General features: G+C 69.9%; 48 protein-coding genes (2 of these 48 cut by a window edge). 24 read left to right on the top strand and 24 right to left on the bottom strand.

The annotated features are described in order from the left end of the window. Positions 1 to 723, top strand: partial view of an RICIN domain-containing protein gene (locus FHU34_RS12985; RefSeq protein ID WP_423437716.1) — the final stretch only. Its footprint begins 933 nt before the window's first position; only the last 723 of its 1,656 coding nucleotides appear in the window; its start codon lies off the left edge, out of view; its stop codon occupies positions 721 to 723. 11 nt (positions 724 to 734) lie between these two features. Here the strand turns inward: FHU34_RS12985 and FHU34_RS12980 are convergent, their stop codons facing one another. The 5 genes from FHU34_RS12980 to FHU34_RS12960 form a co-directional block, all read right to left on the bottom strand. Beyond that, on the bottom strand, positions 735 to 2,030 hold the full coding sequence (locus FHU34_RS12980) for a GAF domain-containing protein (protein ID WP_145780217.1): 1,296 nt from the start codon (positions 2,028 to 2,030) through the stop codon (positions 735 to 737). 191 nt (positions 2,031 to 2,221) lie between these two features. Further along, positions 2,222 to 3,145, bottom strand: a complete 924-nt coding sequence (locus FHU34_RS12975; RefSeq protein ID WP_208744979.1) for a SpoIID/LytB domain-containing protein — start codon at positions 3,143 to 3,145, stop codon at positions 2,222 to 2,224. Positions 3,146 to 3,151: 6 nt separating this feature from the next. Next, positions 3,152 to 4,036: a peptidase inhibitor family I36 protein gene (locus tag FHU34_RS12970; RefSeq protein WP_145780216.1), complete on the bottom strand. Its 885-nt coding sequence runs from the start codon at positions 4,034 to 4,036 to the stop codon at positions 3,152 to 3,154. A gap of 34 nt (positions 4,037 to 4,070) precedes the next feature. Beyond that, positions 4,071 to 4,934 carry a peptidoglycan-binding domain-containing protein gene (locus FHU34_RS12965; RefSeq protein WP_208744978.1) on the bottom strand — a complete coding sequence of 288 codons (864 nt, stop codon included), beginning with the start codon at positions 4,932 to 4,934 and terminating at the stop codon, positions 4,071 to 4,073. Between the two features lie 198 nt (positions 4,935 to 5,132). After that, a complete protein-coding gene (locus tag FHU34_RS12960; protein WP_145780214.1) occupies positions 5,133 to 6,113 on the bottom strand; it encodes an NBR1-Ig-like domain-containing protein in 981 nt (326 codons plus the stop codon). 137 nt (positions 6,114 to 6,250) lie between these two features. On the opposite strand from FHU34_RS12960, the gene FHU34_RS12955 reads away from it, so the two are divergent. Then, complete coding sequence (locus tag FHU34_RS12955; RefSeq protein WP_145780212.1) at positions 6,251 to 6,667, top strand: hypothetical protein; 417 nt, start codon at positions 6,251 to 6,253, stop codon at positions 6,665 to 6,667. A 93-nt stretch (positions 6,668 to 6,760) separates the two neighbouring features. Here FHU34_RS12955 and FHU34_RS12950 read toward each other — a convergent pair whose 3' ends face one another. The 7 genes from FHU34_RS12950 to FHU34_RS12925 all read right to left on the bottom strand — a co-directional run bounded on the left by FHU34_RS12950 (position 6,761) and on the right by FHU34_RS12925 (position 13,646). Then, a complete protein-coding gene (locus FHU34_RS12950; RefSeq protein ID WP_244311650.1) occupies positions 6,761 to 8,791 on the bottom strand; it encodes a hypothetical protein in 2,031 nt (676 codons plus the stop codon). A 123-nt stretch (positions 8,792 to 8,914) separates the two neighbouring features. Beyond that, a complete protein-coding gene (locus FHU34_RS32960) occupies positions 8,915 to 9,061 on the bottom strand; it encodes a hypothetical protein (protein WP_167524818.1) in 147 nt (48 codons plus the stop codon). Between the two features lie 130 nt (positions 9,062 to 9,191). Then, positions 9,192 to 9,830 carry a GNAT family N-acetyltransferase gene (locus FHU34_RS12945; protein WP_145780208.1) on the bottom strand — a complete coding sequence of 213 codons (639 nt, stop codon included), beginning with the start codon at positions 9,828 to 9,830 and terminating at the stop codon, positions 9,192 to 9,194. Between the two features lie 51 nt (positions 9,831 to 9,881). Beyond that, entirely contained in the window at positions 9,882 to 10,616 is a 735-nt protein-coding gene (locus FHU34_RS12940; protein WP_244311649.1) for an ABC transporter ATP-binding protein, read from the bottom strand. 140 nt (positions 10,617 to 10,756) lie between these two features. After that, a complete protein-coding gene (locus FHU34_RS12935) occupies positions 10,757 to 11,776 on the bottom strand; it encodes a FecCD family ABC transporter permease (RefSeq protein WP_244311648.1) in 1,020 nt (339 codons plus the stop codon). 80 nt (positions 11,777 to 11,856) lie between these two features. Next, positions 11,857 to 12,645 (bottom strand): class I SAM-dependent methyltransferase, encoded by a 789-nt coding sequence (locus FHU34_RS12930; RefSeq protein ID WP_145780203.1) that lies wholly within the window; start codon positions 12,643 to 12,645, stop codon positions 11,857 to 11,859. Beyond that, positions 12,642 to 13,646 carry an ABC transporter substrate-binding protein gene (locus FHU34_RS12925; RefSeq protein WP_167524817.1) on the bottom strand — a complete coding sequence of 335 codons (1,005 nt, stop codon included), beginning with the start codon at positions 13,644 to 13,646 and terminating at the stop codon, positions 12,642 to 12,644. Before FHU34_RS12925 ends, FHU34_RS12930 begins: the two co-directional genes overlap by 4 nt. 169 nt (positions 13,647 to 13,815) lie before the next feature. Between FHU34_RS12925 and FHU34_RS12920 the strand changes: the two genes are divergently transcribed. The 5 genes from FHU34_RS12920 to FHU34_RS33640 all read left to right on the top strand — a co-directional run bounded on the left by FHU34_RS12920 (position 13,816) and on the right by FHU34_RS33640 (position 21,001). Then, entirely contained in the window at positions 13,816 to 14,202 is a 387-nt protein-coding gene (locus FHU34_RS12920) for a YciI family protein (protein WP_145780199.1), read from the top strand. After that, on the top strand, positions 14,202 to 15,416 hold the full coding sequence (locus FHU34_RS12915; protein ID WP_145780198.1) for an RNA polymerase sigma factor: 1,215 nt from the start codon (positions 14,202 to 14,204) through the stop codon (positions 15,414 to 15,416). Before FHU34_RS12920 ends, FHU34_RS12915 begins: the two co-directional genes overlap by 1 nt. A 206-nt stretch (positions 15,417 to 15,622) precedes the next feature. Further along, positions 15,623 to 15,760, top strand: coding sequence for a hypothetical protein (locus tag FHU34_RS32955; protein ID WP_167524816.1), 138 nt, complete (start codon positions 15,623 to 15,625; stop codon positions 15,758 to 15,760). 214 nt (positions 15,761 to 15,974) lie between these two features. Continuing rightward, positions 15,975 to 18,842, top strand: a complete 2,868-nt coding sequence (locus tag FHU34_RS12910; RefSeq protein WP_145780196.1) for an RICIN domain-containing protein — start codon at positions 15,975 to 15,977, stop codon at positions 18,840 to 18,842. 32 nt (positions 18,843 to 18,874) lie between these two features. Beyond that, a complete protein-coding gene (locus FHU34_RS33640; protein WP_145780195.1) occupies positions 18,875 to 21,001 on the top strand; it encodes a ThuA domain-containing protein in 2,127 nt (708 codons plus the stop codon). A 181-nt stretch (positions 21,002 to 21,182) separates the two neighbouring features. On the opposite strand, the gene FHU34_RS12900 is transcribed toward FHU34_RS33640, so the two are convergent. Then, entirely contained in the window at positions 21,183 to 23,657 is a 2,475-nt protein-coding gene (locus tag FHU34_RS12900) for a M14 family metallopeptidase (protein WP_145780193.1), read from the bottom strand. A gap of 245 nt (positions 23,658 to 23,902) precedes the next feature. Here FHU34_RS12900 and FHU34_RS12895 point away from each other — a divergent pair, with 245 nt between their 5' ends. Both FHU34_RS12895 and FHU34_RS12890 read left to right on the top strand, forming a co-directional pair. Continuing rightward, positions 23,903 to 27,736 carry an nSTAND1 domain-containing NTPase gene (locus FHU34_RS12895; RefSeq protein ID WP_145780190.1) on the top strand — a complete coding sequence of 1,278 codons (3,834 nt, stop codon included), beginning with the start codon at positions 23,903 to 23,905 and terminating at the stop codon, positions 27,734 to 27,736. 138 nt (positions 27,737 to 27,874) lie between these two features. Further along, positions 27,875 to 28,318, top strand: coding sequence for a peptidoglycan-binding domain-containing protein (locus FHU34_RS12890; protein ID WP_145780188.1), 444 nt, complete (start codon positions 27,875 to 27,877; stop codon positions 28,316 to 28,318). A gap of 687 nt (positions 28,319 to 29,005) precedes the next feature. Here the strand turns inward: FHU34_RS12890 and FHU34_RS12885 are convergent. After that, a complete protein-coding gene (locus tag FHU34_RS12885; RefSeq protein ID WP_145780187.1) occupies positions 29,006 to 30,196 on the bottom strand; it encodes an RNA polymerase sigma factor in 1,191 nt (396 codons plus the stop codon). A 117-nt stretch (positions 30,197 to 30,313) separates the two neighbouring features. Here FHU34_RS12885 and FHU34_RS12880 point away from each other — a divergent pair, with 117 nt between their 5' ends. Continuing rightward, the gene (locus tag FHU34_RS12880) at positions 30,314 to 30,865 is read left to right on the top strand and encodes a hypothetical protein (RefSeq protein WP_145780185.1); all 552 of its coding nucleotides are present in this window, start codon (positions 30,314 to 30,316) and stop codon (positions 30,863 to 30,865) included. Positions 30,866 to 30,912: 47 nt separating this feature from the next. Then, positions 30,913 to 32,136 carry an MFS transporter gene (locus FHU34_RS12875; protein WP_145785567.1) on the top strand — a complete coding sequence of 408 codons (1,224 nt, stop codon included), beginning with the start codon at positions 30,913 to 30,915 and terminating at the stop codon, positions 32,134 to 32,136. Positions 32,137 to 32,164: 28 nt separating this feature from the next. On the opposite strand, the gene FHU34_RS12870 is transcribed toward FHU34_RS12875, so the two are convergent. Next, on the bottom strand, positions 32,165 to 33,826 hold the full coding sequence (locus FHU34_RS12870) for a carboxylesterase/lipase family protein (protein ID WP_145780183.1): 1,662 nt from the start codon (positions 33,824 to 33,826) through the stop codon (positions 32,165 to 32,167). A 250-nt stretch (positions 33,827 to 34,076) separates the two neighbouring features. Between FHU34_RS12870 and FHU34_RS12865 the strand changes: the two genes are divergently transcribed. The 10 genes from FHU34_RS12865 (at position 34,077) to FHU34_RS12820 (ending at position 44,808) form a co-directional block, all read left to right on the top strand. Continuing rightward, entirely contained in the window at positions 34,077 to 35,738 is a 1,662-nt protein-coding gene (locus FHU34_RS12865; protein WP_145780182.1) for a tannase/feruloyl esterase family alpha/beta hydrolase, read from the top strand. A gap of 156 nt (positions 35,739 to 35,894) precedes the next feature. Next, positions 35,895 to 36,659, top strand: coding sequence for an ABC transporter ATP-binding protein (locus tag FHU34_RS12860; RefSeq protein ID WP_244311647.1), 765 nt, complete (start codon positions 35,895 to 35,897; stop codon positions 36,657 to 36,659). Then, positions 36,652 to 37,344, top strand: coding sequence for an ABC transporter ATP-binding protein (locus FHU34_RS12855; RefSeq protein ID WP_145780180.1), 693 nt, complete (start codon positions 36,652 to 36,654; stop codon positions 37,342 to 37,344). Before FHU34_RS12860 ends, FHU34_RS12855 begins: the two co-directional genes overlap by 8 nt. Positions 37,345 to 37,394: 50 nt before the next feature. Further along, the gene (locus tag FHU34_RS12850) at positions 37,395 to 38,639 is read left to right on the top strand and encodes an ABC transporter substrate-binding protein (RefSeq protein ID WP_145780179.1); all 1,245 of its coding nucleotides are present in this window, start codon (positions 37,395 to 37,397) and stop codon (positions 38,637 to 38,639) included. 70 nt (positions 38,640 to 38,709) lie between these two features. After that, positions 38,710 to 39,582, top strand: a complete 873-nt coding sequence (locus FHU34_RS12845) for a branched-chain amino acid ABC transporter permease (protein WP_145780177.1) — start codon at positions 38,710 to 38,712, stop codon at positions 39,580 to 39,582. Further along, positions 39,579 to 40,628, top strand: a complete 1,050-nt coding sequence (locus FHU34_RS12840; RefSeq protein WP_145780175.1) for a branched-chain amino acid ABC transporter permease — start codon at positions 39,579 to 39,581, stop codon at positions 40,626 to 40,628. Before FHU34_RS12845 ends, FHU34_RS12840 begins: the two co-directional genes overlap by 4 nt. Beyond that, positions 40,618 to 41,409: a TetR/AcrR family transcriptional regulator gene (locus FHU34_RS33245; RefSeq protein ID WP_145780174.1), complete on the top strand. Its 792-nt coding sequence runs from the start codon at positions 40,618 to 40,620 to the stop codon at positions 41,407 to 41,409. The genes FHU34_RS12840 and FHU34_RS33245 overlap by 11 nt, the downstream gene beginning before the upstream one ends. Positions 41,410 to 41,414: 5 nt before the next feature. Continuing rightward, positions 41,415 to 42,173, top strand: coding sequence for a 3-oxoacyl-ACP reductase FabG (fabG, locus tag FHU34_RS12830; protein WP_208744977.1), 759 nt, complete (start codon positions 41,415 to 41,417; stop codon positions 42,171 to 42,173). 201 nt (positions 42,174 to 42,374) lie between these two features. Next, a complete protein-coding gene (locus FHU34_RS12825; protein WP_145780170.1) occupies positions 42,375 to 43,178 on the top strand; it encodes an SGNH/GDSL hydrolase family protein in 804 nt (267 codons plus the stop codon). 118 nt (positions 43,179 to 43,296) lie between these two features. Then, positions 43,297 to 44,808, top strand: a complete 1,512-nt coding sequence (locus FHU34_RS12820; protein ID WP_145780169.1) for a DUF4419 domain-containing protein — start codon at positions 43,297 to 43,299, stop codon at positions 44,806 to 44,808. A 13-nt stretch (positions 44,809 to 44,821) separates the two neighbouring features. Here FHU34_RS12820 and FHU34_RS12815 read toward each other — a convergent pair whose 3' ends face one another. The 3 genes from FHU34_RS12815 to FHU34_RS12805 form a co-directional block, all read right to left on the bottom strand. Further along, entirely contained in the window at positions 44,822 to 46,459 is a 1,638-nt protein-coding gene (locus FHU34_RS12815; protein WP_145780167.1) for a thiamine pyrophosphate-binding protein, read from the bottom strand. A 12-nt stretch (positions 46,460 to 46,471) separates the two neighbouring features. Continuing rightward, on the bottom strand, positions 46,472 to 47,233 hold the full coding sequence (locus tag FHU34_RS12810; protein WP_145780166.1) for a cyclase family protein: 762 nt from the start codon (positions 47,231 to 47,233) through the stop codon (positions 46,472 to 46,474). 64 nt (positions 47,234 to 47,297) lie between these two features. Then, positions 47,298 to 48,830, bottom strand: coding sequence for a hypothetical protein (locus FHU34_RS12805; protein WP_244311646.1), 1,533 nt, complete (start codon positions 48,828 to 48,830; stop codon positions 47,298 to 47,300). Positions 48,831 to 48,969: 139 nt separating this feature from the next. Between FHU34_RS12805 and FHU34_RS12800 the strand changes: the two genes are divergently transcribed. Further along, a complete protein-coding gene (locus FHU34_RS12800) occupies positions 48,970 to 49,881 on the top strand; it encodes a GNAT family N-acetyltransferase (protein ID WP_244311645.1) in 912 nt (303 codons plus the stop codon). A 199-nt stretch (positions 49,882 to 50,080) separates the two neighbouring features. Then, positions 50,081 to 50,527: a hypothetical protein gene (locus FHU34_RS12795; protein WP_145780164.1), complete on the top strand. Its 447-nt coding sequence runs from the start codon at positions 50,081 to 50,083 to the stop codon at positions 50,525 to 50,527. 51 nt (positions 50,528 to 50,578) lie between these two features. On the opposite strand, the gene FHU34_RS12790 is transcribed toward FHU34_RS12795, so the two are convergent. The 5 genes from FHU34_RS12790 to FHU34_RS12770 all read right to left on the bottom strand — a co-directional run bounded on the left by FHU34_RS12790 (position 50,579) and on the right by FHU34_RS12770 (position 56,185). Further along, positions 50,579 to 52,705 (bottom strand): B12-binding domain-containing radical SAM protein, encoded by a 2,127-nt coding sequence (locus FHU34_RS12790; protein WP_145780162.1) that lies wholly within the window; start codon positions 52,703 to 52,705, stop codon positions 50,579 to 50,581. A gap of 10 nt (positions 52,706 to 52,715) precedes the next feature. Continuing rightward, a complete protein-coding gene (locus FHU34_RS12785; protein ID WP_145780160.1) occupies positions 52,716 to 54,113 on the bottom strand; it encodes a TfuA-like protein in 1,398 nt (465 codons plus the stop codon). Then, the gene (locus FHU34_RS12780) at positions 54,106 to 55,272 is read right to left on the bottom strand and encodes a YcaO-like family protein (protein WP_145780159.1); all 1,167 of its coding nucleotides are present in this window, start codon (positions 55,270 to 55,272) and stop codon (positions 54,106 to 54,108) included. Before FHU34_RS12780 ends, FHU34_RS12785 begins: the two co-directional genes overlap by 8 nt. Before the next feature lie 27 nt (positions 55,273 to 55,299). Further along, a complete protein-coding gene (locus FHU34_RS12775; RefSeq protein ID WP_145780158.1) occupies positions 55,300 to 55,674 on the bottom strand; it encodes a class IIb bacteriocin, lactobin A/cerein 7B family in 375 nt (124 codons plus the stop codon). A 148-nt stretch (positions 55,675 to 55,822) separates the two neighbouring features. Beyond that, positions 55,823 to 56,185, bottom strand: a complete 363-nt coding sequence (locus FHU34_RS12770; protein ID WP_145780157.1) for a hypothetical protein — start codon at positions 56,183 to 56,185, stop codon at positions 55,823 to 55,825. Between the two features lie 328 nt (positions 56,186 to 56,513). On the opposite strand from FHU34_RS12770, the gene FHU34_RS12765 reads away from it, so the two are divergent. Continuing rightward, on the top strand, positions 56,514 to 57,293 hold the full coding sequence (locus FHU34_RS12765; protein ID WP_145780156.1) for a MerR family transcriptional regulator: 780 nt from the start codon (positions 56,514 to 56,516) through the stop codon (positions 57,291 to 57,293). An 8-nt stretch (positions 57,294 to 57,301) separates the two neighbouring features. Here FHU34_RS12765 and FHU34_RS33240 read toward each other — a convergent pair whose 3' ends face one another. Further along, a protein-coding gene (locus tag FHU34_RS33240; protein ID WP_208744976.1) for an ATP-binding cassette domain-containing protein crosses the window boundary here: on the bottom strand, positions 57,302 to 57,671 show its end. Its footprint extends 2,666 nt past the window's final position; the window shows 370 of its 3,036 coding nt (coding positions 2,667-3,036); its start codon lies beyond the right edge, outside the window; the stop codon is at positions 57,302 to 57,304.

The raw sequence follows: 57,671 nt of genomic DNA, 5'->3' as shown, positions 1-57,671 counted from the left end.
GGGTCGCCGCTGTACGGGATCTTCATGCGCAACGTGAACAACCTGACCCTCGGGCAGATCGACATGCGGCTCTCCGCCGGCCTGGGCATTCGCATCGACAACCACGGTGGTGATCGGGCGGTCAAGGTGCGCAACGTGCGTATCGACACCGTGTACGTGTCGGGGACCGGTACCCACGGGGTGGAGACGTACGGCGTGGACGGCCTGACGATCGGCACGGTCACGGCACGGAACACCCGGGACTCCGGGCTGCTGCTCAACGACACGATCAACGCCACGGTGGGCACCGTCGACGCGCAGAACGCCGGGGCAGGCACCGGGTACGCCGCGTTCCGGATGGCCAACCGCAACGGCCGGGTGGGCAACTCGTACCCGACCAACATCCGGGTCGGGAACGTGATCGCGTCCGGCGGTGGCCGGGGGATCTTCTGCGTGTCCGAGTCCGGTGGCGCGGTCATCGACCGGGTGACCATCTCGAACACGGGGAACAACTCGATCCTGGTGGAGAACTGCTACAACGTCGTCATCGCCGGGGTGTCCGGGACGGTGACGGGCGGCGGCGAGATAAGGATCGCGGCGCGAACGGAGTTCCCGATCTCCTCCGGCATCCGGTTCCAGAACCTGACCGTCAGCGGCACCAACATCACCCAGAGCCCGTGCGGTGGGGCCAACAACACCATCAGCAACGTCACGCGAATCAACTCGACGCTGACCTGGTGTTGACGGGTGTCGGATCAGCGGTTGAGGTAGGCGGCCAGGCCACCGAGTTCCTCGTTGGCGATGAACACCGAGCGCACGTTGAGGATGGCCTCCTCGACGTGCGCGGCACAGCCCCACGCCGAGTCACCCCACGAGTCGGCGATCTTGATCTCGGCGGCTGCCGTGCATCCGGGGGCATCACCGAGCTGGCAGTGCTCGGGATGGGGCTGGGCGGCCTGCGCGGCCGCGGCGGCACGCATCCGCGCCGCGAGTTCGGCGGAGGCGGCTGCGCGTCGCTCGGCCTCGGCGCGCAGCTCGCGCTCCACGCGTACCACAGTGGCCAGTTCGTCGTGTGCGGACCTGGCGCGTGCCTCGGCGGCCGCCTTCGCCTCCTCGATGTGGTGACGCTCGATGGCGAGCGCCGCGGTGCCGGCGAAGACGCGGATGAGAGCGAGGTCGGTGTCCTGCGGCACGCGGGGGGTGCGGTGGTACATGGCGAAGGTGCCCAGCAGACCGCCGTCGCGGGCCAGGATCGGCGTCGACCAGCAGGCGGCCAGCCCCGCCTGGTCGGCGAGCTGCCGGAAGTCGGTCCAGAACGGGTCGGCGGCGATGTCGGTGACGATGACCGGTTCCCGGCGATGGGCGGCGGTGCCACAGGAGCCGACGCCCTCGCCGGTCGCTATCCCGTCGATGGCCTCGTTGTAGAAGTCGGGCAGGCTGGGGGCTGCGCCGTGGCGCAGGTGTCGGCCGTCGGCGTCGGCGAGCAGCACGGAGACGAGCACCTCCTGCGGCGCCAGATTCTCGATGCAGCGGGCCATCCCGTCGAGCACCTCGGTCAGGGGCGCCTGACGGGCGATCTGCTCCAGCAGGGCACGGTGTTCGGTCATCAACCGTTGGGCGTGCTTGACCTGGGTGGTCTCCACACCGAGCACCCGGACCCCGATCACCTCACCGGTGGCATCCCGACGCGGCTCGTAGGAGACGTCGAAGAACGACTCGCGCGCGTGCGGACCGGCGCCCACCATGACCCGGACGTCACGGCCGACGTACGGCTCACCCGTGCGGTACACCTGGTCGAGCAGCGCGATGAACCCCTGACCGGCCAGTTCGGGCATCAGGTCCCCGAGGGGCACACCGGTGTGAGCCCGTTCCTGGCCGACGGTGTCGAAGAACGCCCGGTTCGCCGACTCCACCAGGTGTGCCGGCCCGGCCAGTAGGGCGAAGACGGCGCTGGACTGCCCGAACAGTGCCCGCAGGTCCTCCTCCGCCGCTGTGTGCCCGGCAACCGCCGGATCCGCGGCAGGCGGTCGGGGACTCGATACCGCAGTCATGTCGTGGTCCGCCTCGCCTCAGCTCCGTGGACAGATCGGCGACCCAAGTGCCGCTGGGCGCGACCAGTCGCCTCTGCCCATCGCGACTCGCCCGCCACCAACCTACGGGACGCCGCTGCGGTGCTTCCAGGAACATGGCCGCGCGCCACCCGCCGCAGAACTGCGGCGGGTGGCGCGGTCGGCGTGTGACCTCAGGAAAGAGCCACATCGCGGTAGTAGTAGCGCAGGATGGCCTGGTACGTCCTGCCCTCGTTGGCGAGATCGCGGGAGCCGTACTGCGACATCCAGTCCCCGTCCACCCAGCCGCCACAGGCTGTCGTTGTCGCGCAGTAGTGCGCCCGCAGGATGTTGCCGCTCCGGGTCATCCGGGTCGACCAGGTGCGGTCCACCGCGGCGGACGTCGAGGCCTGCGCCGACGACGGTCGGTAGACCTGGTCCCCGGTGTCGTCACGGACGTCGTAGCACTGCCCACCGGGGGTCTTGCGGGTCGAGTGCAACGCCCAGTACCAGGCGTAGCTCTTGACGGCGACGGCACCGGCGTCCAGCGAGGCGTTCGGCCAGCTGGTCACCCACTCGTTCGGGAGGACGTTCTTGACGTACGTCTTGAAGTCGACCCGGTCGACGCGACCGAGCCCGACCCGGTAGACCAGGATGGTGCTCGGCAGCGTGCTGTTGGTGCCGTCGGTGCTGCACCCCGTCGGTCCGCTCAGCAGTTCGTGCGAGGCGTTGTTGTTCTTCAGCGTGGCGTTGAGATTGCCCTTCGCCCCGGACGCGAAGTCCTGGCTCGCACCCGCGAAGTTGCTGTTGAAATAGACCCGCACGGTCTTACCGGTCCGGTTCCACACCGACGCGGCGTTGTTCTTGACGCACAGGCCCTTGCCGCTGCCCGCGCCCTTGAAGTCGTAGCAGGTCGGTTGGGTTGTTCCGTAGTCGTCCAGGGAGTCGCTGAAGTCGGAGACCGAGCCGGCCTGGTTGCTGTTGTAGTAGTAGCAGAACTCGCCGCTGTCGCAGGTTCCGTCGCGTACGGCCGCCGCTGCCGGCGAGGCGACACTCAGGATTGAGGTGGACATGGCGAGGACGGCGCCGACGACGGCGAGGCCCTGGCGAATATTCACGGCGTCCTACCTCTCGTTGTAGCCCTGGGCGTTCCAGAACGCGGTCGGGTCGGCGTTGTCCAGGGTGGGATCGCCGACGCTGACGGCCGCGTGGGTCTGCCGGCCGGCCCGGACCTCGACGTGGGTGTGCGCGCCCGAACTGGAGGACACCCCGTGCCACGACTCATCGGCGATGATCTCACCCTTGCTGATGGCGTCGCCCACGCCCACCCCGGACCTCGGTGCGGTGTGCAGGTAGATCACCGTCTTGTTGAGCGAGGAGTTGTAGACGGAGATCGTGGACAGGCCGCCGCTGCCGGTGTTGCCCCGCGCGACGTAGGTGACCGTTCCGGAGACCAGGGCGCGCACATCCGACCCGACGCTGCGGGCGATGTCGATGCCCTCGTGCCGGCCGGGCGTCGTGGTGTACCCGTCGAAGCCGCACGTGACCGCGCCGCCGCTGGCCTGGTACAGGGCGTACGACAGGTTCGTGCGCGTCGACGGCGAGAACTGGTGCGAGGCGTTGTTGTTCTTCAGCGTGGCGTTGAGGTTTCCCTTCGCACCAGCCGCGAAGTCCTGGTAGGAACCGGCGTAACCGCTGTTGTAGTAGACGCGTACGGTCTTGGTGCTCCGGTTCCAGACCGAGGCGGCCTCGTTCTTGATGCACAGGCCCTTGCCGGCGCCAGCGCCCTTGAAGTCGTAGCACGAGGGCTGCTCGGTGCCGTAGTCGTCGAGCGAACCGGTGAAGTCCGAGACCGATCCGGCGTTGTCGCTGTTGTAGTAGTAGCAGAACTCGCCGCTGTCGCAGACCCCGTCTCGGGCAGCCGCCGACGCGGGTGATGCGACGCTGAGGATCGAGGTGGTCGCGGCCAGCGCGACGCCGACGGCGGCGAGGCTCTTACGGATGTTCATGGTGTCCTTTCCGAAAACGGTGAGGGGGTGCGGGTCACTGCCCGCGCTGGTACTGCTCCCAGGTCCTGATGGGGATCCGGGGGCCGTCGTCCGGGCCCTGGTTGGCCAGGCCGTTCATGCCGAGGTAGTAGTCCCCGACCTGGTGCTGCGCCGGGCTGGACAGGTCCGTGTCGTTGATCGCCGTGGCATGGATGTGCCACGGCCAGTCGCCCTGGCTCGGGCTACGCACCCAGGCGGCGAAGCCGACCTGACGGAGGGCTCGGGCCACGGCGGTGCGCTTGGCGGCGGTCATGCCGGTGACCGCGATGTCCACCACGCCGCCGCCGTCGTGCGTACCGGCCGAGGTCGGGTCACCACCGGGGTTGTACGAGCCCTGTTCGAGCACCAGGGCGTACCCGAGCAGACGTTGGGCCTCGGTGAGCATGGCCTGCGTGCGGGCGTTGACGACCTGCCCGTCGCGCTGCACCTTGGCGCCCGGGCCGATCGGGTTGCCGACGGTGTACCGGTTCTGCCCGAGCTTGGTCAGCGACGTCGTGCCGGGCAGCCCGTTGGCGGCGAGACCGGTGTAGCCGAGCGAGCGCTGGTAGGCCGCGTACGCCGAGATGGTGACGGTGCCGAAGTAGCCGTCGACCCACTGCGCGCTGAGCAGGTTCCGGGCCTGGAGCGCCTGCTCGACGGCGAGCACGGAACTCTTCGCACCCGGGGTCAGCGTGTTGTCGGCGCGGCGCGGGTCGATCTGGGCGGCCAGGACGGTGGCCTCCATGTCCACCACCGGCAGCGCGGCGGTGGTGACGGCCCGCTGGGCGGTGGCGTCGGGCGTCGCGGCCGACGCGTGGGCCGGGACGCTGGCGGCCACACAGAGCGCGGCGAGCCCGACGGTTAACCAGGGACGGCGCAAGATTGATCCTCCTCGTAGGTGGTGAGTCGCGTTGGGAACGGACATCACAGTGCGAGGAGGCACCTGCTGTTCGGTACCCCGTTGGCCTGTCAGATTCGTCAGGTCGTCTTCGACCTGCATGAATGCGGTGTTGTCAGTTTGGGAGCGCCCGGGCCTGACATCGAAGCGGTCGCACCCCGACGCCGCTCAGGGACGCGTTCAGGCGGTGACGGTGACCATGAAATACACCGGCCGGCGGGTAGGGAAGAATTCCTGCCCGTTCTCGTCGACCATCTTCCAGCTGACCCAGCACTTCCCAGGACTGCTCGGCGCAGTGACCGGAACGCTGATCATCACCTGCTCACCGGGCGGTGTGTCGCCGATCGCCACCCGATCCGGCACCTGGCATCCGTCGGCGTCGGCGGTCGGGTTCGTCCGTGCCAGGTAACGGTTGTGCCAGACGACCTTCCCCACGTTCGCGAGGGCCCACACCTTCACGAACTGGGTGTTCACCTTCACTCGCGTGCCGTCGGGGATGGTGACGTCCGCGACGAACTTGCTCGAGTCGCCGGCGATCAACGAGTCCGAGAAGGCCGACGCCGACGGCGACGAGGCAGACGACGCCGATGTGACAGGAGTGCCCGAGCGGTCCGGCGACGACCAGTCCCGCAAGGTCACGCCCAGGACGGCGACAATCGCCACCACCATCACCACCGCTGCGGCGGCCAGCCACGGCGAACGGCTCCTGCGCGCTCCGGCCTCCTCCTCGACGTGTGCGTACTCCGCGACCCGCAGGTCGCTCCCGTGATCCGCCGCCGACCCACCGTCGCCCGTCGCCGTGGCGCCCACGGTGGGCTCGGGTTCGACGTCGGCCTCGGAACCGGCGACATCCGGCGCGGGGTCGTCGTCCGGGACGCCGGGGACCGAACCCGGGCGCTGCGCCTCCTCCCACCTCCGTCGCCACTGGGCCTCGTCCGCCTCACAGGCTCGGACGAACTCCCGCGTGGTCTCCCACGAAGGGAACCTGGTGCCAGCAGCGGCTTCGTGCAACGTCGTGTGCGAGATCCGGCCCGACCGTCCGGCCATCTTGCGGAAGGACGGGTCGCCCACCTCGGTCCGCAGTGCCCGCAACTGTTCGGCGAACCTTCCTGCGGCCAACCGGTCCTGCACTCCATCCGTGGCGGCACGCTGGTCCTTCATCACTCCCCCATGTCAGACGGCGTCGTCAGGCGTTGTCAGAGCGTGTCAGAGGCTACCGAACGGGTGATGGCGGCGATCAATGTGGTGCATCGACGACATCGGGCTCCACGGTCCCGGTGCATTGAAGGAGGTCACCGATGAAGAGTCTCTCCCGACGTGGTGTGCGCGTCCTCGCGGCCGCCGCGCTGGCGGTGCCCGCGACGCTGGCGTTCGCCGGACCAGCCCACGCCGAGACCAACCCGCGCTGCGTGGATTCGGTCCAGATCGGCGCGACCGCGTACGTCACCGTTGGCGGTCAGACCGCCGCTTCGGTCAAGCAGTACAAGGGCTGCGGCAAGAACTACGCGTACACGTACGTGTGGCAGCAGTACCGGGAGACCCACGGCTCGTACCAGGTCTGCACCTCGATCGTGACCGGAACCACGCTGCGCGACCTGCAGTGTTCCAGCGGCAAGGAGGTCTGGTCCTCGGGCGCCAACACCCTGTCGGTGTGCACCCGGGCCCTCGGCGGGATCTCGGACGTGGCGCAGAAGGAGACCGAGGTGCGCTGCTGACCGCCGTACTCGACGGTGCACCACAGCGGCGGTTCCCGTGACCGCCGAGCGCGGCCCGGCGGTCACCCCGCCGGGCCGTGCTCGGTCACCGCCTCACGGGCAGGGCTTGCCCGCGCAGACGTCGACGACAGTGCCGGTGAGCAGGAAAATCGCCTTCTGTTTCTGGGCGCCGGCCTGGGCGCGCGGGAACTCGTGCGAGTCGTCGCCGTACTCCGGCCCGGCCGGTGCGAGGTTGGTCGGCGGCGGCGCCTGAGCCGCGCCGCTGTTCCAGACCACCATCGCCGAGCCGGTGTACGGGTACCTGCGGATCGGCGCGATCCCCCAGTACGGGCGCACGTCCGAGGACCAGCCGTCGGCGAGGGCGGGAGTGTGCAGGCGGGCGCCGATGGTGCGTGCCTGGACCTCGGCCGCGGCGGGCGACACCTGCTGGTCGCCGAAGGCCACGTGCATCAGCACCTGGTGTGCCGGGGTGCGCGGCAGCGGCCGGTCGGTCATGTGTTGCGCGTACCCGTTGGCCTCGGATCGGTCCCACACCATCTGCAGCAGCGCGAGGATCAGCTGTTGATCGGCCTTGTCCGGGTAGTAGCCGTCCAGCACCGTCTGGAACGGGGCGAAGTCCACGCTGCGTTGCAGGAGCGTGGAGTAGTTCATCGCCGGCACGCCGAGCACGGAGCGGGTCCAGTCCTGCGCGATGGCGGTGAGCGCCCCGCCGTTGATGCCGCCCTGGCTGTTGCCGTCGTAGTGCAGCCCGCCCGCCAGGTTGATCAGCGGCCGTGCGGTGGCGTCCCGGAACGCCGGGTGGGCGGCGAACCCGCCTGGGTGGATCATCGCGCGGCCCAGGAAGAGGAAGTTCAGGAAGCTCTGCTGCAACCGGTCCGCCACCGCCGGGAAGGCGCTGAGGTCGGTGAAGGCGCCAGCCACGTAGGGAACATCGGCGGCGGCCATGCCGATCCAACTGGTCGCGCAGAAGGTGAAGTTGTGGGTGTTCGACATCGTCCTGACGTTGCCGGCGTTGACCTCGGTCGGTCTGCCGAGCAGGCCGTGGCCGTAGAGCGACAGGTGAGCCGGCTTGGCGGCGGTGGCGCTGCGCGGGATGTTGCAGACGAAGTCGGCCGCCAGCGTCGTGCCGGACGGAGTGGGCAGGGCGTTCGGCGTCTGCGGCATCCCGGGGCCGCCAGTTGGCCCGTAGTGCAGCCGGGAGCCGGGCCCGCCGTCGCCGGTCAGATATGACGGTACGCCGACGGTGCCGGTCACCTGCCGGGCGATCAACGGCTCCTGCTCCGGGGCGTAGTCGGTCACCTGCGTGACGGTGAACGACGGCGCGTCACGCCGAAGGGCGGCGAACGCGCTGTCCCGCATCGCCAACATCCGCCCGGTCAGGCCCTGTCGACTGGCGACGGTGAAGTCCCAGGCCAGGTAGAGGCTGTGCCGCTTGACGCCGGCCCTGGTCAGGTCGGCGACGATCCGCTTCATCTGCGGGACGCGACTGTCCCGATGGCCGAGGCCGGCACCTGTCACGTACGGCGTGAACGCCTTCGGCGCCGGGATCGTCGCCCCCGTGCCGTCGCGCATGCCACGCAGGCCGACGACGTAGCGGGTGCCCTCGGTCAGAGCCACCGCCGGCCGGATGATCAGCACCTGCCGGTCGGGCTGGCCGACCGCGTGCGCGTCCAGCTCGGCCCAGTACGGCGTGCGCTTCCCGGTTCGCGCGTCGAGCAGGACGATCGGCGCGTCCGGTGCCAGCGAGCGGCCGATGTCGGTGACCGGCGCGATCCCGGTCGCCGCCACGTCGAGGCCGGGAACCCGAACCAGGATCGGTGAGCCGGGGCTGAACCCGTCCTGCCGGTTCCATTCCGTCGGGTCGATCGGGGTCCCCTGCGCGTTGGCCGGCATAGCGGAGGCGGCGATCCGCACCCGCTTGCCCGTGGGGCTTGTCCGATCGGGCACCGTGAAGTAGTCGTTCGGGAACGGCAGCAGGCAGGCGGTCGGGTCGATCGGGTCGCAGGACGGACGGCCGGAAGTCGTTGGCGGTGCCGCGGGGGCCGCCGTGCCGAGCAGGACGGCGCCCGCGGTCACCAGCACGGACACGGCGAGACGGAGCCCTCTGGAAGTGGTCACACGCATCTCCTTCGACGCAGGACGGCGAATCGATGAAGGGCCGACGGTGGTGTTCTTCCTACGCTTGTGAAAGAAGCTCAGCAAGCGTCGATCCGTCGGCCCCGCGTCGAAGGAGTACGCAGCCCCCGGTCAGGCGGTGATCACCGGCCAGGCGTACGCGAGCAGGGCGCAGGCGGCACCGAGGAGCGCGAGCGAGATGCCCCGGGTGGGCAGTGGCAGGGCCGCGAGCACGATCAGGATGACGGCGACGATGTAGAGAAATGCCTGGGCGGACATATTGGTCTCCTCGATCAAGGGGTGACTGGCGAGTGAATCTCCCGCCGAGATGCCCCCGGCCGTGATCGCGGAAACGTCCCGCCCGATCACGAATACGTCCACAGTGTGGCGTTCGACGCGTGACCTGCGCCTACGCGAGGAGCAGCGCTTCGGCTCCCACCGGTCGAAACCCGGCCGCCTGGAAGGCGCGTACGCTGCGCGCGTTGCCGACGGCCTGCTGGGACCAGACCGGTCGACCGTCCGGCACCAGATGTCGGGCGGCCGTCGCCAGCGCTCTCCCCAGGCCCCGGTGGCGGTGCTCGTCGTCGACCTCGATCGCCACCTCCCAGCGACCGGCCACCCCTCGGCCGAGGACGATCACCCCGCCCTCGGCGGCCCAGACGCGCACATCGTCACGACGCCGGCGGGCCCTGACCTCGCGCGGATGACCGGCCTCGGTCAGCTCGGTCAGCTCCAGTGGCGGAGCCCCGGCGAGGCAACTCGCCACGGTCAACAGGTCGATCGTGTCCGTGGACCGCCGGGTGCGGTCGAGCAGAGCACCCAGGAATCGCGGATTCATCGTGGCCGCCAAGGGGTCGCAGTCGACAGCGGCCAACGTACGTCGTACCCATTGGGGGTCCTCGTCGGTGAACACCACCGAGTGGCCGGTGAAGGCGATGACCCCGGCGTCGCGGTGGCTCGGCTGCGCGACCACAGTGGTCCCGCCGTCCGGTGGCGGGAAGTCCCCGTGCGTCGCCGCCTCCAGGATGTCGGCCAACGTGCGCTCCATGGTCGTATCCTCCTCCGTTCCGGGCCGCGCTGTTTGCCGTGGGGGTGCCGTCTACGGCGGAGGTCTGCGGTACCGGATCCGGGGCCGGCCGTCGGCGGCGATGTCCACGTCCGCGCGCACCTGGTAGACCTGCTCGATCCGGCTTGCGGTGAGGACCTCGACGGGCGTACCCGCCGCGACCACCCGGCCGCTGCACAGAAGCACCAACCGGTCGCAGTACTGGGCGGCCAGATTGAGATCGTGCAGGGTCACCACGACGGTGCTGGTCGACTCGGCGAGGAACCGCAGCAGCTCCAGCTGATGCCGGATGTCCAGATGGTTGGTCGGCTCGTCGAGCAGCAGCAGATCCGGTTCCTGCACCAGGGCACGGGCCAGGTCGACCCGCTGCCGCTCGCCGCCGGACAGGCTGGACCAGCGCCGCTGCTCGAAGCCGGCCAGACCGGCCTCGGCGAGAGCACGCCGTGCCAGGTCCAGATCCGCGGCGCCGACCCCGGCAATACGTGGCCGGTACGGGATCCGGCCCAGCAGAACCACCTCCAGTGCGGACATCTCCACGTCGGTGGCGACCTGTTGGGTGACCACAGCGATCCGTCGAGCAAGGGCACGTCGGGGTATCGCCCTCAACGCAACGTCGTCGAGCAGCACCCTCCCGGACTCCGGTCGGGTCAGCCCGGCCAGTAGCCGCAGCAGGCTCGATTTGCCGGAGCCGTTCGGCCCGAGCAGCCCGACCGTGACGCCCGGTTCGGCGGTGAGCGCCACCCCGGCCAGGATCCGTGCGCCGGCCACGCCCCACCCCACCCCGTCCGCGTGCAGCCGCGCCGGCAAGGCTCCAGCCGGGTACGGGGCACGGTCTGGCCGGTCCTCTCCGGCACCGCCGGCCGTCCGACCATCGCTTTCCACGCTTCGGCCGGAAGGGTCTCGCCCGATCATGGTGTGCCCGTCCGACGTCGCATGACCAGCGCGAACACCGGCACCCCGAGCAGCGCGGTGAGCACGCCCACCGGCAGTTCCTGTGGCGAGAAGACGGTCCTCGCCACAGTGTCCGCCCAGATCAGGAAGATCGCGCCGATCACCGCGCAGGTGGGCAGCAACGTGCGATGCCGGCTGCCGAACAGGAACCGGACGGCGTGCGGCACGGTCAGCCCGACGAAACCGATGGCACCGCTCGCCGCGACCAACGCGGCCGCCATCAGGGCGGTGACGCTGAACAGCAGCAGCCGTGTACGCCCGGGAGAGAAGCCGAGCGAACGAGCGGTGTCGGTGCCGAACGCGAACGCGTCCAGCGCTGTCGCACCGGCCCAGCAGACCAGCAGGCCGACGCCGACAACCACGGCGCTCAGCGCCACCGCCTGCCAGGACGCCGCCGTCAGCGAACCGAGCAGCCAGAACGTCACGCTACGGGTGTCCTGCGTGTGCGCGTCGGAGATCACGATCAAGCTGGTCACCGCGCTGAAGAGCTGGGAGACGGCCACCCCGGCGAGAACGATCCGGGTTGGCTCGCCGGCCCGCCGACCGGCCAGCAGCAGCACCGCGCCGAACGCGGCCATACTGCCGACGAACGCACCGGTGGTCAGATCGACCGGGCCGGCGCCGATCCGGATGCCGAGGACCAGCACCGCCACCGCGCCGGTGGAGGCGCCGGACGACACACCGAGCAGGAAAGGGTCGGCCAGCGGATTACGCGTGAGCGCCTGTAGCACCGCGCCGCACACCGCCAGACCGGCGCCGACCAATGCGGCCAGCAGCACCCGGGGCAGCCGGAGATCCCACACGATGCTGTCCGGCAACGGCGGTAGGGGCTGGACCGGCAGGCCCACGTGACTGGCCACCGCACGCAGGACGCTGTCGACCGGCAGATCGGCCGAACCCACGCTGACCGCCGCCGCGATGGTGACCAGCAGCAGGAGGAAGGCCAGCGGCAGAACGTACCGGCCGAGTTTCGGCACGCCGACGGGGGATGACGATTCTCGTCGCCCCGGTGCTGACGGGTTGCTCACCGAGGCGACGGATCGTGCGGCTCGCAGCTTCATCGGCGGGCGAACACCACATAGTCGTCGAGGTACTGCCAGACCGTGCCGGCCTCGGCGAAGCCTGCCGCACGAAGGGCCGCCAGGTGGAATTCCAGTGAGGCTGGGGCCGGCGGCGGCCGGTCGGCGAACCGCCGGTCGCGCTCGGCGGTCAGCCCGGCCAGTTCCGGGTGTCGGGCCGCCTCGGCGTACCACGCGGAGTAGGTGAGCGCTCCGGCGGCGAAGGTCTCCTGCTGCACCTGCGCGTCATGCCGACCGGCGATGCCGCGCAGGGTGGGCGCCGATTCGTCGTAGCGGAGGTGGTCGGCGTTGAGCAGCACGCCGCCGGCGGGCAGTAGCCGCGCCACTGTGGTGTAGACCCGCAGCAGTTGCTCCGGCGCGAGCCAGTGCAGTGCCGTCGAGGTGAGCACGGCGTCGACTCGCCGTCCGGTCAACGCCTCCTCCCAGCCGTCGACCACCAGGTCGACGTCGTGGACCTCGGCTCGCGCGGTGTACCGGTCCAGGGCACGCCGCGCCACCTGCAGCAGGATCGGGTCGTAGTCGACCGCGACGGAGGTGGCCCGTGGAAACTCGGCCAGCATCCGGTCGCTGATCGCACCGGGACCACAGGCGAGATCCAGGATGGTGAGATCCTCCGGGCAGTGCAGCCGCACCACGTCGGCCATGGCATCGAACCGCAGGTCGCGGTGGGCCACATAGGCGGACTGCTGCTCGTTCCAGAGGTCGAGGAGACGCCGGGCGGCCGACTGGTCCAGCGCGACGACGTCGGTACCGGTCGGCGGGGTCATCGGGCGGTCCCGTGCAGACTGGCGCCGACCAGCTGCGCCGCCTGGACGCTGCGGATCGACGGATCCATCGACGAGCCCGGCACGGTGACGAAACGTCCGGCGACCACCGCGTCCAGTTTCGAGGTCACCGGGTTGCGGCGCAGGAAGTCGATCTTCGATTGGGCGCTGTCGCCGTCGCCGCCCCTGGTCAGGTCCGCCAGCACGATCACGTCCGGATTTCGTTTGGCGATCTCCTCCCAGTTGCCGGCGGGCCACTTCTGGCGGGCATCGGTGAACGCGTTGCGGACACCCAGCAGCGAACTGATCGCGTCCGGAACTCCGCCGTGCCCGGCCACGTACGGGGTGCTCGTACCGGAGTAGTACCAGAGCAGTGACGGGCCGGCACCCGGTGCGGCAGTCGGCGCCGCGCCTCGGGCCTCGGCCAAACGACTCTGCTGGTCGTGGATCACCTTCTCGGCCCGCTCCGGAACCCCGAAGACGCTGGCGATGTCGCGGATCTCCTCGAAGATCCCGTCGAAAGTGACAGTCCGGGTCGCGTCCGTCGGCTTCTCGCACGCGAACTCGGAGAGGTACGCCGGCACACCGAGGGTGGCCAGGTCGGCGCGTGGGCCTGCGGCGTCCGGGGCGTACGCGGAGGTGTAGGTCGAGTAGACGAAGTCCGGGTTCGCCGCGCGGACCGCCTCTCGCGAGGGATAGAGCTTGGCCAGCACCGGCACCTTCTCGTACGCCTGGCGCAGGTCGGGAAGCACCGGGTCGGTCTGGTAGCTGGTGCCGATCATCCGGTCGGCGAGACCGAGGCTGAGCATGATCTCGGTGGCGTTCTGTTCCAGTGCGATCGCTCGCTGGGGCGGCGCGGTGACGCTGACGGGTAGTCCGCAGTTGGTCAGGTGGATCGGGGCGGCCAGGTGGCCCTGCGCGGCAGGTGTGGCGGCTCCACCGGCGGCGCATCCCGCGGTGGCCAGCACCAGACACAGGCCGGCCTTAACGAAAACGGTTTTCATGAGCGGGAACATATCAACGGCGTCCCGGCGGCGCACAGGCGGGTGCGGGTGGTGAACGCCGCCCCGCCGCGAGGGAAGAATGTTCCGCGTCCGTGTCGATTCACGGGCCGCTCGTTCGACAGGTGCGTGCGAGGGTCGTGAGGCGACCCTGCCGGACGAGGAGAACGCGATGTCGAAGTACATGTTGATCATGCGGGGCACCGACGAGACGAACGCTGCCCTGATGGCGTCGATCGACGAGGCGATGGCCGCGACCGGCCGGTTCATCGAGGAGATGATGAAGGCCGGTGTCCTCCTCGCCGCCGAAGGGCTGGACGATCCGGGCCGGGGGGTCGTGGTCGACTTCAGCGGCGAGCCGCCGGTCGTCACGGACGGACCGTACGGCGAGACCCGGGAGCTGTTCGGGGGTTACTTCCTCCTCGACGTCGCCACGAAGGAGGAGGCGGTCGACTGGGCCAGGCGGGTCCCGGCGGTCCGCGGCTCCAAGATCGAGGTCCGGCGGGTGGCCGAGGCCGACGAGGTCCCGCAGAGCGGCGAGAGCAACGGCAGGATCTGATGGGTACGGGCGACGTCGAGGCCGTCTGGCGCATCGAGTCGGCACGGATCGTCGCCACGCTGACCCGGTTCACAGGCGATTTCGGGCTGGCCGAGGACTCCGCCCAGGAGGCGGTGGCCGAGGCGCTGGTGTCCTGGCCGCACGCCTCCCCGACGAATCCGGCCGGGTGGCTGATGGCGACTGCCCGACGGCGGGCGATCGACGCGATCCGCCGCCGGGCCGCCCTCCAGGACCGGTACGCCCTGTTGGCTGCCGATCCACCTGTCGACCAGGAGGTCGACCTCGACCGGATCGACGACGACGTGCTGGCGTTGATGTTCGTCAGCTGCCACCCGGTGCTCTCCCGTGAGGCACGGGTGGCACTGACCCTGCGCGTCGTCGGCGGTCTGTCCAGCGAGGAGATCGCCCGCGCGTTCCTGGTGCCGGTGCCGACAGTGCAGGCGCGAATCACCCGGGCCAAGAGGGCGATCGCGGCTGCCGGGGTGCCCTTCGAGCTGCCGCCGGTCGACGAGCGACGGGATCGGCTGGGCGGCGTTCTCAGCGTCCTCTACGCGATCTTCACCGAGGGATCCACGGCCACGTCGGGTGACCGGCTGCTACGCCCCGACGTCGCGTACGAGGCGATCCGGCTGGCCCGCACACTGACCGCACTGCTGCCGGACGAGCCGGAGGCACACGGCCTGCTCGCGCTGTGCGAGCTGACCGCCGCGCGCTTCCCGGCCCGGACCGAACGAGACGGCACGCCGATCCTGCTGGAAGACCAGGACCGCCGGTTGTGGGACCTCTCGGCGATTCGTCGTGGGCTGGCCGCGCTGACCAAAGCATCGCGGCACGGCCTCGGCCCCTACGGCCTGCAGGCCGCCATCGCGGCCACGCACGCGTCGGCGCCCTCGGTCGAGGAGACGAACTGGGCCCGGATCGTGGTGCTCTACGAGGCGCTGGGGCGGATCGCTCCCTCGCCGGTGGTCGAGCTCAACCGGGCGGTCGCCGTCGCCATGGCCTCGGGTCCGGCGCCGGCCCTGGCCATCGTGGACGCGCTGATCGCCGCGAACCGGCTTCCCGGCTCGCATCTCGTGCCGACCGTCCGCGGTGAGCTGCTGACCCGCCTCGGCCGGCGAGCGGAGGCACGCGCCGAGCTGGAGTCGGCCGCCCGGTTGTGCGCCAACCAGCGCGAACGCTCGGTGCTGCTCGGCAAGGCAGCCGCACTGGACTAGTCGTCGGCGTGGCGACTCACGGTCCCCGAGATGATCCTGACGATCCTCGGGGATTGACCCTCACCGACGTCCACTGTTAACTGCACATCAACGATGTGGATCGATGTTCATCCGTACGCCGTAACCCGGCACGGTGGCAGCGCTCCGCGTCGTCTCGACATCGCCCTCGTTTCGGCGGACGTGGGCAGACCGGGGTATTTCCCGGGGTGCGAGAGCTCCATCCGCACGACGATCCCGAGGAGATCGTGTCGATGAAGATGACGCCGCCGCTACGAATCGCGCTCGCCGCCGGCCCGGACGGACCAGCCATCGCGGCACCCACTGACGCCGGGCAGCGGCATTGACCGCGAACCGAGACGCGATGGATCCCGGGAGAAGCTAGGCCTGATCACCCGCTGAACACGTCGAGTCGGGCAGGTCCACAGTGGCCTGCCGGCCGGCAACGTCTCATCGAGCCCGGCGTCGGCGGCCCGGCTTCGTCCATCCCCCTGGCGTACGCGCACCCACCGGTGCGCGTACGCCCGACCGTCCCGCCCGCCCCCAACCCGGGAGTCCGCCATGCGCACACCACGTCCGCGCCTCACCGCGGCCGTCGTCCTGGCCATCCTCGCCAGCCTCCTGCCGATCATCGTCGGGGTCACCGTCGCGGCACCACCCGCGGCGGCGGCACCACCCGCTACCACCCAGTTCGAGAAGATCAAGCTCGACGGCGGTCTCTCCATGGGAGAGCCGATCGAGTTGTCCGTCCTCCCCGACGGCAAGGTGCTCTACATCAACCGGGGAACCAGTTCCGGCGGCGGACAGGTCCGCCTCTACAACCCCACCACCCGCGCCACCACCGTCGCGCTGACACTGCAACTGGACGCCCGCTTCGAGGACGGCCTGATCGGCATCACCGCGCACCCGAGGTTCGCCACGAACCGCTGGGTGTACCTGTTCTACTCACCGGCCGGGACACCACTGGTCAACCGCATCTCACGGTTCACCTTCAACCCGAGCACGTTGGTGCTCGATGCGGCCAGCGAGACGCGGCTCATCGAGTGGCCGACCGAACGTCGGCTCTGCTGCCACTCGGCCGGGTCGATGACCTGGGACAGCAACGAGAACCTCTACTTCGCCGTCGGTGACAACACCAATTCCGGCGGGGACTCGGCGGGGATGGCGCCGATCGACGAGCGGACCAGCCGCGACGCCCAGTACGACGCGCAGCGGACCTCGGGCAACACCAACGACCTGCGCGGGAAGATCAACCGTATCCACCCGGAGGACAACGGCACGTACACCGTCCCGACCGGAAACCTGTTCGCCTCGGGCACGAGCGGGACCCGTCCGGAGATCTATGTGATGGGGGTGCGCAACCCGTACCGGGTCTGGGTGGACCGGAAGAACAGCAACACCCTCTACTGGGGCGAGGTCGGACCGGACGCGGGCGCGACGATCGCCAACCGGGGGCCGGCGGCGTACGACGAGTGGAACCGGGCCACCGCGCCGGGCAACCACGGTTGGCCGTACTGCGGCGGGCCCAACGTCGCCTACAACGACTGGGACTTCGCCACCAACTCGCCGCGCGGCTGGTTCCCCTGCGGCGGCAGCACTGGCCCGGTGAACAACTCGCCACGCAACACCGGCCTCCAGCAGCTACCACCGACCCGGGGTGCGCTGGTCTGGGAGCAGCACGGCGGCAGCAGGGAGTGGCCCGCCCTGGACAGCCCGGGCGGCTGTGGCTCGCCCAACCACGCCGAGGTCTACCACTACGACCCCAACCTGGTCTCCGACGTGAAGTGGCCGGCGTACTACGACAACAAGCTGCTGATCACCGAGTACTGCCGTAACTGGATCAAGGAGGTCCAGTTCGACAACGGCAACGCCCGCACCGGAAACCCGACGGTCATCGAGCCGGTGCTGGCCGGGATGTCGTTCGTCCACCCGATCGACATGGAGTTCGGGCCGGACGGCTCGCTCTACCTGCTGGAGTACGGCAACGGCTACTTCTCCGGCGACGCCGCTGCCGGGCTGTACAAAATCAACTACGTGGCCGGTGGACGATCCCCGACCGCCGTCGCGTCCGCCACGCCCGACAACGGCCTCAGCCCGTTGACCGTCAGCTTCTCCAGCGCCGGCAGCACCGACCCGGACGGCGACCCGCTGACCTACGCGTGGGACTTCGACAGCAACGGCACCGTCGACTCCACCGCCGCGAATCCCACCTACACGTACGCCAGCAACGGCGACAAGCGGGCCCGGCTCACGGTGTCCGACGGGACCGGCCGCTCCGGCACCACGCAGATCGCGGTCGTGGTGGGCAACAACCGGCCCACCGTCTCGCTCAACGGCATCCCCAACGGTGGGCTGTTCTCCTGGGACGAGAACCTGACCGCCACCGCCACCGCCACCGACGCCCAGGACGGCACCATCGCGTGCGCGAACGTGACGATCCGGGCGGCCCTGGGCCACCAGGAGCACGCACACGAGGAGGGCCAGGGCACCGGGTGCGGCTTCACCGTCAACACCGGGCCGGTGCACGCCGGACCCGACTCGGTGCTCTTCTTCCTGCTGCGCGCCGGCTACACCGACCGGGGTGCCGCCGGGGCCGTACCGCTCACCGCGGAGAAGGACGTCACCCTCTGGCCCAAGCAGTGGCAGGCCGAACACTACGTCTCACTGCACGGTCCCCAGGTCATCAACGCGAGCGGCGCCGAGGGCGGGCGGCGGCTCGGTGACATCCAGAACGGCGAGTACGTCCGGCACCACGGGGTGAGCCTGAAGGGCATCACCGGGATCCGGGCCCGCGTGTCCTCGGACAAGGCCGGCAACGTCGCCTCCTTCCGGTACGACTCCCCCACCGGCCCGGAGATCGCCCGGGTGACAGTGCCCAACACCGGCGGCTGGGACAACTACACCGAGATCAGCGCGTCGGTCACCAAGCCCGACGACAACACCCACGACCTGTACGTCGTGTTCACCGGCGGCAGCGGAGGCGCCCTGCTCGACCTGGACAGCTACACGTTCACCGGTGCGGGGGTGAGCACCCCGACGGGCGGCCCCCGCACCGGCACGATCCGGGGCATGGGCAAGTGCGTCGACGTCAACGCCGGTGGAACCGCCGACGGCACCCGCGTCCAGATGTGGGACTGCATCGTCGGCGAAACCAACCAGCAGTGGACGCTGCCCGGCGACGGCACCATCCGCAACCGGGGCAAGTGCCTGGACGTCCAGTCCAGCGGCACCACCAACGGCACGCCGATCCACCTGTGGACGTGCAACAACACCGGAGCCCAGCAGTGGGTGCCCGGCCCCAACGGCAGCCTGCGCAACCCGCAGGCCAACCGCTGCCTGGACATCCCCGCGTCCACGCCGACGAACGGACGGCAGTTGCAGATCTACGAGTGCAACGGCACCGCGGCGCAGAACTGGATCCTGCCGTGACCCGCCCGTCCCCTGTCCCACAAGGAGCTCCCATGCGCAGACGCGCCATTCGGGCGGTCGCCGCCGCCGTGCTCGCCGGGCTCACCGTCGCCGCGGGTGCGGCGACGGCCCCGGCCCCGGCCGAGGCCGCACCCCTGACCAAGGTCCTGGTCTTCTCCAAGACCGCCGGCTTCCGGCACTCGTCCATCCCGAACGGCGTCGCCGCCATCCAGCAGCTCGGCACGGCGAACGGCTTCACCGTCACCGCCACCGAGGACGCGGCCACCTTCACCACCGCCAACCTCGCCCAGTACCAGGCGGTGGTCTTTCTCAGCACCACCGGTGACGTGCTCAACGCCGGCCAGCAGAGCGCGTTCGAGGCGTACATCGCCGCCGGTGGTGGCTTCGTCGGGGTGCACGCCGCCGCCGACACCGAGTACGACTGGCAGTGGTACGGCGGCCTGGTCGGGGCGTACTTCGCCTCGCACCCGGCGACCCAGCAGGCGACCGTCCGGGCCGAGGACCGGGCCAACGCCTCCACGGCGCACCTGCCGTCGACCTGGACCCGCACCGACGAGTGGTACAACTACCGCGCCAACCCCCGCTCGGCGGTCAAGGTGCTGGCCAGCCTCGACGAGTCGTCGTACAGCGGCGGGTCGATGGGTGGCGACCACCCGATCACGTGGTGCCACAGCTACGGCGGCGGGCGCTCCTGGTACACCGGGCTCGGTCACACCGAGCAGAGCTACAGCGACCCGACCTTCACCCGCATGCTGCTCGGCGGCATCCAGGTCGCGGCCGGCGCCGTTGCTGCCGACTGCCGGCCGGAGCCCGGCTACACCCCGCTGTTCGACGGCACCCAGGCCAGCCTCGCGCAGTGGCGGCAGGCCGGACCGGGCGGCTTCACCCTGACCGACGGCACCCTCACCTCGTACGGTGGCATGGGGTTGCTCTGGTATCCGGTACGGACCTTCGGCAACTACTCACTCAAGGTCGACTGGATGATGCCGGGCGACGACAACGGGGGCGTCTTCATCGGGTTCCCCGACCCGCAGGGCGACCCGTGGGGCCCGGTCGACGCCGGTCACGAGATCCAGATCGACGCCACCGACGGCGACCCGTCGCGTACCACCGGCAGCGTCTACAGCCTCCAGGCACCGAACCAGGCGGCCCGTGCGGCGGCGCTCAACCCACCCGGTTCCTGGAACACCTACGAGATCGGCGTGCACGGTCAGCGGGTGGAGATCTGGCTCAACGGGGTCAAGATCAACGACTACGTCAGCAGCCGGGCCATCGCCAACGGCTACATCGGGTTGCAGAACGACGGCGCCGGGATGGACATCAACTACCGCAACGTGCGGATCAGGGCGGACGGCCCGAGCGAGCCGCCCGCCACCGACCTGGCCCGAGGCCGCCCGGTCACCGCGTCCAGCGTCGAGCCGGGCAGCGCGCACGTCGCGGCCAACGCCGTGGACGGCAACGCGGCCACCCGCTGGGGCAGCGCGTACGCCGACCCGCAGTCGATCACCGTCGACCTCGGGGCGACCTACGCGGTCAACCGCGTCCGGCTGGCCTGGGAGACGGCCCACGCACGGGCGTACCAGGTCCAGGTGTCCCCGGACAACGTCACCTGGTCGACGGTCCACACCACGACCGCGGGAGACGGCGGCGTCGACGACCTCACGGTCACCGGCACCGGGCGCTACCTGCGGGTGTACGGCACCCAGCGAGCGACCCAGTGGGGCTATTCGCTGTGGGACCTCAACGTCTACGGCAGCGCCACCGGTGGCACAGTGCTCTCCCGGGGCCGTCCGGTCACCGCGTCCAGCGTCGAGCCGGGCAGCGCGCACGTCGCGGCCAACGCCGTGGACGGCAACGCGGCCACCCGCTGGGGCAGCGCGTACGCCGACCCGCAGTGGATAGCTGTGGACCTCGGCGCGTCCCGCACCCTGAACCGGGTCAGGCTGACCTGGGAGGCGGCGTACGCACGGGCGTACCAGGTCCAGGTCTCCCCGGACAACGCCACCTGGTCGACGGTCCACACCACAACCACCGGCGACGGTGGTGTGGACGACATCGCCATCTCGGCCACCGGTCGTTACCTGCGCGTCCAGGGCACCCAACGGGCCCTGCCCGCGTACGGCTACTCGCTGTGGGAGTTGGAGGTCCACGGCAACTGAGCCGGCGCTCCTGACCCCTGCCTCGCACACCGAGGCACCGATCCCCCCTCCGGTCCGCCGTCGAACCGTCCCCCTCCGGTGACGGCGGACCACCACCGGGCAGCCGGTGCGGCCGGCGTCCCCCGGCCGCACCGGCTGCCGCCCGGACCGCACCGGCGGGGCGACGACCAGTGGAAGAACGCTACCTGTTGACGATCTTGATCGTCGCCGTCCGGTAGTTGTTGCGCCTGTCGCTCTTCGTCGGGTCGTAGTTCCTCTCGATGTTGCCGGCGCTGTCGACCGAGAACCAGCGGAACGTCGTCGTCTCGGTCACGTGGAACACCTGCCCCGGCTCACGGAACTCGGTAGCCGCGTAGCGGGGTGACTCGAGGGTGGGTCGGCTGCCGTCCGTCGTGTAGTAGACGGTGGCCGGCTCGCTGGTCTCGAAGCGCACGTCGACGGGCTTGGTGTAGCGCCCCGCGCCGGGGACGAGCTGGGACGTCGGGTCCTTCTTGTCCCGGCCCCAGTCCGCCGCGACCCGGAACATCTCCATGATCCCGTTGGCGTACTCCATCGTCTCGGCGTGGCCACTGACGAGGTCGGGGTTGCCCACCCACTCCGGTTGGAACGAACCACCCTGCCAGTCGCCGGTGGCCGGGTTGTAGACGGAGCCGCCGACCTCCCAGCCGAACGCGTAGATGCCGTAGGTGTGGTACAGGTCCTCGCGGACGTTGCCCGCCGAGGAGTAGAGGACGTCGGACGAGCCGCCGACGTTCTCCGGCGTGACGACGGTCTCCCGGTGTGCCTTGACCTGCGACAGGATCCGGGCGGCCGACTGCCAGTAGAACGCCTCGTCACCCAGCGGAGGACGTGGCGTGGTGATGCGGCCGTCCGCGATGTACGCGCCGGGTTGCCAGAAGAGCTGACCGCCGTTGGAGTGGACCGACATCATGAACTTGATGTTCGGGTACTTCTCGACCAGCCAGATGATGTTCTTCGACTCGGGCTCGGACAGCTCGGCCGGCCCCTGGTAGGTGTCGCTGACGCAACTGGTCGACGCTCCGGCGTAGCCGTCGTGGCCCGAGCCGACCCGGTAGTTCCGGTTCAGGTCGACACCCCAGGAGTTGCGTCGACCCGGATCGGCGTTCGCGTCCGGGCAGTGGTTGGTCATGTTCCGGCGCTGGGAGGCGAAGTTGTAGAAGCTGTAGTTCGCGCCGTCCGGATTGTTGGACAGGATGAAGAAGACGTCGGTGTTCTCGACGATCTTCTTCGTCTCCCGGTCGGACCGGTAGTTGTGCACCAGCCGCTCGGCGGACTCCAGGCTGGTCGTCGCCGGCACCCACTCGCGGGCGTGGTCCTGCGCCTGGATCAACACGCCGGGCTTCTTGCCGTCGCGGTGCTTGCCGATGCGCAGGACCGGGATCGTGACCGGACCTCGCGGCACCTCGCCCGCCGGTGCGCCGACGCGCTTCTGGTCGAGGAAGTCGGTGAGCGCGACCGGACCCGCGGTGGGCGCGACGATGCCGGTGCCCTCGTTGGCGCGGTACGGATGTGCCCGGTCGATGAGACCCTGGGAGCGGGTTCGCAGCGCCTCCGCCACCTCGGTGGCCGTACTCGCCGGCCCGCCGGCGGCATCCTTCGCGAGCAGGACGCGGACGGCCTTGCCCGCCACCTCCACCGCGAGCGGAAGGTTCGCGCCGGGCCGGTCGACAAAGTCCACAGTGATGTCGTTGCCGCCCTCGTGGCCCCACGCCGCCGAGGTGACGACGACCGCCGCCTGTCCTGTGCCGCCGATCTGGGCCTGCGCCTTGCGCTGGTACCCGTTGGTCTGGTTCGGCAGGTAGACGATCTCGGCGATGTCCGGGTACTGGCGGGCGATCTCCTTGGCGCGGCTGTAGAGCTGCTGCGGGTGCCGGTAGCCGTCCACAAAGTCCGACTTGTAGGACGGGTTCGCCGTCAGCGGCGGCGGAGCGTCCTCCAGCCAATTTGAGACGGCGCCGGTGGCGACGCCGCCGGTGGAACTCGTCACCCGGATCTTGTCGGGACGGGTGTCGAGCTTGAACAGGTTCCGGTGGAACATGTACTGCCCGGAGTCGACGAAACGGCTCATCGTCCGGGAGAAGCCGAACGGGGAGCCCTTGCCCGAGTCGTTCTCGAGCTGCATGCCGACGATCGGCTCCGCCTGCTGCCCCTCGGTGGTCCGGGCCTCGACGTAGAGGAAGCCCTGGCCCTTCGTCGTGAACCAGTCGGCGCGGACGACGCGTACCGTCGCCTCGTGGCTCGACGGCTGGACCGCCCGGGCGCCGGCGGCCCCGAAGCCGCCGTCGGCCTCGTCGGCCCAGGCGAAGCCCGCGTCGTCGGCGAGCACCTCGACGCCCATCCCCTTCAAGGCGGTGAGCTGCTCGGCGGTCACCACCGCCTCACCCTCGATGCCGGTCGGCACGCGTCGCAGACCGTGCTCCAGGTCGAAGCCGGCGGCGGTCACCGTGTCCAGCATGTCCGCGCCGGTCAGTCTGATGTGCACGAGACGCACCGCGTCGCGATCGTCGATATGGGACTGACCGACGGTGGCCGACGGACCGGTGGGATCCGCGCCCGCGGGCCCGGTCGCCACGAGCATGCTTCCCACCAGGGCTGGCAGTGCGAGAAGCGCGATGCGCTGTCGTGTGCGCCGCATTCCCCCTCCTTCTGCTTGGACGGTGATCGGGGTGCTGGCCGGACTCGGCGCGCGTCGCCACCGGTAGGACAGCCATGCCGCGTGAGCGGGCTGGGTCCGGTGAGCGTATGTGCGATCACGGCCGCAGCGACGTACGCCGATCGAATTTGAGCATTCCTTGAGGAGTTCCGGCGGGCCCCAGCCGGGGGTCACGGATCGACAGCCGCATACTCCTTCTGATCCGAGCCGGCGCGCACCCGGTTCCGGTGATCGCCACGGTCGCGCGGCTGTTCGTGCGGCCCAGGATGCGGAGGTGGGTGTTGGGCCGTCCGGAGAAGCCGGTGGACCCGGAGGCAGGCCCGGTACAGCGGTTGGCGTGGCAGTTGCGGCAGTTGCGGGAGCAGGCCGGCAACCCGAGTTACCGATTGCTGGCCCGGCGTGCGCACTTCTCGGCGAGCACGTTGGCGGACGCGGCGAAGGGTGACCGGTTGCCGTCACTGGAGGTGACGCTCGCGTACGCCCAGGCGTGTGGCGGCGACCTGGCCGAGTGGCGGGCACGGTGGTCAGCCACCGCCGCGACGACGTTCACCCCCGACACCGCCACGACCGCCGTGGAGCGGTGCCCGTATCAGGGGTTGACGGCCTTCCAACCCGAGCAGGCGGAGATGTTCTTCGGCCGCACCGAACTGGTCGACCGACTGCTGACACAGGTCGATCGGCGGCACCTCACCGCCGTCGTCGGGGCGTCCGGAACCGGAAAGTCATCGTTGCTGCGGGCAGGTCTGCTGGGAGCCGTCGCCGCCGACCGCGGGCTCGCGCAGCGGCGGCGGACGATGTTGCTGACGCCCACCGAACGCCCGCTCGTGGCATTGGCCGCCGAGGTCGCGAAGCTGACCGGCCAGGACGCGGATCAGTTCCGGAGAGACCTGACCGCGGATGTCACCGCGCTCGACATCGCGGTGCGTAACACCTTGGCTGGCGGCCCGCCGCAAGCCAAGGCGCTGCTCGTCGTGGACCAGTTCGAGGAGGTGTTCACCCTCTGCCAGGACAAGGCGGAACGGCGCCTGTTCATCGAAGCGCTACTGGACGCCGCGCACGGGCCGGACCGCCGCACCACAGTGGTGCTCGGCGTACGCGCCGACTTCCTCGCCCACCTCATGCAGCATCCGGACCTGACCGACGCGCTGCACGACGAGGCGTACCTGTTGGTGCGGCCGGTGACAGCCGCCGACCTTCGGGAGATCATCCTCCGGCCCGCCGCCCTGGTCGGCATGAGCGTCGAGCCCGATCTGCTCAGCACGGTGCTCGCTGACACCGCCGAAGAGCCGGGCGCGTTGCCCCTCGTGTCCCACGCGCTCCTCGAAACGTGGCATCGGCGAAGGGGGGCCGCCCTCACCCTGTCGGCCTACCACGCGAGCGGCGGTGTGCGCGGAGCGATCGCCCAGACTGCCGAGCGGATCTACGGCGACTTCGCGACGGCCGAGCAACAGGCCTCTCGCCGAATCTTCCTGCGGCTCGCCGCGTTGGGCGACGGCACCGAGGACACTCGGCGGCCAATCATGCGTACCGAACTCGACGGCATCGCCGACGAGACCGTCACCTCCCGATTCCTGGACCAGTTGGCCGAAGCCCGACTGGTGGTCATGGGTGACGGAACGGTAGAGGTGGCCCACGAGGCGCTCATCCGGGCCTGGCCGCGGCTACACCGATGGCTGACCGACGACCGCGCGACCCTGCTCACCCACCGGCGACTCACCGAAGCCGCACACACATGGGCCGCGATCGACCACGACGCCGGGGCGCTGTACCGAGGAACCCAACTCCTGGCCGCGCGGGCCTTTGCCGAGGACCATCCAGAGGAGCTGAACCAGCTCGAAAGTGCCTTCCTGCGGGCCAGTTCGGCCCTCGTCGAGTCCGAACAGAACAGCGCACGACGACAGGCCCGCCTGTTCAAGCGTCTCGTCGCGGGCATGTCCGCACTGCTCGTGCTCGCCCTGCTGGGCGGCGGCATCGCGGTACGACAGCGCCAGGACGCCCGCCGGCAGCAGGTAACCGCCCTGTCCAGTGAGTTGTCACTGCAAGCCCGATCCCTGCTCGCCACCGATCCGGATCTGGCCGGCCTGCTGGCCGTCGAGGCCGACGAGCGAAGCTCGACCACCGAAACCCGGGGCAGTGTGCTGAGCGCGGCCTCCGCGCCCCGCCGCACCGAACTCAACGTCGGCGGCCCATCCATCTACACCGTCGCCTTCAGCCCGGACCATTCCCTCCTGGCCTCGGCGGCCGGCGACGGCACGATCGGACTGTGGGACACCGCACGCGGCGATCGAATCGCCACCCTGTCGGGCCACACCGGCCGCGCCGAGGACGTGGCCTTCGCGGACGACGGGAAGCTGCTCGCCTCCATCGGGATCGACGGCGCCGTCGGGTCCATCATCGTCTGGGACGTGCCGACCCGCCGGCAGAAGACCCGGTTGACCGAGAACGGCCTCGGGTCGAGCATGGCCTTCAGCCCCGACGGCACCAAGCTCGCCGTCGGTCTCGCAGGCGGGCCGGGCGCCGACGCGAACGCCGGCAGGGCCGGCGACATCGCCCTGTACGACCTGCGGGCCGGAACTCGCACCCTGCTTCGCGAACACCGGAGCACTGTCAGTTCGCTCACGTTCAGCCACGACAGCAAGCTCCTCGTCTCCACCAACGGGGTGGAGCACCCGGCCGCCTGGCGGGTGGACACCGGCACCGTGTACGCCAGACTGCCCGCCGAGCACGTGTTCTCCGTTGCCTTCAGCCCTTCCGGGTATGTCCTCGCGGGATCCGCCGACGACCGGGGGGTGTACCTGTGGGATCTCGCCGGCAGCCAGCCGGTAGGCCTCCCGTCGTTGCCACTCTCCGGCCGCTACGCGTGGACGATCTCCGCGCCCGCCGACGGAAAGCTCGCCGTGGCCGACGAGAACGGTGCGATCACCATCTGGGATCTGCACCGCCGTGAGTCCGTGCAGACCTATCAGGACCGAGGTCGCACCGAAACGGTCTCCGTCGCACTGAGCCAGGACGGGGCGATGCTCGCCTCCGCCGGCTTCAACGGAACCATCGTGCTCCACAATCGCGCCGACACTCCGTTCAGCGGGTTCGTGGCACAGGTGAAGGACGTGAAGGTCAGCCCGGACGGACGCAGCGTCGCCTCGGCCGGTGGTGACGGCACCGTCCGGCTCTGGGACACCGACGGCAGACCGGTGGCGGTCCTCGGTGGGCATCCCGACGAGGTGCAGGCCGTCGCATTCAGCCCGGACGGGCTACGGCTGGCCTCGGTGACCCGGAACAACATCGTCACGATCTGGGATCTCCCGCGCCGACAACACGCCCTGCCACCGATCAGGTCCAAGGGGATCGGCGCCTCGACCGACGTCGCCGTCGATCCAGCTGGCCGGCTGGTCGCAGCCGCCACGCTGGGGCCCTACATCTGGGATCTCGGCGACATCGCGAGGCCGACCGAGATAACGGCCAGGTTCCGGTCCCAGATCGTCACCTCGCTGGCCTTCGCCCCGGACGGCCGCCGCCTCCTGGGAGCCAGCGTGGGTGGGTACGTCAACACGTGGGACATCACCACGGGCAAGCTCCTCAGCCGGGTCAACAGCCGGCAGGGCACGGTGCAGGACATCGCGGTCAGCCCCGACGGCACGCTGTTCGCGACCGCCGGTGACAGCCGCACCATCAAGCTCTGGGACGCCACGAGCGGGAGTGAACTCGCAGTTCTCCAGGGCCACACCGCGCCCATCCAGGTCCTTGCGTTCAGTCGGGACGGCCACCGGATCGCGTCCGCTGGCGACGACCGCACCATCAGCGTCTGGGACACCGGCACCCGGCACCACGTCGCCACCCTCACCGGCCACAGCGCGAGAATTCGGGGGCTCGCCTTCACGGCGGACGGAGCCCTCATCTCCGGCGCCGAGGACGGGAGGATCGTCCGCTGGTCGTTCGACCTCCATGCCGCCAAGGCCCAGATCTGCGCTGCGGCCGGACGCGAGCTGAGCCGACAGGAGTGGGCGGCGTACGTCCCCTCCGAGCCGTACAAGCCGTCCTGCGGGGCGCCGCCCAGTCGCTGACGATTGTTCGACGTTGATTGTCCGGTGCCACCGGAGCTGTCGGACAACCTCGCCCCACCCCAGCCTCACACCAGGGCTCATGTCCTGCGACGGGGTGTTCAGCGAGAACACCTGGCAATCGAGGTGAAGGACCAAAGCATGAAACGACTGACCGCACTGCTCACGTTGCTCGCGGCCATGATCGCGGGCGCGCTCGTCTCCGCCAGCCCCGCCCACGCTCGCAGCCAACCCGAGTGCGAGTCCTACACGTACGTCAGCAACCAGGCGGGCTACCAGGTCGCCGCACCGATCGGGCAGTACGGCGCCCTGCCGTGCTCCCTGCTCTGGGGCGACGGCGGGCCGGGCACGTTGGCCCTCCAGTGGGCTCTGAACGACTGCTACCTCGCGCCCGCCGGCAAGGCACTACTCAACCAGGACGGGTCATTCGGCCAATTGACCTACAACGCGCTGAAGTTCGCCCAGACCAAGGCGGGCATCAGCTCGGACGGCCAGTTCGGGCCGACGTCACGCGCCACCCTGAAGTTCCCCTCCCTGGCGGGCGGCACCAACACCTGCGCCCGCCTCGGCCGTCCGCTGCCGTAACGGGCGACCGGCCGGAACGCCCATCGGCCACACGGGGGCCAGTGGTCGTACCGGCTGACCGAGCTGTCAGAACCACTACGTCGGCGGTGGCGGCACACCCGCTGTCACCGCCGACGATCCTCGTGCGGCGGGGCTGAGGCGTTCGAGCGGCAGTGGGCCGAGCCGCCCCCGGTTGTCTTCGTCGTCCAGGTCGCTCAGGGCTCCTGACCGCCCTCCCGCTCCGGCGGGACATCGCTCACCCACGTGGGGGACGTGCCGCAGCCCGATGACGGCGATGGTGGGCCCTGTGACCAGAAGCGCCAGTGCAGGTTGGCGACCGGACCGGGGATCAGCCTGGCTGCCGTACGGCGCCGCGGCGTGGATGGTGGCGTACGCCGCCGTCCACGCCGTGTGGGCGAGCCGCGGTGCGCCACGATTCACCGAACCGGGTGAGTCGTTCCTTCGGGAGGGGTGGTTTCCGGTGGCGGTCTCGGTGCTCGCGGCGGCGACCGTCCTGCTCGTCGGAACGGGGTCCGAGCGTCGTCGACGAACCGCTCTTCGATGGCTGGTGGCAGCGCTACGGACTCACCGAGGACCAGTCGGCGGCCCTTAACGCCCCAGCCAAGATCGCCTCAGTACTCGACGGCCGCTGAGGACACAGGGGGTCCGCGCTCCCGCGAGACGACCCCCGGAAGGTGCGGGTGGCCGTCAGCTTGCGGGTGCGAGCTCGGCGCGGCGCGTCCGCAGGTGGGCACGTTCGGTCTCGTTGGTGACCAGCGCCAGGGCCTCGTCGTAGGCGGCACGGGCTTCGGCGTCGCGGCCAAGCCGGGTCAGCAGTTCGGCGCGGGTGGCGGGCAGCCGGTGGTAGCCCGGAAGGTGCACCTCCTCCAGCGCGTCCAGGGCCACCGCCGGCCCGTACACCTCGGCGACGGCGACCACCCGGTTGAGCGCGACGACCGGGGTCGGTGTGAGCGCGAGAAGCTGGTCGTACAGTGCCAGCACCTGCCGCCAGTCGGTGGTGGCGCCGTCGGTGTGCACCGCGCTGATCGCGGCCTGGATCTGGTACGGCCCGGGTCGGTTGAGCCGCAGGCATCGGCGGACCAGGTCGTGGCCCTCGGCAACGAGCGTCCGGTCCCACAGTGACCGGTCCTGGTCCGCCAGCAGCACCAGTTCGCCGGTCGGGCCGAGCCGAGCCGCACGCCGCGCCTCGGTGAGCAGCAGCAGTGCGAGCAGGCCCAGGACCTCCGGCTCGTCGGGCATCAGCGCGGCCAGTTCGCGGGCGAGCCGGATCGCCTCGGTGCACAGGTCAGGCCTGATCAGTGCGCTGGCGGTGGACGTGTAGCCCTCGTTGAACATCAGATAAAGCACCGTGAGCACGGGTGGCAGCCGGGCCGGCAACTCGTGTTCGGCAGGCACCCGGTAGGGGATGGCGGCGTCGCGGATCTTCCTCTTGGCGCGCACGATCCGCTGCGCGACTGTCGCTTCCTGAATCAGGTACGCCCGGGCGATCTCCGGCACGTCGAGACCGCCGAGAAGGCGGAGCGTGAGAGCGGTGCGCGCGTCGGGGGCGAGCGCCGGGTGGCAGCAGGTGAAGATGAGCCGCAACTGGTCGTCCTTCACCGGCCCCACCTCCCGGGGCTCGTCCTGTTGACTCAGCAGCAGCGCCTGCGCGTGCCGGTCCGCACGGGTCGACTCCCGACGAAGCCTGTCGACGGCCCGGTTGCGTGCGGTGGTCACGATCCAGGCGCCGGGGTTCGGCGGTGTGACCTGCCACTTCTGGAGCGCGGTGGCGAAGGCGTCCTGCACTGCCTCCTCGGCGAGGTCGATGTCACCGAGCACGCGGGCCAGGGTGGCGACACAACGCCCGTACTCCGCGCGGTAGATGTCTTCCAGATCCATGTCGTCGCCCGCCTCCTCTCCAGGCTGATCCTCTCGCAGAGGGCAGACGGTGTGCGGCGTGAGGGCGCACGGCTCGCCGGGTTTCGGCGGCTGCCACTTCCGGGTAGCGGACGGGTCATGAACCGCGATCTCGTGAAGGGCCTACAGGCTGCCTGGGAGTTGCCGGAGTTCCGCAGCGGGATACGCGAGCTCGTCGACCTCGACGAGGTGGCGGTGCTGCTGGCCGCGCTGTCCGATCCGGACCACGACCGCGAGATCGAGCGCGGCCTGTTGGGCCTGCTGCGGTCCGGTCTCGACACGACCGAGATCCGGGAGGCGGTGCTGCTGCTGCTCGAACAGGACGACGTGCGCCGGCCACTCGTCGCCGCGATGGCGGAACCCCTCGCGGACCGACCGGGCCAGGCTGCCGCCATCGCATCGGCGGCCGAGGATCCGGCGGTACGGCGCGAGCTGCGGGCGGTGCTGGACAGCGCGAGAGCGCGCCAGCTGATCTGGCAGGCTGTCGACAACCAGGTGAACGACAACCGCGTCGGCGTGATCCACCGGGCGGCGGTGTTGTTCGTGCGGCACCGCAGCGTCCGGCGCCTCGTGTGGGCTCTGCGCCGGCACGGTGTCTTGCGCGAACTACGCCGCCGGGCGGACGATCCTTCTCCGAGCGGCGGAGGCTGAGCGCGGGGTGGGCCCTCGATCACGGTGACCAGGAACGGGGGGTGTCCATGGCACCGGAGGTGTCGCTCCGCCGGGCGAGAGCCGTGCTCGTCGCGCTCTCGCTCGGTGCGTTCGCGTTCATCACCACCGAGCTGCTGCCCGTCGGCCTGCTGACGCACATCGCTCCCGATCTCGACCGCTCCCGCTCGCAGGTGGGTCTGCTGGTCAGCGGGTACGCCATCGTGGTCGTGCTGGCGTCCGTACCGTTGGCCCGGCTGACGCAGCGGATCCCCCGGCGTCACCTGCTCGGTGTCACCATGCTCCTGTTCGCCGCCGGGAACGCCACCGCCGCGCTCGCGCCGACGTACGCCGTACTCGCCGGCTCCCGTCTCGTGACCGCCCTCGCACAGGCGTTGTTCTGGTCCGTCGCCACGGCGACGGTGACCGGGCACTTTCCCGTCGCGGTGCGCGGCCGGGTGGTGGCGCTGTTCGCCGCCGGGGCGACACTCGCTCCGGTGCTCGGCGTACCCCTCGGCACCTGGCTCGGGCAGCAGGCCGGGTGGCGGGTGTCGTTCGCGGCGCTGGCCGGGGTGGGTCTGGCCACCGCCGCGGCGGTGTTCGTCCTCCTCCCCTCCTATCCCCCGGCCGCCGGCGGCGCCGCGCGGGGCACGGCACCGGACGGCCGACGCTTCCTCCTGTTGCTGGTCGCGACGGCGCTCGGCATCGGCGGCTTCATGACCCTGCAGACGTACGTCACACCGTTCCTGCTCGACGTGAGCCGCTTCGCCGACGCGATGCTGGCACCACTGTTGTTCGTCTCCGGCGCCGCCGGCGTCGTCGGCACCCTGGCAGCGTCGCGAACCCTGGACCGCTGGCCGATGGTCTCCCTACTGACGCCGCTGAGCATCGGCACCGCCTCGCTGTTCGGTCTGTACGCGCTCGGCGCGCTCCAACCGGGCGCGGCAGCTCTCCTGGCCGGGATCGGCCTCGGCTACGCGGCGTTCGGCTCCGCCGTGCAGAATCGGATGCTGCACCTGGCTCCGGGTAGCACCGACATGGCGTCGGCCGGTGTCAGTACCGCGTTCAACGCCGGCATCTGCGGCGGTTCGCTGCTCGGCGGTGCCCTCCTGTCCGCCTCAGGAGCACGCCCGCTGGCGCTCGTCGGCGGGTCGTTGACGCTGGTCGCCCTCGCGCTGCTCGCCGTCGACACGCGGCGGGGCCACGCCGGGGCAGCGCCGGCGACCGCACGACCCCACACCAGCGTCGCAGCTGCCCAGCACGCCCGCTCCTGACGTCTGTCCACGCGAAACCCCGCCGCCGCTACTCCCCTGGTCTGTCGGTCGTCGACCCGAGGTGGACGTGCCGGTCGTCCGCATCCAGGACCAGGCTCGTCGGCCACTGCTCCCAGGTACGACCGAGTCCCCGGTGCTGCGGAGACCCCTCGTGCACGAAGTTCCGGATGCTGCTGATCATCAGGTCCGACAACCTCAGTCGTCCGGGCTGGTTCTGCTCGCTGAAGGCGTACGAGAACACGGTGCGCCCGAAGGTGCCGAACACGAAGGGCAGATCGATAGCGTGTACGGCGCCGTACACCTGGTCGAACGGGGCGGGCTCCTGGTTCCAGTCGAACCGGTAGTGATAGAGCGATCGGTTCCCGCTGCGGGCCAGCGCGTTCAGGGAATCCCGGTTGATGCCCGTGAAGACGGCGTCGGTCAGCGCCCTGGCTGCGTCGTTCCAGCCCTGGGGCTTGTCCACCGGAAGGTAGTCGTCAGTCAGTAGGTCCGAAGGAGTCAGGTCGCCCGGGTTGTCGGGATCGAACAGGTACTGCGTCGTGAACCGGTCGTAGTCGCTCGGCTTGTGTGCTCCGATGGCACTGCCGAACAACTTCCCTTCCTCAAGGGTGTTCCCGGCCAGTACGGGCACGTCGCGACCGACGCCGGACCCGAGCACGGCGTACGGGTCCGCGGGGATCACCGTGCCGTCGGCGATGACCGCCGGCGTCGCGTCGAGTTGGTGCCGGACGAGCAACCGCACGAGGTCGTCGGCGGGGAGCGACCGGAGCAGGTCGATGCCGGTTCTGCCCGAGGAGGGGAGTTCGCTCTCCGCGGCCCGCACGACGCGGTCGGCATATGCCCTCGCGACGGCGACACTTCGGGTGCTCAGGCCACCGCTGAGCGGGATCGCCTTGTCGACCATCGCACGTGCCAGCGGGGAGACGAGCAGCGACCAGACGTTCACCGCGCCCGCCGACTGCCCCATGACGGTGATGTTGTCGGAGTCGCCACCGAAGGTGCGGGCGTTCTGGTCGACGAAACGGAGCGCGTTGACCAGGTCGAGAGTGCCGAAGTTGCCGGACGCCGACAGCGGGTCGTCGTTTCCCGAGCCTTCGGTGCTCAGCCAGCCGAAGATTCCCGTCCGGTAGTTCGCGGTGACGACGACGGCCTGGGCACGCCTGGCCAGCTCCCGACCGTCGTACATCGGATCCGCCGAATACCCGACGACGTTGCTGCCGCCGTGGATGAAGAACACGACGGGCAGGTTGCGCTTCGTCGTCGACGGCCGGAAGACGTTGAGCGTCAGGCAGTCCTCGGCACCGACGGGCTGCTGCAACCCGTCGCGTACGGCGAGGTCGTAGAAGGGTCCGTTCGGGGATGGGCTGAAGAAGCGGCCAGGTTGCGTGCACGCCGACCCGTACTGCTGGGTGTGTCGGGTCGCCACCCACTGCCGATGGGGCTTCGGGGGCCGCCAGCGGAGAGCCCCGACCGGCGGCTCGGCGTACGGGATCCCCAGCCACGAGTACGTCCCGCTGGAGCGGCCCTCGTCGCGTCCGACGATCGGACCCAGGGTGGTGTGGACGCGGGTCGGGTTCTTTCCGGGCTGGACCGGGTGGGCGGACGTACTGGTGGCCGGCGTCGTGGTCAGGATCGCGACCGCGAGGACGAAGCCGACGACCGGGCGGAGAGCAGTTCGGACAGCAGGCATCGGCACGGCCTCCCCGATTCGAGCGTGGCACGCGGTGCCGACATGTCGTCCCATCAATGCCATCGCGTGCCATCACTGTTACACGCGTAATTCAACCGACGCAAGGCCTGCCGCCGCTGGTCGTCGGTCCACACCGGACGCGCGCACGGTTCGACCCTTGCGGGCCAATGTGACCCATGGCACAGTGTTGGCACTCAGTGCCGCATCTGGACGGCCAGGCGGCACAGCGTGCTTAGGCAGGAGATCCGCTATGAAGCGAGCGCTCCGAGTTCATGGAAGATCGAGACGACTCCCTGCCGGGCTGGTGCTCGTCACCACGTTGGTGGGCGCGACGGCAGTCCTCGGGCCCGCGCCCGCCACCGCCGGGGCGGGCATCACCCCGCGATGCGCGGAGTTGGCGGGCAAGGACATCCCGGCGTCGGCGATCAGCCTGCCGACCAGGGGCGGCCACGTCGGGTCGGCGAGCCTGGTGACCCAGACCGTCAGCGGCGAGACCGTCGAGTACTGCAGCGTCGGTGCCTCGCTCTTCCCGGTCGACCCCGCCGCGCCGGACATCAGGCTGCAACTCGCCATGCCGCGCGACTGGAACCGCAACGCGATGATGTTCGGCGGCGGTGGATACAACGGGACGATTCCCAGCGTCGCGCAGAACATGCCATTCGGGCGTCCCGACCAGCAGGCCCCGCTGGCTCGCGGCTACGCGACGTTCGCGAGTGACTCCGGCCATCAGGCGGGTCCCGCAGGGTCCCTGGACGGGTCCTTCGGCATGAACGACGAGGCGCTGCGCAATTTCGCCGCCGGCGACGCGCTCAAGAAGACCCACGACGCCGCCAGGTACCTCATCCGTGGTGGCTACGGTGCAGCACCCGGTCGGACGTACTTCGCGGGCGGCTCGACAGGTGGCCGTGAAGCCCTCGTGGTCGCCCAGCGCTGGCCGGATACCTTCGACGGCGTCATCTCCGCCTACCCGGCCTGGAACAACACTGCCGAAATCCTGCATCTCGGATACCTGGCGCAGGTGATGTCCCGTCCCGGCGCGTTCCCCGGACCCGACAAGCAGACCCTTCTCTACGACAGCGTCATGGCGGCCTGCGACGGGCGGGACGGTCTCCAGGACCAGACAATCTCGAACCTCGACGGCTGCGACGTCGACCCCCGAACACTCCGCTGCCCCGGGGGCATCGACACCGGCCCGACCTGCCTCTCCGACGCGCAGCTCACCTCGGTGATCGCGGCTTCCACGCCGTTCGTGTGGCCGTACCGGATCGCCAGCGGTGAGCGGCACTACCCCGGCTTCCCCCTCCTCTCCGGCGCGGACATGCGGACGCCAGTCCTCGGATTCGGCACCTCCGCGCCCGCCAACCCCATGCCGGTGACGAGCGGATACGGGGTCCAGTACTGGGACCAGTGGGTGAAGTACTTCCTGACAAGGGACCCGGACCACAACTCCCTCGACGTCGACCCTCGGCGACCAGGAAAGTGGCTCCCCCGGATCAGCTACCTGTCGACCATCCAGGATCGCAACAACTCGGATCTCCGCCCCTTCGCGCGATCCGGCGGAAAACTGCTCCTCCTGCACGGCGCCGCGGACGAGTTGGTCTCGCACCGCTCGACGAACGACTACTACCGGCGGGTGCTCGACACGGTAGGGCCCCGACAGACATCAGAGTTCATGCGGTACTACCTCGTACCGGGCGCGAATCACGCCAACGTCGGCGCACCCGCCTTCGCTGCCAACTGGGACTCGCTCTCCGCTCTCGAGCGGTGGGTTGAGAAGGGACAGCCGCCCGTCAGGCCGGTGGCTGAGGACGGTAGGAACGGCCGGACGCGACCGCTCTGCGAGTACCCGGGCTGGCCGAGGTACCGCTCGGGTGACCCCGACAGCGCGCAGAGCTTCGTCTGTGTGCGCTGACGCCCTCCGTCGACGCGCTACCTGAGTCGCCTGTGACCGAGAAGGGACTGACATGTCTCGACCGCCAGCGCCGCGCAACGCCCGAGGGAGTGCCGCCGAGTGGGCGACAGACCCGAACTTCTCCGCTCCCCCGAAGGTCGCCTGGAAGGAAGCCGTGTGACGACGAACGGTCGGGTGGCACTGCGTACGCAGGCCCTGACGAAGGTGTTCCGCGGCTTCCGCGCGGTCGACTCGGTGGACCTGGTGGTCCGCGAAGGCGGCGTACACGCGCTGGTGGGTCCCAACGGGGCGGGCAAGACCACCTTGTTCAATCTCCTGACCGGCTTCGTGTCCCCGACGTCCGGGGCGATCACGGTGTTCGACGAGGACGTCACAGGTCAACAGCCCGAGCAGGTCGCTCGCCGAGGGGTGGCCAGGTCCTTCCAGATCACCAGCCTCTTCGAGACCCTGACCAGCCGTGAACACGTGGAGCTCGCCCTCCAGGGGCTCACCCGCCAGGGGTTCCGGTTCTGGCGCTCGGAGAAGCTCCTCGGCGGCAACCGCGCCCGGGTGGACGAACTGCTCACGCAGGTGGGGCTGATGGCGTTGGCGGACAGGCAGGTCGGCCTGCTCGCCTACGGGCAGAAACGCGCGCTGGAGCTGGCACTGGTGCTGGCACTGGACCCACGGGTGATGCTCCTCGACGAACCGACGGCCGGGATGGGGATCGAGGACGTCGACCGGACAATCGAGCTGGTCCGACGCATCGCCGCGGGCCGCACCGTCGTGTTCGTCGACCACAACATGCACGTGGTCGGCAGCCTGGCGGACCGGGTGACGGTGCTGCAACAGGGCAGGATCCTCGCGGAGGGCCCCTACGAGGAGGTCCGCAACGACGAACGGGTCATCACCGCCTACCTGGGTGAGGCCGACCATGCTTGAAGCCACCGGTCTGAGTGCGTGGTACGGCGAGGCGCAGGCGCTGCACGAGGTGGACGTGCGTGTGGGCGAGGGCGAGGTCGTGACCCTGGTCGGACGCAACGGTGCCGGCAAGACCACCCTCGTGCGGTGCCTGATCGGCCTGCACCGGCAGGTCAGCGGAGCCGTCTCCTTCCTCGACCGCGACGTCACCCGCATGCCGGCACACCAGCGGGCCCGCGCCGGCATGGGCTGGGTGCAGGACGACCGCGGCATCTACGCGAGCCTCACCGTGGAGGAGAACCTGCTTCTTCCACCCACCGTCTCCGGGCGGGCCTGGACGCTCAAGCAGGTCTACGAGGCGTTCCCGGAACTCGCCGGCCGCCGCAAAGCCGGAGGCACTACGTTGTCCGGTGGTGAGCAGCAGATGCTGGCCATCGCCCGGGCACTCCGGACCGGCGCCTGTCTGCTGCTGATGGACGAGCCCTCCGAGGGTCTGGCCCCGGTGGTCGTGGCCCGCATCCGGGAGATCATCCGTCAGATCAAGGCCACCGGCGTCGGCATCCTGCTCATCGAGCAGAACGTCACGTTCGCGGCCACCGTGGCCGACCGGCACTACCTGCTCAGCCAGGGCCGCATCGTCGAGACCCTCGACAACTCCGACTTCCGGCGGCGTGAGGGCGAGCTGCTCAAGCATCTCGGCATCTGACCCGTCGAGCAGTCGACGCGACGCACCGACTCCAGACAAGGAGAACCACCATGACCAGCAAGCAGATTCGGGCGGGTGCCGTGGCTATGACCGGAGTCCTGCTCCTCGGCGCCTGCGGTGGCGGCGGCCCCGGCGGATCGGGTGGTGACTTCACCGACGGCAAGCTGGTGCTCGCCATCCTCAACGACCAGTCCGGCATCTACAAGGACGCCTCGGGGCCCAACTCCGTCAAGGCCGTGAAAATGGCCGTGGCCGACTACGCGAAGAAGTACGGCGACAAGGCGGTCGTCGACGACATCGAGGTGACGTCGACCGACCACCAGAACAAGCCGGACATCGCCAACACCAAGGCGAAGGAGCTGTACGAGCGCGGCGGCGCGGACGTCATCCTCGACGTGCCGACCTCGTCCGCCGCCCTGGCCGTCGCCAACCAGGCGAAGAGCCACAAGAAGCTGTTCCTCGACGTCAGCGCGGCGACCACCGAACTGACCGGCGCCCAGTGCAACAAGTACACCTTCCAGTGGGCGTACAACACCTACATGCTCGCCAACGGCACCGGCACCACGGTCACCCAGAACGGCGACAAGAAGTGGCACATCATCTACCCCGACTACCAGTTCGGCCAGGACATGACCAAGTCCTTCACCGAGGCGATCAAGGGCGCGGGCGGCACCGTGCAGGGCACCATCCCGACGCCGTTCCCGAACGACAACTTCGCGACCTTCCTCACCAAGGCCGGCAGCACCAGCCCCGACGTGATCGGCACGATGCAGGCGGGCGGTGACCTGATCAACGTGGTCAAGCAGTTCAACGAGTCGGGGTTGAAGGACAAGGGCATCAACCTGGCAGTGGGGCTGATGCTCATCACCGACATCCATTCCCTCGGCGTCGAACAGTTCGCCGGCACGATGTTCACCGACGCGTGGTACTGGAACATGGACGCGGAGTCGCGCGCGTGGGCGGACCGGTTCCGCGACGAGACCGGCACCCGGCCGACCTTCGAACACGCTGGGAACTACTCCGCCGCGCTCCAGTACCTGGAGGCGGTCCAGGAAGCCGGCACCGACGACGCCGACGCGGTCGTCGGCAAACTCGAAGGCAAGAAGATCAATGACATGTTCCTGCGCAACGGTGAAGTCCGCGCCAAGGACCACCTCGTCGTCCACGACGCGTACCTGGCCCGCGTCAAGCAGCCGTCCGAGGTGAAGGAACCCTGGGACTACGAGGAGATCGTGACCACGATTCCCGCGGCGAAGGCATTCCCGCCCGCCGACGCGTCCGCCTGCTCGATGTGAGCGGGATGGTCCGGCTTCGCAAGCCTCAGGCGTCCCTCGCCGCCCAGGTTCAGCAGGTGGGAAGGAATCCATGAACGCACTGCTGCAGTACGCCGTACAGGGCTTGGCGGCCGGCAGTTTCTACGCGCTGGCCGCCCTGGGACTGGCGATCATCTTCGGTGTCCTGGGCGTGGTGAACTTCGCCCACGGCGCGTTCTACATGCTGGGCGCGGTGGCCGCGGCCGTCCTGCTCGACACCCTCAACCTCACGCTGTGGTGGTCGCTGCTGGTGGTGCCGGCGCTGATGTTCGCCTTCGGCGTCGTGGTGGAGCGGCTGCTCGTGCAGTGGTTGCTCCGCCTCGACCCGCTCTACAACTTCCTGCTCACGTTCGGGCTCACCCTCGTCCTCGTCGAGTTGGTGAAGCAGAAGTACGGCGTCTCCGGGCTGCCGTACACGCCTCCGGAGGCGCTCCAGGGACGCGTGGAGCTGGCCGGCGTCGTCCTGCCCCGCTATCAGCTCTTCGTGCTCCTGTTCTCCGTGGCGATCTGTGTGCTCGTCTGGCTGGTGATGACGCGGACCAGGGTTGGCATGATCGTCCGGGCATCGACCGAGAGACCCGAGCTCGCCCGAGCCCTGGGCATCAATGTCGGCCGGTGGGTGACTCCGGTCTTCGGCTTCGGCGTCGCGATCGCCGGCCTGGCCGGCGTGCTCGCCGCACCGTTCCGCGCGATCACGGCCGACATGGGCAACAACTTCGCGATCATTCTCTTCGCGGTCGTGGTCATCGGAGGGCTCGGCTCGATCGTCGGCGCCGTGGTCGCGGGCTTCCTGGTGGGCCTGGTGGAGGCCTTCGGTCAGGCCTACGCCCCGACGTTCGCACAAATCCTGATCTTCGTCCTGATGGCCCTGGTCATCCTGGTGCGCCCCGCCGGACTGTTCGGGCGCAAGGAGGCGACGGCATGACCCAGTCCACTGTTACTCCGGCCCCGGTCACCGAGGCACATCCGCCCGTCGCGGCACCCAACCCGAGGCTGCGATGGGTGCTGCTGGCCTCCGGGCTGGTGGCGGCGCTGGCGCTGCCCTGGTTCGTCTATCCGCCGGTGGCGATGGACATCGTCGCGATGGCGTTGTTCGCGATCGCGCTGGACATCCTGCTCGGCTACACGGGCCTGCTCTCCTTCGGACACGCGGCGTTCTGGGGCAGCTCGGCCTACGTGACGGGCCTGATCGCGACGAACTACGGTGTGCCGTTTCCGGTGGCCATCATCGGCGGCGCGCTGTTCGCGATGATCCTCGCCCTTCCCGCCGGGTACCTGTCGGTGCGCCGGTCCGGGATCTACTTCGCGATGGTGACCCTCGCCTTCGCGCAGATGGTCTACTTCGTCGGTTATCAGTGGAGCGACCTGACCGGTGGCGAGAACGGGCTGCAGGGCGTACCCCGGCAGTTCTTCGGCATCGAGCTGGTGGAGACCGACTCGTTCTACTTCTACTACGCCGCCCTGCCGATTCTCCTGCTCGGTATGTGGGCGGCCTGGCGGATCGTGCACTCGCCGTTCGGACGGGTCCTGGTGTCGATCCGCGACAACAGCCAGCGCGCGCGGGCGCTCGGCTACGAGGTGGACAAGTACAAGGTCGTCGCCTTCGTGCTCTCCGCCGGGTTGACCGGCCTGGCCGGTGGTGTGTTCGCGATCAACCACGGGTTCGTCGCGCTGACCGAACTCCACTGGAGCACCTCCGGCGAAGTCGTGCTGATGACGGTGCTCGGCGGGATCGGCACGCTGTGGGGCGGCGTCCTCGGCGCGTTCCTGGTCGTAATGCTCGCCGACTACCTCGCCTCGTCCGGCTTCGACGGCATCGACCTGGTCACCGGCTCGGTCTTCGTCCTCGTGGTGCTGCTGTTCCGCCGTGGGCTCTGGGGTACCGTTCGTCACCAGTGGCTGGCCTGGCAGCAGCGCCGTTCGGCGCGCCGCACCGCGGACGAAGCCGGCACGACGAGGCGTGAGCCGTGAGCCGCCGCAGGCACAGCGCAGGGTTACGGAGTTCGGTGAACCGCACGATGCGCGGGAACGGCACGTCGCGCACCACCAGATCAGGAGAGGGCACCTGTCGGTGACGTCGCGCAGAATACTCGAGACCAAGTACCGGATCTCGGAGACGGCAATGGCCCTGTTCCTCGACGAGGGTTACGCGAACGTCACCGTCGAAGCCGTCGCGGAGGCGTCGAGTGTGTCCCGCCGCACCGTCTTCCGACACTTCGAGAGCAAGGACGAGCTCGCGTTTCCGGACCACACCGAACGCCTCGGACTGGTCGAGCGGTGCCTCGTCGACGCCACCCCCGAGACGGACCCGGTGGAGGCCGTCATCGCCGCCACCGAGGAGTCACTGCGCGACTTTCTCAGTCGGCCCGAGCTCGTCCTCCGACGATACAAACTGACGCGTGTCGTACCCGAGCTTCGTAAACGCGAGGTCATCGAACACGAGCGCTACGTGGTGCTCACCCGGTCGTTCCTGCGCGACCACCTTCCGGCCGACGCCCCGCCCTTCCAGGCGACGGCCCTTGCCGCCCTCATCGACGCGATCCACCGATCCGCGCTCGGCAACTGGGTCCGCAGCGGCGGGGCCACCGACGCCATCGCCGAGGTGAAGGCGGGCATGGAATGGGTCCGCCGCCTGATGGCCCACCAGTCGACCTACTCCACCTCCCCGCTGCTACTCGCGTCGCTGCCGGACACGCCGCACAACCGCCGCGTCCTGACTTCGTTGCGGGACGCGGCAGAGGAGGTGCTCTAGTCGTGGTGGACAGGACGACTCACGAGCACCGCAACCTGACGTTCGACTTCGCGGGGAGAACGGCGATCGTGACCGGAGCGGCTCGCGGGCTCGGGTTGGAGTTCGCCCGTCTCTTCCACGAGGCCGGCGCGACGGTGTTCCTGGTCGACGCCGACGCCGAGGCGGTTGCGCTGGCGGCGGACGAGTTGGGCGCTGCCGGTGTCGCCTGCGACGTCACCGACACCGAGGCCGTCGAGGCCCTGGTGAACCTCGTGGTCACGACGACCGGCCGCTTGGACATTATCGTCAACAACGCCGGCATCCTCCGTGACCGCCGGCTGTGGAAGCTGTCCGACCAGGACTGGAGTGAGGTGCTGGACGTCCACGTGGGCGGCACCTTCCGGTTGACCCGCGCCGCGGTCCGGGTGTTCCGCGAGCAGCGGTACGGCCGGGTCATCAACGTGACCTCGTACACCGGCCTGCGCGGCAACATCGGGCAGGCGAACTATGGTGCCGCGAAGGCGGGGATCATCGGCTTCACCAAGACCGCTGCCAAGGAGTTGGCGGCGTTCGGCGTCACCGTCAACGCCATCTCCCCCAATGCGGAGACGCGGATGATCGGCTCGATTCCCGAGGAGAAGCGTCAGGAACTCGCCGCTGCCATCCCCCTCGGCCGCTTCGCGGCACCCAGCGAGATAGCCGCGGCCATGGGCTTCCTCGCGTCCGAGGAGGCCGCATACGTCACCGGCGTCGTTCTTCCTGTCGACGGAGGAATCTCGATCTGACGCGGCTGCCGGCGAGGACGACGGTGCCGCTCGGCGGTCCCGTCGTGCCGAGTGTGGCGACCCGTCCACACCCCGGCCCGGCCGGAGCGGACCCCTGTTTCCCGTCGCCGCCGCCGCGCGCCGCGCCATAGGGGTCTTCATCACCGTCGATATTTAGTGATATCTATCTCGCACCGATCCTCCTACCCACCGGAGCGCGACGTGCGGAAATCCCGTCTGGCAACCCTCGCCCTGAGCCTGGCCACGGCCCTGGGCACCACCCTCACCCTGGCAGCGCCCGCCGAGGCTGCTCCCGCCGACCACTACGTCGCCCTCGGCGACTCCTACTCCTCAGGGGTGGGCGCCGGCAGCTACACCGCCGAGAGCGGTTCCTGTCAGCGCAGCGCCAACGCCTACCCGGCGCTGTACAACACCAACGTGCGACCCGCGTCGTACCGCTCGGTCGCCTGCTCCGGCGCCACCACCACGAGCGTTGTCAACACCCAACTCAGCGCGCTCAGTGCCACCACCACCCTGGTCAGCGTCTCGGTCGGTGGCAACGACGTCGGCTTCGCCAACATCATGACCACCTGCGTGCTGTACGGCACCACCGAGTGTGTGAACGCCGTCCAGACGGCCGAGAACAAGGCCCGCGCCGATCTCCCCGCCCTGTTGGCAACCGTCTACAACGGAATTCGCACCCGAGCGCCCTCGGCCCGGGTGGTGGTCGTCGGCTATCCGGTCTTCTACCAACTGGGCACGACGTGCCTCGGGCTCAGCGCCACCTCGCGCGCGAAGATCAACGAGGGCATCAACCTGGTGGACGACATCATCCGAAGCGCCGCCCTGGCCGCCGGCTTCACGTTCGCCGACGTCCGCTCACAGTTCGTCGGACACCAACTGTGCAGCTACGGCGAGAAGTGGCTGCACGCCCTGAACATCACCAACATCGGTGTCTCCTACCACCCGACCGCAGCTGGTCAGTCCAGCGGCTACTACCCGGTCTTCCGCTCCGTCGCCGGCTGAGCCGACACCAGGGGTACGCGGGGCTCGGCGCCGCGCGTACCCCCGCAGCTCATCGCCGACGACCCTTGCCACCTGCAGCGGACGACGCGTGCGGGCAGCCAGGCGTTAGTCTCACGCGATGGTGACCTTCCGGGTCGACGACGTGAGCCAGGCGACCGCCGGCCTGCCTACCCGACCGCTGTCCGAACTGTTCGACGACGTGCTGGTGTCCGGCGGCGACCCGGCACAGCCGGTGCTCCTGCCCAACGGGGTGCATCCGCTGCTCGACGCCGTCGGGCGCGCCTTCGCCGATCATCGTCCGCTGGTGTTGTCCCCCGACGCGGTGTGGTTGACCATCGCGGAAGGGGTTGCCCACCACATCCGGTTGCACGCCGAGGAGTTGCGCCCCCGCCTGGTGAATCACGCCGGTCGTAAGCGGCTCACCGTGACCGTCGACGGGCCGATGCCGAAGGACGCGGCCTCCTGGCAGGTCCTGGTGGACTCGTTCCACAAACTGCTCGCCGCCGAGATCAGCGACGCGGACCTGTTCGAGTGCGACTTCTCCACCAGCACCGACGTCGACCGGGTCGCGGGACGAATCGCCCTGCTCGACGCCTACTCGCCGTACTTCTCGCTCTGGCTGGTCTGCGTGTGCGGCATCCCGTCGATCACGTTGACCGGCACCGTGGCGGACTGGCAGAAGATTCGCGCGCGGGTGGACGCGATCGCCGAGTTCGGCCTGCAGCAGTGGTGTCGCTCGCTCGCGCCAATCGCCGACCAGTTCGTCCGAGCCGCGGCAGGCGACGTGGACGTGCCGTTCTGGCAGCGGATCTACAATCCGGTCGACGCGTACGGCGGTGAGCTGGTCACCGGCTGGGCGGCACGGCTGTACCCGTACCTTCGCGGCGCGGGCGTGCTGGACCGGCCGAACCCGCTGCTGGAGTTGCCCATCGACGAGCCCCGCGACGTGACCGTCGACGGACGGCGCTCCTACGACGGTCCCGGAATCCGCACCGATCAGGTTGCCGCGTCGTTGTCGCGGGCGATCGTCAACGTCAACGACGGGGTGACGGGCGAGAACCTGAAGGTCGCCCTGCACGGCGGCCTGGTCGGCATCGCGCAGGACGACGACGGCGGGCTGCGACCGATAGCCGGCTGGCATCTCGCCACGAGCACGTTGGAGATCGACGACGTGCTCGACCGGATCGAGCGGGACCACGAGACCACACCGTCGCAGCCCATGAATTCGATGTACGCGCCCGCCGACGTCGTGGCGCTCTACCGCCGCATCGGCGCCGCCACGCTGTTCGACACGTGGCGTGTGCTTCCGGCCGACGAGCACAGTTGGGTCCAAGGAGACAGTGGCCTGCCGTTACTCCTGACGATCATCGAGTTGGCCGACGGTCGGAGGATCTGCGCCGCCTTCGACGACGAGACGCAGTCGGCCCACTGGATCCTCTGCCGCGTCGAAGAGGTGCCGGCCGCACACGAGGATGACCCTGATGACCGTCTCCGCCATGTCGACGAGCCCGCCGACATTCCGGTGTACGGCACCTCGCTCGCGCACCTGCTCGACGCCGCCCTCGACTCCGAGGGCGACATCTCCCACCTGGAGACCGGTCGACTTCACCAGCTCAGACGGCCCTACTGAGGACGGCGACGGCTCAGTGGCCGCGGAACGCCTCCTCCAGCCACCACGACCCCCGTGCGGCACTGACTTTGGCGTCGACCACCAGCGGCCGGGTACGGGGACCGGCGAGCCACTCGCGTACCGGCCCGAGGTCGTCGACGGTCCGGACGGTCACCCCGTCGCAGCCGTAACCTCTGGCGATGGCGGTCAGGTCGGTGTCGGGGAAGGTGACCGTCTCCAACGGGTGACCGTCCGGGCCGAAGTGGTGCACCTCGGCGCCGTACGCCGCGTCGTCGTAGATCACCACGAGGAGGGGTAGCGCCAGCCGGACGGCGGTCACCAACTCGGTGGCGGACATGACGAAACCGCCGTCGCCGACCGCGGCGACGGTGAGCCGGTCCGGCCGGGCGACCGCCGCCCCGAGCGCGCTGGCCAGGCCGAGCCCGACCGACTGGAACGCCTGGGTGAAGCAGAACCCGGCGACGTCCGGGACGTCGAGCCACATCGACGGGTAGCCCATGAAGTTGCCGGAGTCGATCACCACCGTCCGGTCGGCCGGCAGCAGGTCGTCCAGGGCGGCCGTGAGCGTCCTCGGGTCGATCGTCGACTCGTCGCTCTCGTCCCGGTACGGGACGGCCCGCCACCGGCCGTGGTCGCGGATCCGCTGGGCCAGCTCCGGCGTACGCCAGCCGCCGGCGTCCACGGCCCCCTTGGCACCGGGATCCAGCCGGTCGAGTACCGCCTCGGCGACGGCCGTCACCTCGCCGGCCACGGTCAGGTCCACCGGGCGGTTCACCCCGAACGCGGCCGGATCGTGGTCCACCTGGACAACGACTGCGGTGGGCGGGATCAGTTCTCCGTGCCGGGTGGTCCACATGTTCAGCGTGCTGCCCCACGCGACGACCAGGTCCGCCGTGCCGATCAGTTCGGCGGCGAGCGGGGTGGCGAAGCCGCCGGCCACGTCGAGATACCACGGGTTCCCGGCGAACAGGCCCTTCGCCGCGGCCGACACCGCGAGCAGCGCGCCACAGCCATCGGCGAGCCGGGTCAGCGGTTCCCGGGCGGTCCGAGCACCCCTACCCGCGATGAAGACCGGCCGACGGGCGGCCCGGAGGGCGGCCAGCAACGGCTCGACCTGCGGCTCGACGGCCGAGGCCGTCATCACCTCAGGCACCGGACCGGACCACGGTTCGGTCGCGGCGGCGTTCTGCACCTCCAACGGGAGGCCCAGCACCACAGTCGCACCCCGGGCGGCGGCCCGGTACGCCGCGCCCGCGTCCTCGGCCGCGTGCGTCGCGCGTACCCGATGGAATTCGGCCCCGACCGCGGCGGCGAGCCCCGGCAGGTCGATGAAGAAGTTCGACCGGGGCGCGGTCGCCTCCGGGGCCAGGACCACCATCGGGGTACGGCTCTTCGCGGCCTCGGTGAGGCCGGTCAGCGCGTTGGTGACACCCGGGCCCTGGTGCACCGAGAGCAGGCCCACCGTCCCGGAGGTGCGGGCGTACCCGTCCGCCATGCTCGCCGCGCCGCCCTCGTGGGCCGCTGCCACGAACCGGGCACCGGCCGCCACCAGCGCGTTCGTGACGTGGAAGTTGCCGCTGCCGACCACACCGAAGACGACCCGTGCGCCGTGTTCGTGGAGAACCCGCCCGACCACCTCGGCTACCCGCATCGGTGACCGGTCCTACCGTTCGACGAGCGCGAGGACCCGGCACGGGCTGCCGGACCCGGAGACGATCGGCAGTGGTCCGGCGATCACCACCGCACCGGTCGCCGGCAACTGCGCCAGGTTACGGAGTTGGGTCAGGCCGTACTTCTCCTGGCCGAGCAGGAACGAGTGGCACGGGAACGGCGGGTCGAACGAGTGCGCGGCGCCCGCGTCGGTGCCGACCGTCTCCACCCCGACGCCCTGGATCGGCGACTCCTCGGCCAGCCAGCGTGCGCACTCGACAGAGATGCCCGGCGTACGACCGGCGTTCGCGTACCGCTCCGGGTCGTCGCCGTACGCGTCCCAGCCCGTGCGGTACAGCAACCAGCCACCGGTGGGCAGGGCACCGTGTTCGGCCTCCCACGCCTTGACGTGCTCGACCTCCAGCAGGAAGTCAGGATCGGCGGCGGCGTCGGCGGTGTGGTCGATCACCACCGCCGGGGCGATCAGCTGGCTCACCGGCACCTGCGACACGTCCGCGCCCTGTTGACCGGTGACCCAGTGCACCGGGGCGTCGAAGTGGGTGCCGGTGTGCTCACCGGTGGAGAAGTTGTTCCAGTACCAGGCCGGACCACTGTCGTCGTACCGGCTGATCTCGCTGAGCTGGAAGGGCCAGGTCTGGCCGAACTGCTCGGGCAGACCCAGGATCGGGGTCTGGTCCGAGAGTGGAGCGGTGAGGTCGACAACCTGGATCCGGCCGCTGGATAGAGCGGCGACAAACTCCTGCAGCACCGTCATGCGGCGACGGTACACCGCACTGTGCTCCACGATGGACCTACGAATGCACTGTGTCGACGGGGAATCAGGCCGCAGTCAACCTGTGCAGGACCTGCCGCATCTCATCGATCGAGAGGGCCGGGTTGGCCGCCGCTGCCTCAGCCAGTTCACCGTCGTCGAGAAGTGCGGTGAGCCGCGTTGCCGGGAGGCGAGGGCTGCCTGCCATGGCCTGCCGCACTGTCGCATCGGGGTCGGTAGTGAGGCGTTCGATGAGCTCGGGGTCGGCACGTGGGTCGAGGGCGACGAGCCGCCGTACCGCCGGGTCCAGGTCGTCGGCGAAGCGGGCCAGTCCTGCGACGGGAAACTGCGGCAGTTGGCTGAGCCGATCCCGGCCGCAGCAGTGGTATTCCAGGTAGCAGCGAAGCAGTAGCGCCGGCGGCGCGGCCGGGTGGTGCTGAGCGAGCAGGACCCGTACGCCAAGGTCGGGGTCGTCAGCGAGGACGGTGACGACCTGCGCTGGCAACTCGGCGTTGCGGGCCGCTCGGCGGCGCAGCAGCGGATTGACCGATCGGGCCCACCGCAGCGCATCGGCGAGCCCCGGAACGGCAGCGTCGGGGGAAGGCGGGATCCCGCGACAGCGAGCGTCCGCGAGGCCGAAGTGTCCGTCGCCCGGCGCAGTGGTGACGTCGATGCGGATGCCGGCCCGCTGCCGCTCGGTGAGGCCGGGATGGGTGGAGACCTCGGTGCGCACCTCGACCGCTGGGTCGGCCGCGAGCGTGAGCAGCTGGTCGCCGGTCAGGTCGAGACGAAGACTGACTGCCTGCCGTACCGACGGATCGGAGTGACGCAGCAGCCTCTCGACCGCGTCCGGTGGTACTGACGCATTCCTGCCCATCACCCGCAGCGCCGCGACGTCACCGCTGGCGAGCACCTGGTCGACCAGCGCCCGGGACAGCGGGCGCTGGAGCACGTACCAGAATGCGTGGGAGTGCTGGTCCGGCAGGTCCGCAGGTTCCATCACCTGCTGCTGGCGGGCGACGGCCGCCGTAGCGGCCGCACGCACCTCGGGCACCGCATCCTCCAGCAGCGCCTGGCGCGACCGCTCGTCCAGCTGATCCAGGAGACCGGCCGTGAACCGGCGCACACCCGGCCGGGGGTGAGCGGCGGCCAACCACATCAGATGCTGGTCATACCCCGTCGCCGCACGCAGCTCGCCAATCAGCTCCTCGCGGCTGAACGGCAGGTCGGAGGGTGGACCGTCGAGCTCGGTCAACAGCCTGACCAGGACGTCATCCGGCAGCGCCTCCTGACCGGGCCGACCGAACGCGCGCATCCTCACCCGCCAATCCGCGTCGCCCAGCAGCTCGGTGCGCACCAGAGGGTCGACGTGCGGGTGGGCGGCCAGCGCTGCGCGGATCCGGGGCGAGGGATGACGCAGCATCGCGTCCTGCAACGGCGGTGGCAGCTCGCGGCGGCTGCGCAGCCCTTCGCACGTCTCCTCCGGCCACGTCTCCACCAGACGCAGCAGGACGTCGGCCGATGCTGTCGGGTTCCTCGACAGCCCTCGAACCAGCGGTGCAGGTGAGGGAGATCGATCCAGCAGGGCATCACCGGTCATCGGTGGCCCCCTACGCCCACGCCAGGGAACGCGGTGTCCGTGATCGGCAACGCTGCGAGCGCTGATCGGTGAGTTCCTGCGGATCCTGGGCCACGTAAATACCGTGTCGCCGTGGCACATCGATGGCTAACGTACGCGGATGAGCACACTCCCGATGGCCGGGCTGCGGCTGCGGTTCTTCACCGACCCCGGAGAGTTCCTCGCCGCAGCGGACGACTACCTGCGTGCCGATCCGGTCGGTTGCACCATCGTCACCACCCACACGCACCGGCTGTTGTCGCAGCGTAGCGCGGGCATTCCGCAATCGGACCGCGACTGGTGGCTGGCGGTCGTCGACGACTCCGGCGCCGTGGTCGGCGCCGGAATGCGCACGACGCCCTATGCCCCCTATCCGCCGTACCTGCTGCCCATGCCCGACGAGGCGGCCGTCGCGCTGGCCCACGCGTTGCACGGGCGCGACGAGGAGGTGCTCGCTGTCAACGGGGCCCTGCCCACCGTCGACCTGTTCGCCACCGAACTGACCCGGCTCCTCGGGGGTCGAGCCCAGGTCGCGCAGCACATGCGGCTGCACGAACTCGGCGAGCTGGCCTGCCCGCCACCGGTGCCCGGCCGCCTGGTGGTCGCTACCGAGGACGACGTGGAACTGGTCACGCGGTGGTACATCGCGTTCACGGGCGACGCCGACGAACAGGCGGGTCGACCGCGCGGCACCAGTGCGCACGACGCGCCTGAGCGCGACGAGTTGCTGCGCCGCCTTCGAGCCGGACGGCTGTGGTTCTGGGTCGACGAGACCGGGCAGCCGGTGCACCTCACCGGTGCCAACCCACCGTCGTTCGGGGTGGCACGCGTGGGGCCGGTGTACACACCGCCGAACCAGCGCGGCCGTGGTTGGGCCAGCAACGCGGTAGCCGAGGTTTCCCGGCAGATCCAGGCGGAGGGCGCACGGGTCTGCCTGTTCACCGACCAGGCCAACCCGACCTCGAACAAGATCTACGCTGCCCTCGGCTTCCGACCGGTCGTCGACATGGCCAACCTCGTCATCGTCCGCTGACATCGTGGTTGCCATGCAGCACGCCGACGGCGACTTGCCGTGGTTGCATGCCTGAGCCGAGCACGGACGGACTTACATGATCAAGTGATGAAAAATAGGTCGCAGAGCCATTTTCGACCTACTTCTCATCACTTGATCATGTCGCACAGTGGAGACCAGCCGCCGGTCAACACGTCCTGATCCCACTAGCCTCGGCGTGGTGGCAGCAGAGGCGGCGGGATTGTTTCGTCGGACAGCGATCGAGCGATCAGATCAGCGCGTCGCGTGGGAACGGCCGGATCAGGCCTTCTTCGCAGCCGGAGCGTGCCACATCCTCGCCTGGGTCTGTCGCGCTTCGTACCCGGACCGCTTGATCGAGGTGACGGCGGTACGGCTGGTGGGCGAGCGGCACGTCTTCCACGTCTACGCGGTCTGGGAGGGTTGGGCGTTCGACCATTCCGGCTGGAATCCCGAGCCGCAGTTGCTCGCCGCCAACGCACGCTTCGAGGGGCACCCGCTGGAAACCGTCGGGATCACGGTGGATCTCGCGGAATTCTGCGCGGATCACCACCACCGTATGCCGGACCAGTACTGGCGTGACCCGCTGCCACGTGCTCGGGCCTACGTGGGCAGGCATTCTCCGCCCTGGGCACAGCTGGCTGGTTGATCGCACCGGGCCGGATGCGAGTCGCCCCGCCCGCCGCACCCGGCGGTCGGGTCACCGCGCCGCCTCGCTCGGAAGTTGGTGGCGGCGGATCAGTCGCTGCCCGATGAAGGTCCGCCAGACCCGGTCGGCGACCGTCGGTTCGACGATCCACAGCCGACGTTGCGCGTCGGCGAGGGTAAGCGGCGCGATGAAGAGGTCGAGGAACAGTCGGCTGCTGCGGTTGAGGGCGAACACCAGGCCGTCGGCCCGGCGGAACAGGTGCCGGTCCGCCGGCAGCTCACCGGGCGAGCCGTCCTGCTCGTCGGAGCGGATCCGCCGGTACGCCTCCCAGACCTGCTCGTCGTCGCGGTCCACAAAGGTGCCGTTGGCGAGGAACTGGGTCTGGTCGTCGGTGTCGTGCCGGACCCGGTCGTGGGCGAGCACGCCGCGCACCGCCGTGCCGTAGCGATCGTGGTAGAAGAACGTGTGCGGCGTGTCGGTGCTGCCCAGCCACGGACGGTGGAAGTGCCCGGGGTTGAGGTCGGCCTTCGCCTGGGCGATTTCGGCCTGCGCCGCCTCGGTCACCGGCTCGTCGTACTGGAGCATCCGAACGATGTCCGAGCCCTCCACCGGCCGCACGTTGGTGATGCCGAACCGGTCCGGCTCCTTGGCGACGATGGCGCCCGGGGTCAGCATGAAGTCGCCCAGCCCGCCGAGGGTCCACAGGTCCGGGTTCTCGCGCAGGAACGTGATGCTGTCCAGCGCCTCTTCGCGGGTCTCGGTGGGAAAACCGGTGAAGCCCATCATCTGTACGCCGATGTTGGCCTTGGTCATCGCGGTCATGGTGCGGCGTACCTGCTCCGGCTTGGTGCCCTTGTCGATCAGGTCGAGGATGCGCTGGTTTCCGGACTCGAAGCCGACCGAGATGGCCACGCAGCCGCTGCGCCGCAACAGCTCACACCGCTCGTCGGACCAGTACTTCTCCAGCCGGATCTCGGCGCCCCAGCGGAAGTCGAGCCCCTGCTCCACGGCCCGCTCGGCGAACCGCAGGATGGTCGCGGGAGCGAGCACGTCCACCGAGAAGTAGATGAACTTGGCGAACTTCGACAGCTCGGTGACGTCCGCGATCATCGTGTCCACGGTGTCCTGCCGCCACGGGCTGGTGGGTCCGTCGGTGTTCAGGCCGTAGTCGCAGAACGTGCACTTGTTCCAGTAGCAGCCTCGGGTCGGCGAGTAGTAGACGAACTTCTCCGGGCTGAGGTAGAGATCCCAGGGCAGGCCGGAGAAGTCCGGCACCGGCACCTGCGCCAGGCGCTCGTAGCGCAGGGGCAGCTGACGCTGCCGGCCGTACTTGGGGTGCAGTCGGACGTTGGGGTGCCCGGCCGGCAGGGTGCCGGTCGCCACCGCGTCCAGGATCTCCGTGTACGCGCTCTCCCCCTCGCCGACCACAATCGCGTCGAAGTCGGCCAGCACCTGGAAGACGTACTCCGGTTTGCTGGCGCACTTCCAGACGTCGGAGATCTCGGTGCCGCCGGCGATGAGGAAGACATCCGGGCAGGCCTGCCGGACGAGCCGGGCGATCCAGAGCGCGAACGGCAGTTGCCACTGGTAGGTGGCGCTGATCCCGATCACCTGGTGTCCACCGGCGGCGAGTCGCGGGATCAGCACGTCCTCGTAGTACGGCTGGAAGGGCCGGTTGAGCCGGCCGAGCAGAGCCTCGTCGGTCAGCGCGGCCACTGACCCGATCGAGATCATCGGCGGTGGGTGCAGCCGGAAGCCGGCGTGGAACTGCCCGGGGAACCCCACCGCGCCGAGCGTGTCCATCCAGGAGATCACGCCCTCGACGGCGTCCTGGTAGTGCCGGTAGTCGTAGAACAGTGTGGGGTCCTGCAACACCCCGATCGACCTGCGCAGCCGGTCCGGGTCGGGCTCGGGCAGGTTGAGCAGGTTCGCCCGGGCCATCAGCGCGTCCGGGCCGCTGAGGTCGTCGACGGAGAGCCGGGACAGCTCCCGCTGCAACCACTCGTACGCCGACGGGGTGTACGAGTGGTGGAACGCCTCGATGTTGGCGTCGATGATCTCCGCCGGTCGGTGCCCCTGCGCGCGGGCGTACGAGTCGAGGTAGTTCAGGGAGTGGTATCCCGACGTGGGATCGGTCAGCGGGGGGTAGATCAGTGCCGCCTTGACGGTGCCGCTCATCGACTCCTCCTCAGCCGACCCGGGCCGCTGAACCGGCCAGGGTGTCTTCCGGCGCGGGATGCGCCACCTCCGGCAGCCGTGGGGCGCCGAACGCCTTGACGTACGCCACCAGTGGTTCGGCGGCGTACCGGAACGCCATCAGGTCGACGAAGCCCCGGTCCCATGCCGCCGCCTCCAGCCCGTCGGTGTCGCAGCCCCACAGCGCGGCGAAGCACGCGTCGACGACCTCGGTCCGGAAGTGCAGCCGGCTGCCCGGGCGACGGTGCCCGGTCGTACGCGGGACGACTGTCTCGTTCAGCGACGCGGCGGTGGCCGCGACCTGCCGCGCGGCGGCGAGCAGCGCGGGGGTACGCAGCGGCGCCGCGACCATCCACAGCGCCAGGCTCCGGTGCGGCGTGGTGCCGAACGCCCGCACCAACACCCGCAGCACCGCCTCGCGATCGTCGAGGCCACGTTCCCGGTCGGTCAGCCAGTCGTGCTCGCTCGGCAGCACGGTGGCCAGTCCTCGCTCACGGGCCACCTCGTAGGCCCGCTCCTCGGCGGCCGGGTCGGCGATGTCGACACCGGCCAGCCCGGCCAGCACCTCCCGTCGGTGCCAGGCCGGCTCCTCGGGGTGCAGCAGCATCAGCACCGCGGCGGCCTCCCGGTCGCTGACCCAGTGCCCACCGGTCGACTGCCCGGCGAACCGAGATCGCCAACTGTCGAGGAAGCGGGTGTGCAGGTTGTCGATCGGTTGGTCACCGCCGTGCGCGGGATACAGCTCGGGCGCGTCGTCCGCCGCCATCGACAGCAGCAGCCGCGCGTCGGCGCCCTTGGCGTCCCAGGGGTCCTGCCGGTGCCAGGTCACGAAACGGTCCACCAGGGCCGCCAGTTCGGGTGGCGCGGTGCGCTCCAACGCGCGGTACGACCGCCGCCGGAAGGGCAACTCCCGGGCGGCGTCCAGCAGCAGTGCGGCCTCGGCGTCGTCGAGCACTCCGGCGGCGACGGCGCGGCGCAGCTGGACCCGGATGTTCACCAGCGGCTCACTGAGCGTGCGGTGACCTTCCTCGGCGGGCCCGTGCACCACCGCCACCTCGTCGTCGCCGGTCACGACGCCGTCGCGGTAGAGCTGGAACACCTCGCCCACGCCCCGCATCCCGAACGGCCACAGCTCCGCGGCACGCAACGCGCCCATGCTGGCGGCACCGGCCACTGTCACCCCACTGTCGAGCAGGTCGAGGATCTCCCGGTGGCGGACCGGCGGGTGTTGCAGGAAGAACCCGTCGATGACGAGGACCCGGTCGCCGGCGACGACGTCCAGGCGGAGCAGGTCGCCGTGCGCGACGGGCGGCAGCACCACCGCGTCGGGCAGCAACCGGCCGACCTCGTCGATCGGCAGGCTCGGACCGATGAAGACGACGTCAGTCACGGGGCACTCCCGGTCGGGTACTCAGGGCCCGCTCGTCGAACATCCGCAGGCCGGGGGCGAACACCTTGCTCACCGCGATGCCGATGTCGTCGTGCGTCAGGTCGACGCTGAACGGCTCGACGCCGGTGATCCGCTGCACGCGGGATGCCAGCTCACGCAGCACCTCGGTCACGTCTCCCGTCGGCGGGAGGTCCCGGCGGACCGGCTGGACGGGCCGGTCGACGGTCGGGGGCGGCACCGGCGGCGCGCCGACGTCGTGGTACGCGGTGGCGTCGATGTCGTCACGTGCTCCGGAGACCATGACCAGCCGTGACTGGGCGGCCTCCGACATGGCCCGGCCGACGGCGATCTGCGGGTCCACGTGGCAGCCGAAGCCACCGAAGGTGACCGGCAGGTCGGGGGACCAGATCGACGCGGCGTAGCAGGGCACGCCGATCGCGTTGGTGATGTCGCAGATCTCCACCCAGCAGCCCGCCTGCAGCAGCGCGTCGTGCACGGTTCGGGTCATCGCGTTGGTGGCGGTGCCCGGGTCGGCGTAGGTGCGCTCGGCCAGCGGGGAGGTGCAGTACGGGGCGATGCAGTCCCGTTCGACGACCTCCAGCAGGGCGTGCAGGCTGGCCTCGGCGAAGGTGTTCCCGGTGGCCAGGCCGTTGCTGCTGGGGGTGAACAGCGCGCGGTCCCAGCCCCTTCGGATGGTGAAGTCGAGTTCGATGGTGGCGCGTGGCACCAGGCAGGGCGCACCGGTCACCAGGCCGCGGCCGGCCACCCAGTCGAGCTCGACGGCAGGGGTCACTGGGGACCGCTCGGCCAGGTGCAGCCACCGCACGTCGTACGGCAGGTCGAGCGCCGCGGCCGGGGACCGCACGACGGTCCCCGGCCGGAGGTTCTCGGCATGCCAGGACTCGATGCTCTCCATCACCGCGCTGACCCGGGACTGCGTCGCGGTGGCGCCGGTGCCGACGCTCACCGCCATGGTGGCTCCGACCGGCCGGTAGGCGACGTGCACCGGTAGGCCGATCTCGTCGAGTCGGGTGATGTCGGCGACCCGGGTGATCCGGAATCGGTCGAGCATCCCACCGACCCGTTCCCAGGTCTGCTCCACGCTGGCCGTCCGGTAGGTGCCGGATCGGAACGCGATGGTTTCGGTCGTGTCAGTCATCGAGGCTCCCGGCGGTGGTGGGGGAACTCAGAGGATGAGGACCGCGATGATGTTGACGTTGTTGTCGGCGATCGGGGCGACGCCACCGGCGACCGTCTCCAGCTCGGCCTCGGTCAGCTCGTTGAGGTCGACCAGCGGCACCTCGGGCACGTGCAGCACGTGCAGGCCGGGCGTGCCGGCCCAGTCGGAGACGATCTGCTCCTTGGTGTAGAGCGTGGCGGGCTGGGCGCGGTCGACCTCGACCCGGGAACCGGGCTCGACCGGCAGGCCGGCCGCCGTTGCGTAGCCGGTCGGGTCGGCGAGCAGGCGTTGCAGTTCCTCGTCGCTGCGCCACACCGCGGTTACCAGCTCCGAATACTTGGTCACGAACCTCGCGCCGTATTCCTGTCCGTCGTTGCTCATCGTTTGGTCCTCTCCTGGGGAACGCTGCGGGGGCGAGCGGTCATTTCTGTGTGGAGAACGCTAAGAAGATCGAGGTTCGGCAATCAAGCATTTCGTGTTACTGCCATCAGAATCTGCCGTATAGGCCGCCGGGCGGCAGACATCGGTGTCAGGTGCAGCAGCACGGGCAGCAGCAGGCGCAACTGGAGTCCAGACCGGCGACGACGCTGTCCAGCTCGTCCTCCGCGAGCTCCGCCTGGGCCACCGGCAGCAGCGACGGCACGAAGAGCACGAAGGTGCCGGTGGTGGCCGCCGACTCCCACGACTCGATCTGAACCTCCAGGTCGGGATCGGCGTCGGCGACGTCCCGGACCACCCGGACCTGCACATCATCGGGCAGCTCAAGTCCGTAGCCGGCGAGGAACCCGCGGGGGTCCCGGCCGAGGGCCTGCTCCTTGACCGGGTCGGCCCAGACCTCGGCGACCAACCGGCTGTACGCGGCCACGAAGACCGCACGATCGACAGGTGTCACACCCCTGCTCCCTTCGATGATCGGCCGCCGGCGGCGACGCCCCGGCGTCCGGCGGCGCGGGATTCCGGGCCGCCGGTTTCGCTTCATCGTGGGCCACCGGCAGATCCGGGCTGCGCCACGAGCGGGGATTTCATCGAATGTGGCCGCGAATAGGTCACCCTGCGGCGAAAGCCGGGTAATTGGGAATCAGCGGCGTGCGACGGATTGCGATTCTAGAGACTGTCATCACTGTGAACAAGTAGTAATTCCTCGCCTGTTACGGCCCGGAGTGCGCACCTAGGCTGCGATCAACGGATCGCCCGTCCTGACAGCGGTCCGACGGGGTGCCATGTTCCGCCACCGAGTGCTGCCGGAGGCCACCGTGACCATCAACGAGGTGACGACGACGCCCGGCGGCCCGGCCGGGTACAGCGTGGAGGAACTCGCCCGCAAGGTGGGGATGTCGCCTCGCAACATCCGCGCCCACCAGGCCCGGCGGCTGCTGCCCCCGCCGGTGCGGCACGGTCGGGCCGCCTTCTACGACGACTCCCACGTCCGTCGGCTGGACGCGATCCTCGCTCTGCAACGGCAGGGGTTCAACCTGGTCTCCATCGAGGCGATGCTCGGCGTGCGGGCCAGTGACGATGCGCCCGACGGTCTGACCGCGATGCTGCAACGGCTCACCGCCGACCGTCCCGCGCTGGCCCACGCGCTGACCCGGCACGGCGTGATCGGCCGGACCACCGACGGCAGCGTCCGCACCGTCCGACCACGCCCGTTGCGCGCCGCGCTGGACCTGCACCGGGTACGGGTGGGTACGGTGCCGGCACTGCAGACCCTCAGTGAGGTGCTGGACAGCCTCCGGCCGGTCGCTGACGAGCTGGTCGCCGCCGTCACCGCCCGACTGCTGGCCCTCGCGCCGGAGCTGGTGCGCAGCGGCGCCGGGACGTCCTGGGCCGACCTCGACCGGGAGACCCTGTTACTGACCCAGGGTGTGGTCAACGTGCTCACCGAGGCGTTCCGGCTCGCCGCGGAGAACCAGGCCGAGACACACGTGGCGGAGCTGCTGGAGAACCACCTCGACACGGACGTCTGCCTGGACGACGGCACTGTCATCGACAACGGCTGACCAGGCGGTCAGCTCGTCGCGGGCTGCCCGTCCGACTGCCGGTCCTCCACCACCACGGTTCCGGCCCGGTCCGGCTCGCTCAACAGTTGTCGCCGCGCCAACCTGTGGAACAGCCCCTCGGGTTGGTCCATCAGCTCGTCGTAGCTTCCCCGCTGGACGATCCGCCCCTCGTCGAGGACCACAATGGTGTCCGCCGCACGGACCGTGGACAGCCGGTGGGCGATGACCAACCGGGTCGCGGCCAGGGTGGCGGTGCTCCGGGTCACCACCTCCTGGGTGCGGTTGTCCAGGGCGCTGGTCGCCTCGTCGAGGAAGATGATCCGGGGCCGGGGAGCCAGCGCGCGGGCGATCAGCACCCGTTGGCGCTGCCCGACGGAG

Origin of the sequence: Micromonospora taraxaci, from assembly GCF_007830095.1 — a bacterium.
GTDB lineage: Bacteria > Actinomycetota > Actinomycetes > Mycobacteriales > Micromonosporaceae > Micromonospora > Micromonospora taraxaci.
Note: the sequence above shows the minus strand (reverse complement) of the source record. Positions and strands in the feature narration are given on the sequence as shown.

Excerpts from the sequence above, each read along its gene's own strand:
- FHU34_RS12815 (WP_145780167.1), bottom strand. The coding sequence starts at position 46,459 with ATGCGGGTAGCCGAGGTGGTCGGGCGGGTTCTCCACGAACACGGCGCA.
- FHU34_RS12930 (WP_145780203.1), bottom strand. The coding sequence starts at position 12,645 with ATGACCCCGCCGACCGGTACCGACGTCGTCGCGCTGGACCAGTCGGCC.
- FHU34_RS12955 (WP_145780212.1), top strand. The coding sequence starts at position 6,251 with ATGAAGAGTCTCTCCCGACGTGGTGTGCGCGTCCTCGCGGCCGCCGCG.
- FHU34_RS33640 (WP_145780195.1), top strand. The coding sequence starts at position 18,875 with ATGCGCAGACGCGCCATTCGGGCGGTCGCCGCCGCCGTGCTCGCCGGG.
- FHU34_RS12885 (WP_145780187.1), bottom strand. The coding sequence starts at position 30,196 with ATGGATCTGGAAGACATCTACCGCGCGGAGTACGGGCGTTGTGTCGCC.
- FHU34_RS32960 (WP_167524818.1), bottom strand. The coding sequence starts at position 9,061 with ATGTCCGCCCAGGCATTTCTCTACATCGTCGCCGTCATCCTGATCGTG.
- FHU34_RS12765 (WP_145780156.1), top strand. The coding sequence starts at position 56,514 with ATGTTCCGCCACCGAGTGCTGCCGGAGGCCACCGTGACCATCAACGAG.
- FHU34_RS12915 (WP_145780198.1), top strand. The coding sequence starts at position 14,202 with ATGGGTACGGGCGACGTCGAGGCCGTCTGGCGCATCGAGTCGGCACGG.
- FHU34_RS12820 (WP_145780169.1), top strand. The coding sequence starts at position 43,297 with ATGGTGACCTTCCGGGTCGACGACGTGAGCCAGGCGACCGCCGGCCTG.
- FHU34_RS12800 (WP_244311645.1), top strand. The coding sequence starts at position 48,970 with ATGAGCACACTCCCGATGGCCGGGCTGCGGCTGCGGTTCTTCACCGAC.
- FHU34_RS12875 (WP_145785567.1), top strand. The coding sequence starts at position 30,913 with ATGGCACCGGAGGTGTCGCTCCGCCGGGCGAGAGCCGTGCTCGTCGCG.
- FHU34_RS12960 (WP_145780214.1), bottom strand. The coding sequence starts at position 6,113 with ATGAAGGACCAGCGTGCCGCCACGGATGGAGTGCAGGACCGGTTGGCC.
- FHU34_RS12845 (WP_145780177.1), top strand. The coding sequence starts at position 38,710 with ATGAACGCACTGCTGCAGTACGCCGTACAGGGCTTGGCGGCCGGCAGT.
- FHU34_RS12840 (WP_145780175.1), top strand. The coding sequence starts at position 39,579 with ATGACCCAGTCCACTGTTACTCCGGCCCCGGTCACCGAGGCACATCCG.
- FHU34_RS12900 (WP_145780193.1), bottom strand. The coding sequence starts at position 23,657 with ATGCGGCGCACACGACAGCGCATCGCGCTTCTCGCACTGCCAGCCCTG.
- FHU34_RS12865 (WP_145780182.1), top strand. The coding sequence starts at position 34,077 with ATGAAGCGAGCGCTCCGAGTTCATGGAAGATCGAGACGACTCCCTGCC.
- FHU34_RS12870 (WP_145780183.1), bottom strand. The coding sequence starts at position 33,826 with ATGCCTGCTGTCCGAACTGCTCTCCGCCCGGTCGTCGGCTTCGTCCTC.
- FHU34_RS12890 (WP_145780188.1), top strand. The coding sequence starts at position 27,875 with ATGAAACGACTGACCGCACTGCTCACGTTGCTCGCGGCCATGATCGCG.
- FHU34_RS12880 (WP_145780185.1), top strand. The coding sequence starts at position 30,314 with ATGAACCGCGATCTCGTGAAGGGCCTACAGGCTGCCTGGGAGTTGCCG.
- FHU34_RS12950 (WP_244311650.1), bottom strand. The coding sequence starts at position 8,791 with ATGCGTGTGACCACTTCCAGAGGGCTCCGTCTCGCCGTGTCCGTGCTG.
- FHU34_RS12850 (WP_145780179.1), top strand. The coding sequence starts at position 37,395 with ATGACCAGCAAGCAGATTCGGGCGGGTGCCGTGGCTATGACCGGAGTC.
- FHU34_RS12945 (WP_145780208.1), bottom strand. The coding sequence starts at position 9,830 with ATGGAGCGCACGTTGGCCGACATCCTGGAGGCGGCGACGCACGGGGAC.
- FHU34_RS12855 (WP_145780180.1), top strand. The coding sequence starts at position 36,652 with ATGCTTGAAGCCACCGGTCTGAGTGCGTGGTACGGCGAGGCGCAGGCG.
- FHU34_RS12805 (WP_244311646.1), bottom strand. The coding sequence starts at position 48,830 with ATGACCGGTGATGCCCTGCTGGATCGATCTCCCTCACCTGCACCGCTG.
- FHU34_RS12910 (WP_145780196.1), top strand. The coding sequence starts at position 15,975 with ATGCGCACACCACGTCCGCGCCTCACCGCGGCCGTCGTCCTGGCCATC.
- FHU34_RS12810 (WP_145780166.1), bottom strand. The coding sequence starts at position 47,233 with ATGACGGTGCTGCAGGAGTTTGTCGCCGCTCTATCCAGCGGCCGGATC.
- FHU34_RS12925 (WP_167524817.1), bottom strand. The coding sequence starts at position 13,646 with ATGAAAACCGTTTTCGTTAAGGCCGGCCTGTGTCTGGTGCTGGCCACC.
- FHU34_RS12920 (WP_145780199.1), top strand. The coding sequence starts at position 13,816 with ATGTCGAAGTACATGTTGATCATGCGGGGCACCGACGAGACGAACGCT.
- FHU34_RS12780 (WP_145780159.1), bottom strand. The coding sequence starts at position 55,272 with ATGACTGACACGACCGAAACCATCGCGTTCCGATCCGGCACCTACCGG.
- FHU34_RS12775 (WP_145780158.1), bottom strand. The coding sequence starts at position 55,674 with ATGAGCAACGACGGACAGGAATACGGCGCGAGGTTCGTGACCAAGTAT.
- FHU34_RS12790 (WP_145780162.1), bottom strand. The coding sequence starts at position 52,705 with ATGAGCGGCACCGTCAAGGCGGCACTGATCTACCCCCCGCTGACCGAT.
- FHU34_RS12980 (WP_145780217.1), bottom strand. The coding sequence starts at position 2,030 with ATGACTGCGGTATCGAGTCCCCGACCGCCTGCCGCGGATCCGGCGGTT.
- FHU34_RS12970 (WP_145780216.1), bottom strand. The coding sequence starts at position 4,036 with ATGAACATCCGTAAGAGCCTCGCCGCCGTCGGCGTCGCGCTGGCCGCG.